This window comes from Micromonospora halophytica, from assembly GCF_900090245.1.
Lineage (GTDB): Bacteria > Actinomycetota > Actinomycetes > Mycobacteriales > Micromonosporaceae > Micromonospora > Micromonospora halophytica.
The window spans coordinates 1-56,329 of sequence record NZ_FMDN01000005.1 but is presented as its reverse complement, the minus strand read 5'-3'; the positions used below and the strand labels follow the sequence as shown (position 1 = coordinate 56,329).

The following is a 56,329-nucleotide window of genomic DNA, read 5'->3' as shown; positions in this document are numbered from 1 at the left end:
CGAACCGGGCCGCCTCCGGGGCGGCGAGGAAGGCCCGGACCAGCGCGGTGCGCTCCTCGCCGGTGAGCGGTTCGGCACCCCAGCCGGCGGTGTCGGGGGACGGGCCGGGCAGCAGCGCCAGCCGCGCCCCGACCAGCGCCCGGTCGGTGGCGAGGGAGCCCTCGGCGGGCAGCTCCCCGAGGTCGTCGGTGACGGCCAGGTGGCGGCTCACCTCCCCGTGCATCCGGGCCGGGTCCTCCTCGCGGAACCAGGTCAGGTCGTCGGAGGCGCACATCTGCCGGACCTGGTCGAGGATCCGTTCGGCGGGGCCGCCGACGAAGACGTCCTTGGTGATGCCGATGTTGTGGTCGACCAGCGCCACCAGGGCGTGCTCGGGACCACCGGCCTCGTCGTCGTACGCGAAGGTGGCCAGGTAGGAGGTCTGGTCGCCGTACACGTCGCCGTACGACCAGGTGCCGGTGAGGTGGACCCGGCCGAGCAGGCCGGACCAGGCCGGGGCTCGGGTGCCGGGGCGTACCTTCGCGGCGCCCTCGGCGTCCGGCACCAGCGCGGCGAAGACCGAGCGGATGGTGGTCGCGGCGGCCGTCCGGCGGCGGGACGTGGCGGTCAGGAAGCCGGCGACGAACTCGCGGACGGCGGTCTCCCGGTCCGTCTCGGCGATCGCGTAGACGCTGCCCAGCAGGGCGGTGCCGAGCATCTCGGCGTCGAGGGCGCAGTCGAGTCGGGTCACGTCCCGGGCGGCGTGCAGCACCGCGTCGTAGGGGGTCTGTGGCGTGGCCATGCACCGACCCTACGCCGACCGGGGCCCACCGGCCTCCGGCGTCACCGGCCGGCGTCGCGCAACGCCGCCCGGGCCTGCCCGTACCGGTCCAGGACGGCCCGGACCGGGGTGACGACGTACTCCGCGCCGACCGTGGCCACCGTGGCGGTCAGCCGCTTCTCGGCCCGCTGCCGGGCCCGCCGGGCCGCCCAACGGACCACCGGTCGGGTGGCCGCGGCGACCAGCAGGCCGGCGAGCAGGCCGCCGAGGAGCAGCAGGGTCGGCAGCGGCGCCTCGCCCACCATCGGGTGGTCGAGTGCGGGCAGCCCGAGCGCGCGCAGCGCGTAGCCGAGCACCAGCCAGCCGAACCCGGCCACCGCCGCGAGGGTGACCAGCCATTGCAGGCCGCCGACGATCCGCCACCACACCGGCCGGCGGTCCATCCCGAGGTCGGTGCCGGCCACCGCGCGGTCCAACGCGTCCGGCAGGTCGCCGAGGCGGGAACGGGCGGCCGTGGTGACCGCCTCCGGCCAGGGGGCGGGAAGGCCCTCGGCGGAGCGGTCGGCGACCGACCGGATCGCCAGCCCGAGGGCGGACCGCTGGGCGGCCGTCGGGTCGGGCACCGAGGTCGCCGCGACCAGGCTCTCCTCCGGCTGGTCGGTGTCCGTCGCCGGGCCGGGCAGGTGCAGCCGGCGCAACGGGTCCGGGCGCAGCTTCCGCCAGCCGCGCACCAGCGGCCAGCCGGTCGCGCCGCCGGCCCGGTGCCGGTACGCCCCCTCGACCGCCTCCGCCACCGCCGGCACGCCGGCCGCGCCGGCCAGCGCCCGGTCCAGCGAGCGGACCGTCGCCTCGTCCGGCGCGTCCTTCGGCGCCTCGGCGGTGACCAGCTCGCCCATCGTGGCGACGACGGTGTCGACGTCGCCGGAGAGCCGACGCAGGGCGGCCTGGCGTTCGGCGACCGTACCCTCCAGCGCCTGCCGCAGCCCGACGATGCCGGCCGGTTCCACCGCGTACGTCGACAGCAGCGGCACGCCGTCCAGCCCGTCGGCGTCGAGCAGCCGGCGCAGGTCGGCGAGGACCCGGGGCAGCTCGGCGGCGGGGAGCCGGTCGGCCTGGTTGAGCACGACCAGGGTGACGTCGGAGTGCCGGTGGAACTCGCGCAGGTAGCTGGTGTGGATCACGCGGTCGGCGTACTTCTGCGGGTCGACCACCCAGACCACCAGGTCGACCAGGCCGAGCAGCCGGTCCACCTCCAGCCGGTGGGACCGCTGCACCGAGTCGAAGTCGGGCAGGTCGAGCAGGACCAGGCCGTGCAGCCCGGACTCGTCGTCGGCGTCCAGCGCGCTCTCCCGGACGAACCGGTGCCGGGGCAGCACGCCGACCCAGTCGAGGAGCCGGTTCGCGCCGTCCAGCGGCCCCCAGACGCAGGCGTGCGCCACGCCGGTGGTGGGCCGGCGTACCCCGACGGGGGAGAGGTCCAGCCGGGCCAGGGCGTTGAACAGGCTGGACTTGCCGCTGCCGGTGGCGCCGGCGAGCGCCACCACGGTGTGCTCCCGGGACAGCGACAGCCGGGTGCCGGCCCGCTCCACCAGGGTGTGCGCGGTGACCAGCCGGGAGTCGGGGACCTGGCCGTCCACCGCGTCGAGGAACCGGCGTACCGCGTCGAGGCGGGCGACCAGGGTGTCGGCGTCCACCCGCTGATCGCCCCGGAACGCCTCGCGCATCCGGCCGACGATGCCCGTCACCGGCGGTCCCCCGCGGGCAGGGCGGCGGCGTCGCCGTCGGCCAGGCCGCTGCGGTGCCGGGCCACCTCGACCCGGCCGGCGGCCCGGCGCAGCTGTCCACCGGCGTCCGCGCCGGGGCGGGCCTCGTCGGTCCGCGCCAGGTAGCGCGCGCCCTCGGTGTCCAGCAGCGTGCGGACCCGGTCGAGCAGGTCGGCCCGGGCCTTGTTGGCCAGGGTACGCACGGCCTGGTCGCCGAAGATCGCCTGGAGCACGGTCTGCGCGGCGACGGTGGTGCCCGCTCCGGTGGCCACCTCCAGGCCGGTCGGGATGAAGGCGGTGGAGGCGAAGACCGCGATCATGACGGCGAGCCCGGTGGCGTTGACCGCGTACGCGGCCGTCCGCGCCACGAAACGCCGGTCACCTCCCTCCGCCCTGACCAGTTCCAGCACCCCGCGCTGCCAGTCCCGGACCAGCCGCTCGGCGCGCTCGGACAGGTCGCCCGAGGGGTGGGCCAGCTCCGGTGCGAGCAGCGCCGCCCCGGCCGGGTGGGCCTTCCAGGCGGTGTACGCGCTCTCGGCCGCCTCGGCGGCGACCCCGCGCAGCAGGGTGACCAGCTGCGACTCGATGGCGTGGCGCAGCTCGACGGCGGGAGTGGCGGGACGCCCGGTCACCGCGGCGACCAGCCGGTCGCGCAGCCGCCCGATCCGCGCCTCCACGGTCCGGAAGAACTCGCCGGTGCCGACGAACTCCTGCCAGCGGGCCAGCACCTCGCCACGGAGCAGCCGGCCGTCCTTCAGCCCTTCCTCGACGGTCCGCTGCGCGCCCCGGTACGCCGCGCGGACCCGCTCGTCGAGCGCGTCGGCGGCGGCGGCCTGCTCGTCGGCGGCCTCGGCGAGCACCTCGACGGTGGGGTGCAGCGAGGCGAGCGCGCCGTCCAGGGTCTGCCGGACCACGGCGGCCCGGGCCTCGGCGTCGGCGGCCAGCCGGGCGAACCAGGCGCTCAGCGGCGCGGTGACCTTCTCGGGCAGCAGCCCCTGACCGTCCACCCAGGTCTCGGGGAGGACGAAGAGCGGCGCGGTGTCGAGTTCCTGGGCGGCGAGCATCTCCGACAGGTGGGCGGCGATCTCGTCGGCGGCCTCCGGCGGCACCCGGTCGAGCACCAGGGCGATCGCGGCGCCCCGGGACCGGGCGCTGCGCAGCAGCTCCCACGGGACGGCGTCGGCGTACCGGGCGGCGGTGGTGACGAAGAGCCAGAGGTCGGCGGCGGCCAGCAGCTGGCCGGCGAGGGCCCGGTTGGCGTCGACCACCGAGTCGATGTCGGGGGCGTCGAGGAAGGCCAGCCCGGGTGGGAGCGCGGGCGCGGTGACCAGGTGCAGGGTGCGTGGGTCCTCGGCCGGCTCGGTGGTGCGGGTGAGGCCGGGCAGCAGTTCGCCCTGGCGGAACCAGGCCGCGTCGGCGGGGTTGCAGACCAGCACGGGGGAGCGGGTGGTCGGGCGGAGCACGCCGGCGGCGCTGACCCGTGCCTTGACCAGGCTGTTGACCAGGGTCGACTTGCCCGCTCCGGTGGAGCCGCCGACGACCACCAGCAGCGGCGCGTCGAGCCGGGCGAGCCGGGGCAGCAGGTAGTCGTCGAGCTGGTCGGCGAGCGCGGTGGCGGTGCGCCGGGCCGGCTCGGCCGAGGGCAGGGTGAGTGGGAACCGGGTGGCGCCGATCGCGGCCCGCAGCCCGGTCAGCGCGGCCGGAAGGCCGTCCCCGGTGGCGCCGGGCGCGTCCTCGGTGGCGTCCGGCGACCCGGTGCGGGCGGCGACGGTGGGCGCGCCGGACCGGGTGGCGGGATCGCCTTTCGTCGTCACCGCTAAAGCGTGCCCGACCGATGCAAGGGAAGACAACCGGACGGTAATAACGGTCGGGTTGCGTCGGGGTGACTCAACCTCGACTTGCGGATTCCCGGTGGCGTGGCACTATTGAGTCAAGTTCACTCAACTTGTGGTGCGGTCGCTGCGGGCGGCCCGCCGGGCAGGCCCTCCGACCTGCTCATCGTTACGAAGCGAGGAAGCGAAGATGGCACGTGCGGTCGGTATCGACCTCGGCACGACGAACTCCTGCGTCAGCGTTCTCGAGGGCGGTGAGCCCACCGTCATCGCCAACGCTGAGGGCTCGCGGACGACCCCGTCGATCGTCGCGTTCGCCCGCAACGGCGAGGTGCTCGTCGGTGAGGTCGCCAAGCGTCAGGCGGTGACCAACCCGGACCGGACGATCCGCTCGGTCAAGCGGGAGATCGGCACCAACTGGACCGTCGACATCGACGGCAAGAAGTACACCCCGCAGGAGATCTCGGCGCGCACGCTGATGAAGCTCAAGCGGGACGCCGAGGCGTACCTGGGCGAGCAGATCACCGACGCGGTGATCACCGTCCCCGCGTACTTCAACGACGGGCAGCGCCAGGCCACCAAGGAGGCCGGTGAGATCGCCGGCTTCAACGTGCTGCGGATCGTCAACGAGCCGACCGCCGCCGCCCTGGCGTACGGGCTGGACAAGGGCTCCAAGGAGCAGACCGTCCTGGTCTTCGACCTCGGTGGCGGCACCTTCGACGTGTCGCTGCTGGAGCTGGCCGAGGGCGTCATCGAGGTCAAGTCGACCTCGGGTGACAACCACCTCGGCGGCGACGACTGGGACCAGCGCATCATCGACCACCTGGTGAAGACCTTCCGTGGCGAGCACGGCATCGACCTGGCCCAGGACAAGATGGCCCTGCAGCGGCTCCGCGAGGCCGCCGAGAAGGCCAAGATCGAGCTGTCCGCCGCCACCACCACCAACATCAACCTGCCGTACATCACCGCCGGCGCGGCCGGCCCGCTGCACCTGGACGTGACGCTCAGCCGCGCCGAGTTCCAGCGGATGACGCAGGACCTGCTGGACCGCTGCAAGGGCCCGTTCGAGCAGGCCGTGAAGGACGCCGGGATCAAGGTCTCCGACGTCGACCACGTCATCCTGGTCGGCGGCTCGACCCGGATGCCGGCCGTCACCGACCTGGTCAAGCAGCTCACCGGCCGGGACCCCAACAAGGGCGTCAACCCGGACGAGGTCGTCGCCGTCGGCGCGGCCCTGCAGGCCGGTGTGCTCAAGGGTGAGGTCAAGGACGTCCTGCTGCTCGACGTGACCCCGCTGAGCCTGGGCATCGAGACCAAGGGCGGCATCTTCACCAAGCTGATCGAGCGCAACACCACCATCCCGACCAAGCGCTCCGAGGTCTTCACCACGGCCGACGACAACCAGCCGTCGGTGCTGATCCAGGTCTTCCAGGGCGAGCGGGACATCGCGGCCTACAACAAGAAGCTCGGCACCTTCGAGCTGACCGGCCTCCCGCCGGCGCCGCGCGGGGTCCCGCAGATCGAGGTCACGTTCGACATCGACGCCAACGGCATCGTGAACGTGCACGCGAAGGACCTGGGCACCGGCAAGGAGCAGAAGATGACGATCACCGGCGGCTCCTCGCTGCCGAAGGACGACATCGAGCGGATGCGCCGGGACGCCGAGGAGCACGCCGACGACGACAAGCGTCGGCGCGAGGAGGCGGAGACCCGCAACCTGGCCGAGGCGCTGCAGTGGCAGACCGAGAAGTTCCTCGCCGAGAGCGGCGACAAGCTGCCCAGCGAGAACCGCGACCAGATCAACGAGGCCCTCGGCGAGCTGCGCGGCGCGCTCGGCGGCCAGGACATCGAGAAGATCAAGTCGGCCCACGAGCGGCTGGCCCAGGTCTCCCAGCAGGCCGGTGCGCTGCTCTACTCGCAGCAGGCCGAGCAGGGCGAGCAGCCCGGCGCGGCCGGCCCGGGTGCGGGCGGTCCGGGTGCCAGCGGCGGCCCGCAGGCCGGCGGGGCGGACGACGTGGTCGACGCGGAGATCGTGGACGAGGACAAGAAGTGACGCTTCCCGGACACGGACCCACGGCTGAGGGAGCGAGGTAGTCGCATGACGGAGAAGCCGCGAGCCGCCGACCAGGGCTCCACCGGGTCGACACCGGGTGGCTCCGGGCCCGCCGAGCAGGCCGCCGGCGACGGGCCGCGGGTCGTCATCCGCAACAACCGCAAGATCGGCAAGACCGAGGAGGCGCCCGCCGCGGCCGATGCCGGGACGGACGCCCCGGCGGAGGGCCTGGTCGAGGAGGGCGAGGTCGTGGTCGACGAGATCGAGGTCGAGGCGACCTCCGTCTCCGGGCCGCCGGTGGTCGACGCGCCGGCGCAGCCGGCCGAGGAGGCCGTCGCGCCGGCCGCGCCGCTCGGCGCCGAGCTGGAGGCCCTCCGGGCCGAGCTCGACGAGCGGACCCGGGACCTGCAGCGGGTGTCGGCGGAGTACGCCAACTACCGCAAGCGGGTGGACCGCGACCGCGCTCTGGTCCAGGAGCAGGCCACCGGCTCGGTGCTCGCCGCGCTGCTGCCGATCCTGGACGACCTGGACCGGGCCCGCGAGCACGGCGACCTGGTCGGGCCGTTCGGCACCGTGGCCGAACAGCTCACCACGGCGCTGGGCAAGTTCGGGCTCACCCCGTTCGGGGAGCAGGGCGACCCGTTCGACCCGACCCGGCACGAGGCGGTCGCGCACCAGACCTCGGCCGACGTGGACGCGCCGACCTGCGTCCAGGTGATGCGCCGGGGCTACCTGCTCGGGGAGCGGCTGCTGCGGCCCGCGCTGGTCGCGGTCGCCGACCCGGAATAGTGCACGACCATCCGGTCGCCCCGCCCGCCCTGACCCGGCGGGCGGGGCGACCGGGCCGCATCGCGAAGGGGGTGGACCGGTGAGTTCCAAGGACTGGATCGAGAAGGACTACTACGCCATGCTCGGCGTGCAGAAGTCCGCCTCCTCGGACGAGATCAAGAAGGTGTACCGGAAGCTGGCCCGGGAGTCCCATCCGGACCACAACCCCGGCGACCCGAAGGCCGAGGAGCGGTTCAAGGCCGTCTCCGAGGCGTACGCGGTGCTCGGCGACGAGGCCAAGCGCCGCGAGTACGACGAGATGCGCTCGCTCTTCGGCTCGGGCGCGTTCCGGCGCGGTGCCCGGGGCGCCGGGCAACCCGGTGGCGGAGCGCCGTTCGACGTCTCCGACCTGTTCGGCGGCGCGGCCGGTGGCGGCGACACCCGGTTCGGCGGGGGTGGCTTCACCGACCTGTTCAGCACGATCTTCTCGGGTGGCGGTGGAGCCGGTGGGCCGGCCCGTGCCCGGGGCCCGGCGCGCGGTCGGGACGTCGAGGCCGAAGTGGCGCTCGACTTCGACGACGCGGTACGCGGGGTGACCCTCCCGCTGTCGCTGCGCGCGCCCGGGGTCTGCGACACCTGCCACGGCAACGGCGCGAAGCCCGGTACCCAGCCGAAGGCGTGCCCGGTCTGCCACGGCGCCGGGGTGACCAACCGCAACCAGGGGTCGTTCAGCTTCTCCGAGCCGTGTCGCAGCTGTCAGGGTGTGGGCACGGTCGTCGAGGAGAAGTGCCCCGAGTGCCAGGGCACCGGGGGCGTGACCAAGACCCGGACGCTGAACGTGCGCTTCCCCGCCGGGGTGGCCGACGGCCAGCGGATCCGGCTGGCCGGGCGTGGTGAGCCGGGCGAGCGCGGCGGGCCGGCGGGCGACCTGTTCGTGCAGGTGAAGGTCCGCCCGGACGAGTTGTTCGGGCGGACCGGGGACGATCTCACCCTGACCGTCCCGATCACCTTCGCCGAGGCGGTGCTCGGCACCGACCTGCGGGTACCCACGTTCGACGGCGCGGTGACCCTGCGGGTGCCGCCGGGCACGCCGTCCGGGCGGGTGCTGCGGGCCCGCGGCAAGGGTGTGGTGCGCAGGGACGGGCAGGCCGGCGACCTGCTGGTCACGCTCGACGTGGTGGTGCCGGCCACGGTGTCGGAGGAGGCCCGGTCGGCGCTGGAGTCGTTCGCGGCGCAGACGCCGCCGGCGGCTCGGGAACATCTCGACGCGCGGGTGCGTCGAGTCGGTTGACCGGTGGATCGGGTGCGGAGGTGAGCGGGATGTCGGGCGGATACGTCGGTTCGGATGACCCTGCCTACGAGGCCAAGGTGCTGATGATCTCGGTCGCGGCGCGGATGGCGGGCATGCACCCGCAGACTCTGCGCCAGTACGACCGACTGGGGCTGGTGCAGGCCGGCCGGGCGGCCGGCGGCGGGCGGCGCTACAGCGTGCGCGACGTGGTGCTGCTGCGCGAGGTGCAGCGGCTCAGCCAGGACGAGGGCGTCAACCTTGCCGGGGTCAAGCGGATCATCGGCCTGGAGCGACTGCTGGAGCAGGCGCAGCAGCGGGTGGCCCGGCTGGAGGCGGAGCTGGACGCCGCGTACCGGCGGATCGCCGAGCTGGAGGCGGTGGCCGCCTTCCCCGGTCGGGACCTGGTGCCCACCAACCGCACCTCCACCGCGCTCGTGGTGTGGCGGCCTCGCCGCACCGAGCGCTGACCCGATCACCCCGGCCTGGAGCCACTCCGGTCGCGGCGGACGGCGGTGTCCCGTTGCGGGACGCCGCCGTCCGCAGGTGGAGTCGATCATGACAGTGGGGACGGGAGGGATGCCGGTTCTCCGGCGCTGCCGGACCGGTTCCGCTAGCCTCGAAATCAGGTCCAACCAACGTGATCCGGACTCCGATGGCAGGGGGAGCCATGGCGGAATCGGCGAAGAAGGTTGCCCGGCAGGCAGAGGACCGGCTCGACAAGGTGGCCCAGAACGTCCGGGAGAGGTTCGACCGGATCACCGAGGGTCGCTTCACTGACAGGATCAGGAACGGCAGGTTCGCCGATCAGGTCGACCACGGCGTCGACCAGGGGCGCACCGAGGTGAGACGCCGCGAGCAGGGTGGATCGAAGCAGTGACGATCCGCCGACGTGCGGGCCGGGACCCACGGGGGGCCCCGGCCCGCACGTCGTGGTCGAGTGCGGGCCGGGACGCCGGGGTGTCCGTGCGGGGGCCCCGGCCCGTTCGTCGTGGTCGAGTGCGGGCCGGGACGCCGGGGTGTCCGTGGGGGCCCGCTCGTCGTTCAGGTCGTGGGGGCCGGGGTGGGCTGCGGGTCGGCGACCGGCCGGCGGGTGGACGGCCACCACGCGCGGTGGCCGAGCATGCCCAGCACCGCCGGCGCCAGCACCACCCGGATCACCGTCGCGTCCACCAGCACCGCCGTGGCCAGCCCGATCCCGATCATCTTGACCAGCGTGTCGTCGATGGCGGCGAAGCTGAGGAAGACCATCGCCATGATGGTCGCCGCCGCCGTGATCACCCGACCTGTCCCGGCCAGCCCGGCGACCACCGCCCGGTGCGGGTCGCCGGTGCGCCGGTACTCCTCCTGCACCGAGGAGAGCAGGAACACCTCGTAGTCCATGGAGAGCCCGAAGAGGATCGCGAAGAGCAGCATCGGCACCACCGACATGATCGGCACCGGTTGGTCCACCCCGAGCAGGGACAGCCCCCACCCCCACTGGAAGACCGCGACCAGCACGCCGTACGCGGCGCCGATGGAGAGCAGCGCCATCAGCGCGGCCTTGACGGCGATCAGCGGCGCCCGGAACATCGCCACCAGCAGCAGGCCGCCGGCCACCACCACGCCGAGCACCACCCAGGGCAGCCGACGGGCGACCGCGTCAGCCATGTCGATCATGTACGCGGTCTGGCCGCCGACCGCGACGCGCGCGCCGTCGGGGCCCAGCGCCGAGGGGCCGACGGTACGGCGGATCCGGTGCACCAGGTCGGCGACCTGCTGGTCCTGCGGCGCGTGCCGGGGCACCACGGTGAGCAGCGCCAGGGTGCCGTCCGGGCTGCGTACCGGCGGGGTGGCCAGCGCCACCTCGGGGTCGGCGGTGAGCGCGTCGGCCAGCCGGACGAGGGAGCTGTCGGTCGGCGTGCCGGCAGGCCGGTGCACGGCGAGGACGAGCGGGGCGTTCCAGCCCGGCCCCAGTTCCCGCCGCACGGTGTCGTACGCCTGTCGCTGCGGCCAGCTCTCCGGCTGATTCCCGTCGTCCGGGGTGCCGAGCCGCAGGGTCAGCAGGGGTGCGGCCAGCCCCAGCAGCACCACCGCGGCTCCCACCCCGTACGCCACCCGCCTCCGGTCCAGGTGCCACCCCCACCGCGCCCAACCGCGACTCCAGTCCCCCCTCCCGCCGGTGTTGATCAAGAAGTTTCGGTCCGCGTCCGGCCCGTTTCCAGACGCAAACTTCTTGATCAACCCGGTCGAGGTGGGGGTGGGGGTTGGGGGGTGATGGGGGTGCAGGGGGAGGCGTCCGCGGTTGACGTGGGGGCCGAGCAGGCCGAGGAGGGCGGGGAGGAGGGTGAGGGCGGCGAGCATCATCGCGGCGACGGTCAGCGCGGCGGCCACGCCCAGCGCCCCGACGAACGGGATGCCGGTGAACAGCAGCCCGAGGATGGCGACCACGACGGTCGCACCGGCGAAGAGGACGGCGTGTCCGGCGGTGGCGACGGCCCGGCCGGCGGCGGCGACCGTGGGGAGCCCGTCGGCGAGGGCCGCGCGGAACCGGGTGACCACGAAGAGCGCGTAGTCGATGCCGGCGCCGAGCCCGAGCATCACCGCCACGATCGGCGCGGCGCTGGGGATCTCCGTGGTCGCGGCGGCGATCAGCATCAGGCCGGTGCCGACCACCAGCCCGGCGAGAGCCACCAGGATCGGCAGTCCGGCCGCCACCGCCGAGCCGAACGCCACCAGCAGCACCAGCAGGGCCACGCCCAGTCCGACCGCCTCCGCCGGCCCGGTCTCCGGCTCGAAGGCCAGGTCGACGACGAGGCCGCGGAAGGTGACGTCGACGCCGTGCCCGCGTACCGGTCCGGCGGCCGCGTCGAGCCGGTGGTACGCCTCGGGCCCGAGGTCGCCGGGTTCCTGGCCGTAGCGGACGGTCCCGACGGCGGTGCGACCGTCCGGGGCGACCACCCCCTGGCCCGCGAACGGGTCCTCGACGGTGGTGACCCCGGGCTGGCGGTGGATGGCCGCCGTCATCGCTGCGATCGCGGCCTGCCGCTCGGGTGTCCGCAGGTCGGCGTCGGGGCTGTGCCAGACCACCTCGGCACTGGCCGCGCCGTACTCCGGGAAGGCGTCGCGGGCCAGGTCGGCGGCCCGCTGTGACTCCGCTCCGGGAATCCGGAAGTCGTTGACGAAGCCGCCGCCCACCGCCTGCCCGACGGCGATCAGGGCGACGGCCGCCAGCAGCCAGAGGCCGAGGGTGCGCCAGGGGTGGCCGGCGGTGACGCGGCCGAGCCGGTCGAGGGTCCGTTCCATGACGCCAGAAAAACACACTCGATGTAACTTTGCAATGAGTGAAGTGAAGCAGTCGATGCAGTAACCTGTCGGGATGACCACCGGCCCCGGCCTGCGGGAGCGCAAGAAGGAGCGCACCCGACAGGCGTTGATCTCCGCCGCGTTGGAGCTGTTCGAGCAGCGCGGGTACGACGCGACGACCGTCGCCGACATCGCCGCCGGGGCGGACGTCTCCACCCGCACCTTCTTCAGCTACTTCCCGAGCAAGGAGGAGATCCTCTTCGCCGACACCGAGGATCGGCTGGCGCTGGCCTTCGCCGTGATCGACGAGCGGCGGCCCGGGGACGAGCCGGTGGACGTGCTGGTCCGCGCGATGGCCGCCGTCTTCGAACGGGCCGAGCGGCTCGGCCAGGTCTTCGACCGCGCAGTCCCGGTGCGGCTGCGCATGGTCTTCTCGGTGCCGTCGGTGCAGGGGGTGGCGCTGCGGCGGCTGCTCTCCGCCCAGCAGCGGCTGGCCGCCCGACTGCACGCGGCCTTCCCGGACCGGCTGGACCGGGTCGAGGCTGCCGCCGTGGTGGGGGCGCTCGTCGGCGCGGTGGTCAACACCCTGCTCGCGCTGGTGGAGTCGCCGGAGCATGCAGAGGAGATGCTCAGCGGCGATCCCGAGCCGGTCCTGGGGCACCTGCGCCGTGCGGTCGACGTCGCCGTACGCGGCGTGTCGAGCTGACCGGCGGCGGGCTGGGCGAACTGGATCTGGCCGACCGGTGTGCGTCAGCCGATCCGGCGGTTCTCCCGGACCAGGCCGCCCTCGCACCAGTCGCGGTACACGAAGAGATCCTGCCGGGCGAGCAGCACCCGGCTGTTGTGCGCCCAGTTGCGCATCAGCTCGTCGCCCTCCCGCTCGGCCTGCTCGACCAGCTTGCGGAAGCGGCGCTTCGGGTGGGCGCGGAAGTTCGTCCGGATCCCGTCCGCCGCGTAGATGTAGAGGCAGTGCAGCGCGAACCGGCGGGCCGGGCAGGTCGGGTCCATCGCCAGGTCGAAGAGGGTGAGCACCAGGTGGTCCCCGGCGACGAGCAGGTCCCAGTCCGGCGGCATCGACGACAGCGGCACCGAGTCGGGGTGGTACGCCCAGGCCCGCAACTCCGCCGCCGACGGGTCGACGGGGTTGGCGAAGCCGTGGAACGTCGAATCCTGCGCGTTCACCGGCCAACCTTCCGCTCACCCGCGGGGTGCTCCGGCCACCCGCGGACCCCTGGCTTGCTGGGGCGAAACGGTAGCCGCAGGCAGCGGGCCGACGGAAGAGGCGGTCGGGACCAATTCGGCAACGGCCGGACCGGCCGGGTCACCCGTACGGGCGACCCGGCCGGCGGATTCAGTCCGTCGCGGCGACCGGCTCCGGGGGGCGTACGACCGCCCGCCGCCGCAGCCAGGCCTTGAACCAGCCCATGTCGGGCAGCCGGGCCAGCATCGGCCCGGTCACCACGGTGATCAGCACGTACGCCGTGGCGAGCGCCGCGAGCCGGGGATCGACGGTGCCGGCGGCCACCGCGAGGCCGGCGATGACGATGGAGAACTCACCGCGCGGCATCAACGCGAAGCCGGCCCGCCAGCGACCGGGTTCGGCGATGCCGACCCGGCGGGCCGCCAGGTAACCGGTGAGCAGCTTCGTCCCCATGGTGACCACGGCCAGGGCCAGCGCCGGCAGCAGCACCGGCGGCATGTCCCGGGGGTCGGTGACCAGGCCGAAGAAGACGAAGAACACCGCCGCGAAGAGGTCCCGCAGCGGGGAGAGCAGTTCCGTCGCGTGGTGCGCGACCGGCCCGGAGAGCGCGATGCCGACCAGGAACGCGCCGACCGCGGCGGAGACCTGGAGCTTGGCGGCGATGCCGGCGACCAGCAGGGTCAGGCCGAGCACCCCGAGCAGCAGCGCCTCCGGGTCCTTCGCCGACATCGCCGTGGAGATCACCTTGCCGTACCGGATCGCGACCACCAGCACGACGGCCACGGCGGACACCGCGACGCCCAGGCTGATGCCGCCCTTGACCAGCCCGGCGCCGGCCAGCATCGCGGTGACCAAGGGCAGGTAGAGCGCCATGGCCAGGTCCTCGATGACCAGGACGGAGAGCACCACCGGGGTCTCCCGGTTACCGACCCGGCCCAGGTCGTTGAGGACCTTGGCGATCACGCCCGAGGACGAGATCCAGGTGATGCCGGCGAGCACCACGGCGGCCACCCAGCCCCAGCCGAGCAGCAGCGCGAACGCGAAGCCGGGCAGGGCGTTGAGCAGCGCGTCGATCAGCCCGGCGGGGGCGGCGGAGCGGAGGTTGCCGACGAGTTCGTTGGCGCTGTACTCCAGGCCGAGCATGACCAGCAGCAGGATGACGCCGATCTCGGCGCCGACGGCGAAGAACTCCTCGCTGGCGTTGAGTTCGAGCACGCCGCCGTGGCCGAAGGCGAGGCCGGCGAGCAGGTAGAGGGGGATCGGGGAGACCCCGAAACGACGGCTGAGCCGGCCGAGCAGACCGAGCAGGAACAACAGCGCGCCGACCTCGACGAGCAGTGTCGTGGTTTCGTGCATCCGCGCCTCAGCCGTCCGGGTCGCTGTCGGCGAGAATGGCTGTCACGCCGTCGAGTCCCTGGCGGGTGCCGACCACGACCGCCACGTCACCGGCCGCGAAGCGGAAGGTGGGCTCCGGCGAGACGTTCACCTCGCCCTGGCGGAGCACCGCCACGATCGAGGCGCCGGTGCGGGTGCGGACGCGGGTGTCCCCGAGCCGCCTGTTGACGTACTTCGACCCCGCCGGGATGGCGATCTGCTCGGTGAGCAGACCGGCGGCCTGCTCGCGCAGCCCGGCGAGCTGGCCGAGCATCAGCGACGCGCCGAGGATGTCGGCGAGCGCCTCCGCCTCGTCGTCGGTCAGCGGGACGTCGTGCTGGCAGGAATCGGGATCGTCCGGGTCGTACAGGACGAGGTCACGGCGGCCATTGCGGTGGGAGACCACGCCGAGCCGGCGGCCGGATTCCGTCATCAGGTCATGACGTACGCCGATCCCCGGTAGGGCAGTCTGTTCGACACGTACTCGCACCCGGGAGAGGCTACTCCCTGAAGGAGGCGTCCATGATCGGTCGCGCGATCCGCCCGCTGGTCGCCCTGCTGCTCGTGCCGGCGTTGGTGGCCTGCTCGATGGTGGGTGACGTCCGGCGGGACCCGCCCGCCCGGACGTCCGCGCCACCGGAGTCGGTCGCGCCTGCGCCGCCGCCGTCGCCGTCGCCGTCGCCGCAGGCTCCCGCCGAGGTACGCGTCGTCCAGCTCGCCGTCCCGCAGCGGTACGACCAGCCGCACGTCGAGTTCGTCGACGCCGACCACGGCTGGGCGCTCTTCGCCACCTGCGACGGGGGCCCGCCGGGGCGGAACTGTCCGGCGCTGCTCTTCGGCACCGTCGACGGCGGCCGGTCCTGGCGGTCGGTGCGGCATCCTCGCCCGGTGGCGGACGGCCAGCAGCTCTACGCCGCCCGAGGGCTGCTCGTGCTCTTTGCCGAGCCGCACGGCTGGTACAGCTCGATCGACGGTGGCGTGAGGTTCGCGCACACGGTGGAGGAGCCGGTGGAGTGGCGGGCGGCCCAGGGGCGGTTCCAGATCATCGAGCGCACCGGCAGGATCGGCGAGTGGGCCGGCGGGCGGCTCCGGCAACTGGACGCGCAGCCGCCGGTTCCCCGTCTGAACACCGTCGGGGAGAGCGGCGGCCTGCTGGTGGTGGCCGCCGGGGCGGCCGGCGGGAAGCCGTACGCGGCGGTCTCGTTCGACCGGGGGCGGAACTGGCTGTCGACCTCGGTGCCCGCGCCCGAGGGTGAGGTGGGCCTGGTGCGGGCGCTGGTCGAGCCGGACGGCACGGCGTGGCTGGTCGGCGAGCGGCCGGACCGGACGGGCTGGCCGGGGCTGTGGCGGCTGCGGGGAGGCTGGGAGCCGGTGGGGAGGGACGGCCATCCGGCGGAGTTTCGCTCCGTCGCGCCGATCGGCGGTGGTCTGCTCGCGGTGATCGGCCCACGCGGGGCGGGCGTGGTGGGCGACGGGTACGCCGACCTGCCCTGGCCGGTCGGACCCGAGCACTACCTGCGGGTGCTGGCCGACACCACCCTGGCGGCGACCGGCCCGGGCGGTGAGGTCCTGCTCGGCGTCGGGTACCAGACCGACCGGCGGTGGATCCGGGTGATCGTGGCGGGATAGTGAGCTGGCTCACACCGCTAGAGTTGAGCGGAATACGCTCAACTCTGGTTGTGTCCCTACTGATGGACACGCCGATCCGGGGGAGCCCATGAACACCGAACGCCTCACCACCAAGAGCCGCGAGACCATCACCGGCGCCGTCGCCCTGGCCAACCAGCGCGGCCACGCCACCGTCGAGCCCTGGCACCTGCTGCTGGCCCTGCTGGACACCGAGGGCTCCACCGCCTCCGGCCTGCTGCGCGCCGCCGGCGCCGACCCGGCCGAACTGCGCCGGACCGCCCAGCGCGCGATCGACGCGCTGCCCGCCGCCCGCGGCTCCAGCATCGCCGAGCCCACGCTGGCCCGCGAGTTCGTCAACGCCATCGGCGCCGCCGAGCAGATCGCCCGGCCGCTGGGCGACGAGTACACCTCCACCGAGCACCTGCTCGCCGGCCTGGCCCGGGTCGGCGGCCCGGTCGCCGGCGCGCTGAAGACCGCCGGCGCCACCGAGGAGAACCTGGTCGCCGCCTTCCCCACCGTTCGGGGCGGGGACCGGCGGGTCACCACCGCCGACCCGGAACAGACCTACCAGGCCCTGGCCAAGTACGGCGTGGACCTGACCGCCAGCGCCCGCGACGGCAAGATCGACCCGGTGATCGGCCGGGACTCGGAGATCCGCCGGGTGATCCAGGTGCTGTCGCGGCGTACCAAGAACAACCCGGTGCTGATCGGTGAGCCCGGCGTCGGCAAGACCGCGATCGTCGAGGGCCTGGCCCAGCGGATCGTCGCCGGTGACGTGCCCGAGTCGCTGCGGGACAAGAAGCTCGTCTCGCTCGACCTCGGCGCGATGGTCGCCGGCGCCCAGTACCGGGGCCAGTTCGAGGAGCGGCTCAAGTCCGTCCTGGAGGAGATCAGGAACTCCGACGGGCAGGTCATCACCTTCCTCGACGAGCTGCACACCGTCGTCGGCGCCGGCAAGGGCGAGGGCTCGATGGACGCCGGCAACATGCTCAAGCCGATGCTGGCCCGGGGCGAGCTGCGGATGGTCGGCGCGACCACCCTCGACGAGTACCGCGAACACATCGAGAAGGACCCGGCCCTGGAGCGCCGTTTCCAGCCGGTGCTGGTCGGGGAGCCGACCATCGAGGACACCATCGGCATCCTGCGCGGCCTCAAGGAGCGCTACGAGGTGCACCACGGCGTACGCATCACCGACGCCGCCCTGGTCGCCGCTGCCAGCCTCTCCGACCGCTACATCACCGACCGGTTCCTGCCGGACAAGGCGATCGACCTGGTCGACGAGTCCGCCTCCCGGCTCCGGATGGAGATCGACTCCCGTCCGGTCGAGGTGGACGAGATCGAGCGGGCGGTACGCCGGCTGGAGATCGAGGAGATGGCGCTGGCCAAGGAGCCGGACGCCGCCTCCGCCGAGCGCCTCGACCGGCTGCGCAAGGAGTTGGCCGACAAGCGTGAGCAGCTCACCGCCCTCTCCGAGCGCTGGCAGCTGGAGAAGAGCCACATCACCAAGCTCTCCACCGCCAAGGAGGAGCTGGAGCGGCTCGGCGGCGAGGCCGAGCGGGCCGAGCGCGACGGTGAGCTGGAACGCGCCGCCGAGCTGCGCTACGGCCGGATCCCGGCCCTCAACGCCGAGCTGAGGCGGGCGGAGGAGGAGCTGGCCCGGCTCCAGGCCGACGGCGCGATGCTGAAGGAGGAGGTCGGCGCGGACGACATCGCCGCCGTGGTCGCCTCCTGGACCGGCATCCCGGCCGGCCGGCTGCTGGAGGGCGAGACGGCCAAGCTGCTCCGGATGGAGGAGTCGCTGCGGGCCCGCGTGGTCGGGCAGGCCGAGGCCGTCGGCGCGGTCTCCGACGCGGTCCGCCGGGCCCGGGCCGGCGTCGCCGACCCGGACCGCCCGACCGGCAGCTTCCTCTTCCTCGGCCCGACCGGTGTCGGCAAGACCGAGCTGGCCAAGGCCCTCGCCGAGTTCCTCTTCGACGACGAGCGGGCCATGGTCCGCATCGACATGAGTGAGTACGGCGAGAAGCACTCCGTCGCCCGCCTGGTCGGCGCCCCGCCCGGGTACGTCGGCTACGAGGAGGGCGGGCAGCTCACCGAGGCGGTGCGCCGCCGGCCGTACTCGGTGATCCTGCTGGACGAGGTGGAGAAGGCCCACCCGGACGTCTTCGACGTGCTGCTCCAGGTGCTCGACGACGGGCGGCTCACCGACGGTCAGGGCCGTACGGTGGACTTCCGCAACGCGATCCTGATCCTCACCTCGAACCTCGGATCGTCGGTGATCAGCGACCTGACGCTGGCCGAGGAGCAGCGCCGCGAGGGCGTCCTCGCGGTGGTCCGGTCGCACTTCAAGCCGGAGTTCCTCAACCGCCTCGACGACATCGTGGTCTTCGCCGCGCTGCGCGGTGACGACCTGCGCTCCATCGTCGACATCCAGCTCGACCGGATGCGCCGCCGGCTGGCGGACCGCCGGCTCGGCCTGGACATCACCGACGCCGCCCGCGGGTGGCTCGCCGAGCACGGCTACGACCCGATCTACGGTGCCCGCCCGCTGCGTCGACTGGTCCAGTCGGCCATCGGCGACCAGCTCGCGAAGGCCCTCCTGGCCGGCCAGATCCGCGACGGCGACACCGTCCGGGTCGACCTGGCCGACACCAAGGACGCCCTCACCGTCACCCCCGCCTAACTCGGAAGTAGACCTACTTCCTCCCGATTAGGGCCGCTTCGCGCAGCGGAGCGACAGCGACTAACCCACCCCCACCCCCGCGATCTTGCAGTTGCGGCCTGGGCATATCGGTCTGAAGGCGTGAAAGGGCGGCCACAACTGCAAGATCGCGGAGAGGATGGGCCCGGGGTGGGGTGGAAGGGGGTGGGGTGGGGAAAGGATGGGGGCATGTTCGGGATGGGGAAGAGGAGCGGGGAGCGGGAGTTGGACGCGGCCGTCGAGGAGTTGGCGGGCGCGGACACCGTGGCCTTCGGCGGGGTGGGGATCGCGGGGACGCTGCTGCCCGTGACGGAGGCGTACCGGCGGGTCGAGGCAGCGCTCGCCGAGCGGCCCGAGACGGTCCGCGAGAAGCTCGACCGGCTGCTGCGGAGCGGCTCGCCCGCCGGGAAGGCGTACGCGGCGACGTTGCTGGAACGCCTCGACCCGGCGGCGGCCCGGGACGCCTGGTCGCGGCTGCGCGAGGACTCCGGCGAGTTCACCACCTTCAGCGGCTGCGTGATGGGCAGCGCGAACCTGCGCGGGTACGCGGCCGACCGGCTCGCCGGACTGTAGCCGTTCGGCCGAGTCGAGCGGGGCGACGGCGACGGCTTCCGTCCCCGTACCGTGCCGGGCATGAGTGCGCCCGCCGCCGCGCCGGCCCGTCCGCCCCGCCCCACCGTCGTGACCGTCGCCTTCTGGCTGCAGGTCGCCGCCGTCGTCGTGCTCCTCGCCCTGATCGGCCTGATCGTCTGGCAGGCGGTCGACTGGCACGGCCAGATCGACCGGGCGGCGCGCGCCGTGCCCGACGCCGACCCGGACGAGGTGGCGGGCGAGCGCTTCGGCAACATCTTCATGTCGAGCCTCTTCGGGCTGGCCGCGCTGCTCCTCGCCGGCTGGCTCGGCGGCACCGCCGTGGGCCTGCGCCGGGGCAGCAACGTCGCCCGGATCCTGGTCTTCGTGGCCGGCGGCTTCCACCTGTTGCTCTTCTTCGGCCAGTGCTGCACCGGCGCGCTGATGATCCCGTTCTTCTTCGCCCTCGGAGAACCCGAGGAGTGGGATCCGGAGCTGGACGGCCCGTACCCGCCCGAGGAGTCGAAGTTCTTCCAGACCCTCTACCCGGACAACGGTTTCGGCCTGCGGGAGGACATCTTCTTCGGTGTCGGCGCCGGCGGCTGGGCGGTCGTCGTCGGGTTGACCCTGGCGGCGGTGGTGCTGCTGGCGCTGCCGGTGGCGCAGCGCTGGTTCGTGCCCCGGTCCGCCGCGGACCCGCAGCCGGTCGGCCCGCCCGCACCGGTGCCCTTTCTGCTGCCGCCCGGCTACATGGTCTGCCCCGACCCCCGCGTCCACGGCGTCCCGCCCCCGGGCCCGACCGTCGGCGCGCCCCCGGTCGCCCTGCCCGCCGACGCCCCCGGTTCGACCCCGCCGTCGCGCACGGACGGGCCGGACGGTTCACCGACCGTCTGATCCGACCACCGGAGACCGACACCGGGTGACCGCCCGATCACGCAACTGTGCGCCGGTTTCCCCAGGTGCGCGGGGTTGTTACCGTCTCCGACCGAGGCACGTGGGGAGGCGGTCGCGGTGGACGGGTCGGTGGCGTGGCTGGTGACGGCGGTGGGGTGTCTGGTCGGGGTCGCCGGGGTGGTGGTGGCCGTGGTCGCCGTCGGCCGGGGGCGGAAGCGGCCGAAGCCGGCCGGGCCGGGTGACCCGTTCCGGGACACCGACGCCGACGCGCTGCGCGGTGACCCCCGGAAGCTGAAGCCCGGCGACATCGTGGAGATCCGCCAGTTGTCGTACGCGGTCCGCGGCTCGGTGCACCTGGTCGAGGGGGCGTGGAGCTGGGCCGAGCACCTGCTCGACACGGTCGACGGCGAGAAGCGCTGGCTCTCCGTCGAGGAGGACCCGGACCTGGAGCTGGTGCTCTGGGACGCCGAGCCGGCAGCCACCATCACCCCGGGCGCCCCCACCATCGACTTCGCCGGCCGCCGCTACTCCTGGGAGGAGTCCGGGCAGGCCCGGTACTCGGCCACCGGCAGCACCGGCCTCGATCCGAGCGGCACGGTCCGCTACCACGACTACCGCGCCCAGGGCGGCGCCCGGCTCGCCTTCGAGGCGTACGGGGAGGCGGGCTGGGAGGTGGGCCGGGGCGAGCGGCTGCACCGCTCCGAGGTGATGGTCTACCCCCAGGGCGGCCCGGAGAAGGTGAGCTGAGGTGCTGGTCAGCATCGACGCCCCGTACGTCGACACCAGCGCCGCCGACCTCGGGCTGGCGCTCGGCGGACCCGAACTGCCCGCGCTGGCCGTCCGCGACCTGCGTCTGCCCGGCGGCGTACGGCTGCGACTGCGGCTGCTCGGCGCCTCCCACCAGGTCGTCCTGCCGACCCCGACCGGTGATCTCACCGAGACGGTGGCCTGCCTGCCCGGCCGGCCGCCGCACCTGCCCGGGACGCTGCACGACGAGCCGAACGGCTACCGGTTCACCGCCACGGTGCTCCGGCCGGCCGCCGGTGAGCTGCGCGCCCGGGTCGCGGCGCTCCGCGCCGACCTGGCCGACGACCCGTACGCGCTGGTCGGCGTCTTCCCCGGTGACCCGGACGCGGTCACCGCGCTCGCCGTCCGCCCCGACCCGCCGGACGGGTCGGTCAGCTGGCGCACCTGGCACGCGTATCCCCAGACCAATGAGCTGGTCCTGACCGAGACGGTGGTGGCACTGCGATGACGTACCGGAGATGGTTCGTGGTGGGGGTGGCCTTCGCGGTCATCGGCGCCCTGGTGGCCGCCTTCGCGATCTTCTACGGCAGCTTCTCCCCGCGCGGCTACGTCGAGGACCGCTACACCCGCGCGGCCGCCCAGGACATCGGCGGCGACGCGATCGCGTACACCTCGAACAGGTCGCCGAGCCAGGTGGCGCAGGACGTGACCGCCGCCTGGCAGCCGGCCGACCAGTACGTCGACGGCAGCGGCGTCTATCTGCGCTACGACGACGACTCGGTGGTGATCCTGCCGATCGCCACCGGTTCGGTGATCCTGTTGGAACGTCTCCGCACCGCGTACCCGCGCTACCACTCCACCGTGGGCAACCACTGGGGCTGGGGCCGGGGCGTCACCGTCCGCGGTGGTGGCCCCGGCAGCGGCAAGTAGTCCGACCCGAACGACACCCCTGGAGTCCCCTGTGCAGACCCTGGTCACCGATCTGCTGGTCACGCTCGCCTACGGCGTGGTCGGCGTCGTCCTGATGGCCGTCGGCTACGCCCTGGTCGACATCGCCACCCCCGGCAAGCTCCACGAGCTGATCTGGACCGAGCGCAACCGCAACGCCGCACTGCTGCTCGCCTCGAACCTGGCCGGCGTCGGCGTCATCGTGGTCGCCGCCATCGCCGCCAGCGCGGACGACTTCGTCCTCGGCCTGGTCGGCGCGGCCGCGTACGGGATCCTCGGCCTGGTCATCATGGCCGCGGCGTTCCTGCTGCTCGACGCGGCCACCCCGGGCCGGCTCGGCGAGATCCTGGTCGACCCGGAGCCGCACCCCGCGGTCTGGGTCTCCGCCGTCGTCCACCTCGCCACCGGCGCGATCATCGCCGCCGCGATCAGCTGATGGCGGCGGCGCAGCACCCGCCGCGCAAAGGCGGGCCGAACACGGCGTCGAAGGCCGGCGCCTGGACCATCTGGCTGACCGTCGGCCTCGTCGTCGCCGGCTGCGTGGGCGTGGGCATCGTCAACGGCGGCGGCGACTCCGACAAGGTCTCACCGCCGACCGCTCAGGAGCGCGACGACACCGTGGCGGTCCTGGCGCGTTCTTCGGCCAGCCAAGGCGTCTGCTACGGCTGGGAGCTGAAGGACTACTTCGGCTACGGCGACCCGGTCAGCGTCGGCTCCAACCTCGGCAACGGGGTGGCGGTCGAGGACAACCCGTCCTGCCCGCGCTGGTTGCAGGTGAGCGTGCGGATCTACTACCCGTCGGAGAGCAGCGACAGCGACGACAACGCCTACGTCGACGTCAACGGCTCCAGCGACTTCTCCTCGACGGAACTGCTGCGCATCGCGAACGGCCTGGAGCGGCTCGGGGTCACCGAGAAGGTCTTCGTCGACGACCCGGGGTGGGCCGCCACCCGGGCCGCCGTGATGCTGCCGCTGCTCGCCGTCGAGGCGGGGGCGGTCGAGCCGGCCGCCACCCCGGCCCCGGCCGCAGCGCAGCCGTCGCCGCTGCCCGACCCCGGCAGCGACCTGTGGCGGGACCGCTGGGGCTACCTGCTCGCCGCCGGTGGCCTGCTGCTGGTCACCGCGCTGCTGATCACCGTGGGAGTCGTGCAGCGCCGGCGGCAGCGCCGGGGAGTCGTGCCCGCGCAGCGCGCCGGGGCGGCCACGGCCGCGTCGCGTACCCCGGAGAACGCGTGACCGTCGACGTGCCGGCTCGGCCGCGCTGGCGGCTGGCCCGGGCGGCGGTGCTGCTCGCGGTCTTCGTCTGCGCGGCCTGCGGTCTGGTCTACGAGCTGGCGCTGGTCGCGCTCGGCAGCTACCTGATCGGCGACACGGTCGGCCAGGCATCGATCGTGCTCGGCGTGATGGTCTTCGCGATGGGCGTCGGCGCGCTCGTCGCGAAGCCGTTACAGTCCCGGGCCGCCGCCGCGTTCGCGGTGATCGAGCTGACCCTGGCGCTGCTCGGCGGACTGTCGGTGCTCGGCCTCTACGCCGCGTTCGCCTGGCTGGACCTCTACGGTCCGGCGCTGGTCGGCACCGCGTTCGTGCTCGGACTGCTGATCGGCGCGGAGATCCCGCTGCTGATGGTGATGCTGCAACGTATCCGGGAGCAGTCCGCCGGCAGCGCGGTCGCCGACCTGTTCGCCGCCGACTACGTCGGCGCGCTGCTCGGCGGGCTGGCCTTCCCGTTCCTGCTGATCCCGGTCTTCGGGCAGCTCAAGGGTGCCCTGGTGGTCGGCGCGGTGAACGCGGTCGCCGGCCTCGCCCTGGTCTGCACGGTGTTCCGGGCGGAGCTGAGCCGCCGGGCGCGGGCCGCGCTCGGCGCCGGCTCCGTCGTGGTCGCGCTCTGCCTGGGGTACGCCTGGGTCACCGCCGCCGACTTCGAGCTGACCGCCCGGCAGCAGCTCTACCGGGACCCGGTGGTGCACGCCGAGCGTTCCCGCTACCAGGAGATCGTGCTGACCCGGTCGGTGCGCGAGTTCGGGCACGCGGAGACCGACCTGCGGCTCTACCTGAACGGCGACCTCCAGTTCAGTTCGGTCGACGAGTACCGCTACCACGAGGCGCTGGTGCACCCGGCGCTCGACGGCCCGCGCGGCGAGGTGCTGGTGCTCGGCGCCGGCGACGGGCTCGCCGTGCGGGAGATCCTGCGCTACCCGGACGTACGCCGGGTGACGGTGGTCGACCTGGATCCGGCGGTGGTGGCGCTGGCCCGCCGCGAGCCGCAGCTGCGCAGGCTCAACGGCGACGCGTTCGCCGACCCCCGGGTCCGGGTGGTCAACGTCGACGCGTTCGGTTGGCTGCGTACCGCCACGGACCGCTTCGACGTGGTGGTGGCGGACCTGCCCGACCCGGACGAGACGGCCACCGCCAAGCTCTACACGGTCGAGTTCTACACGCTGGTCCGGGCGGTGCTCGCCGACGGCGGGCGGCTGGTGGTGCAGTCCGGGTCGCCGTACTTCGCGCCCCGGTCGTACTGGTCGATCGAGGCGTCGGTGCGGGAGGCCGGCTTCGCCACCACGCCGTACCACGTGGACGTGCCCTCCTTCGGCGACTGGGGCTTCCTGCTCGCCGCGCCGGAGGCGACCGCGCCGGCGCTGGAACTGCCGGCGGACGCCCCGCCGCTGCGGTTCCTCGACCCGTCGGTGCTGCGCGCGGCGGCGGCGTTCCCCGCCGACCGGCGTCGCGTGGACGTGCCGGCCTCGACCCTGCTGCAGCCCAGGGTGCTGGAGTACGCCCGCGCGGAGTGGCGGGGTTACTGACGTCGGACGGGTGTCGCCGCCCCGTCGTCGCCGGCTCCCGCCGCGTGCGGTGAACGCGGCCGGGCCGGTCCTGGCGGCGGGTCGCCCGGTTCACGACGCGCGCGAGGTGGGCCCATGTGGATACCGTGTGGGACGCGATCCAAGGAAGGAGAATCGTGGTCGATTCCCAGCACACACCGGCCCGCACCCGGCCGGCCGTGGTGACGATTTCCAGCTACCTGCTGATTCTGTTCGCTGTCCTCCAGGTCATCAGCCTGATCATCACTCTCAGCACCATCGGTGCCCTGCGCGAGGCGCTGGACGAGGCGTACCGCGGCACCGCCGCGAACGGGGCACAGAACGTCGCCGACTTCGCCATCGCGTTCACCATCGGTGCCGCCGTCGTCGGGCTGCTGTTCGCGATCGTGCTCGCGGTGCTCGGCCTCTTCAACAACCGGGGCTCCAACGGCACCCGGATCGCCACCTGGGTGCTCGGCGGCATCGTCTTCTGCTGCTGCGGCTTCGGCACGGTCAGCAACGCGGCCGGCGGCTTCGCCAACAACACCGGCCCCACCAACGGCGACATGCCCAGCGGCGAGGAGGTCCAGCGCCGGCTGGAGGAGGCGCTGCCGTCCTGGTACGGCCCGGTGACCATCCTGCTCGCGGTGCTCGGCCTGCTCTCCCTGCTGGCGGCGCTGATCCTGCTGGCGCTGCCGAAGTCGAACGAGTTCTTCCGCAAGCCCAAGCAGGGCTGGGAGCCGCCGGTTCCCGGTGCGGTCTACCCCGGCCAGCCGGCCTACCCGGCCACCCCGGGCTACCCGCAGTCCGGCTACCCGCCGGCCCCGGGCCAGCCGGGCTACCCGTCTGCCCCGGATCAGCCGGGCTACCCGTCGGCCTCCGGCCAGCCGGGCACGCCGCAGCCGCCGAGCGGCTCGGAGTGGCAGGCCCCGCCCGGGCAGCCGCCGTCCACCGGTCCGGCCGACCCGAGTCGCCCGGCCGACGGGCCGGACCAGCCGGGCGGGAGCAACCCGCCGTCGGCCGGCTGACGGGCGAGTAGCAGCGACGTGACGATTCCCTCCGAGTAGGTTGCAACCCGACGCCTACCGGAGGGAATTGTCGTGTCGTACCCGGATCAGGTGCCGACGCGTCGGCCCGCCGTCGTCACGTTGGCGGCGGCGGTGCTGGCGCTGATGGCCCTCGGCGCGTTGGTGTACGCCGTCGCGACCCTGCTCGCCCTCGGCGGCACGGTGGACCGGTTCCGCGCCGCCGCGGCCGACACCGTCGCGGGAGCGGACGACGTCGACGGGGTGGTCGCCCTGGTCCGCGCTGGCGCGATCGTCTCGGCGGTGCTGACGGTCCTGGTCGGCGTGCTGCTGGTCGGCCTCGCCACCGGGCTGCTCGCCGGCCGGCGGGGCGCCCGGGTGGCCACCTGGGTGGTCGGCGGGCTGGGCCTGCTCGCCGGCTGCTGTACCGGGGCGCTGCTGCTCGGGCAGCGGGCCACGCCGCTGGAGACCGGGATCGACGCGAACCTGCTCGGCCTGCTCGGGGAGGCGTACCCGTCCTGGTGGCTGCCGGTGAACGCGGGGGTTTCGGTGGCGCAGATGCTCGGCTACCTTGTGGTGGCCGTGCTGCTCGCGCTGCCTGCGGCGAACGGTTGGTTCGCGCGCCGCCCGTCCCGGCCGGCGGCACCGCCGCCGGAGAACCCGTACCGGCTGCACCCGCCGCAGGGTCCGCTGCCCCCTCGCTGAGGAGTCCCGTTGAGCCCCGACCACCCGGCCGCCGAGCGACGGGCGCTGGTCACCGGGGCCACCGCCGGCATCGGCGAGGCGTTCGCCCGGCGGCTGGCCGCCGACGGCTGGCACCTGGTGCTGGTCGCCCGGGACGCCACCCGGCTCGGTGAGGTCGCCGCCGAACTGACCGGCCGGCACGGGCAGCAGGTGGAGACGATCCCCGCCGATCTGTCCACGGACGACGGATGCGCGCGCGTCGCGGGCCGGCTCACCGACGGTGACCCGGTCGAGCTGCTGGTCAACAACGCCGGGATCAGCCTGGACCGGCCCTTTCTCCGGTCCACCGCGGAGGACGAGGCGCGGCTGCTCCGACTCAACGTGCACGCGGTGATGCGGCTCACCCTCGCCGCCCTCGGCCCGATGACGCGCCGAGGGCACGGGGCAGTGATAAATGTCTCTTCGGTTGCCGGGTTCGGGCCGGTCATGCCGGGCTCGACGTATCCGGCCAGCAAGGCGTGGGTGACCAGCTTCAGCGAGTCCGTCGATCTCTCGGTGCGGTCGCTCGGCGTCCGGGTGATGGCGCTCTGCCCCGGCTACACCGCCACCGGCTACCACGAGCGCAACGGCATCGACATGTCCGGCATGCCCCGCTGGATGTGGCTGCGGGCCGACGACGTGGTCGCCGAAGCTCTCCGTGACCTGCGGAAAGGCAAGCAGATCAGCGTTCCCGACTGGAAGTACAAGCTCGCCGTGACCGGGCTGCGGCATGCGCCGCGCCGGCTGCTGCGACTGGCGTACCGGGACCGGCGGGGGCAGGGCTGACCGGCCGCTCGACACGGCTGATCCGGTCACCCGGCCACGGGTCGTCGCGCCCGGTCACGGCGGTCGCGCAGCGTAGCCGTCCATCGCCACCCATCGGTCGCCCACCAGGTTGACCCGGGAGGACCCCGAACGCGGCGTACAGACTCGCGCAGTACCCTCTATCGCCATGGGGGACCACGACGACCTGCGTAAATTCATTATCGACCTGGCTGTGGTCCACGGGCGGGTGGTGCTCTCCTCCGGCCGCGAGGCGGACTGGTACGTCGATCTGCGTCGCGTCACGCTCCATCACCGGGCCGCCCCGTTGGTCGGCCGGGTGCTGCGTGAGCTCACCGCCGACTGGGAGTACGACGCCGTCGGTGGGCTGACCCTGGGCGCCGACCCGATCGCCGTGTCGATGCTGCACGCCGCTGCGGAGACCGACCGCCCGCTGGACGCCTTCGTCGTCCGCAAGGCCGGCAAGGCGCACGGCCTGCAACGTCGGATCGAGGGGCCTGATGTGGCCGGCCGGCGGGTACTGGCGGTGGAGGACACCTCGACGACGGGCGGCAGCGTGCTGACCGCGGTCGAGGCCCTGCGCGAGGCCGGGGCGGAGGTAACGGGTGTGGCGGTTATTGTTGATCGAGGAGCCGGGGACGCCGTGCGAGCCGCCGGACTGTCGTATCGGGCGGCCTATACGTTGGCTGACCTCGGCCTTGTGGCGTAAAAGTTTGCCGATTCGGATCTGCGGATATGCAGGCGGATCGATGCTGCTGGTGGAAGGATGGAATACGTGGGAACTGCGTTGGCTGAAATGACCATGCCTCAGATCTCGCCGCTTGCCGGCGAGCCGATCGAACGTGCCGATGCCGAGCGGCTGGCGGGGGTCCTCAAGGCCCTCGCCGACCCCGCGCGGCTGCGGCTGCTCAGCCTGATCCAGTCGGCGCCCGAGGGCGAGGCGTGCGTGTGTGACCTCACCGCGCCGCTCGGCCTCTCGCAGCCGACGGTCAGCCACCACCTGCGTATCCTCACCGAGGCCGGCTTGCTGGAGCGGGAGAAGCGCGGTGTGTGGGCCTACTACCGGCTGGTGCCGTCCGCGATCGCGACGATCGCGGATCTGCTCACGCCGCCGCGCAAGCGGGCCACCAAGAAGGCTCGCTGACTTCTCCGATCCGGTGTCGCTTGGTGGCAGCCCCCCGGGGCAGCCACCAAGCGAGCGGGTGGGGCGACCGTCTCAGCGGACGTTCGGGGCCTCGTAGGTCTCCTCGGTGAGATCCCGCGCCGCGCGCCGCAGCCGGCGGCGTTCAGCGACGATCATGGCGCTGACCAGTACCACGCCGAGGAGGAAGAGCCCCAGGATCGACACGACGTTGTCGCCCGGGGCGTGCATCGACCGATCCTCCGACTGCCAGGGCCACAGGGCGCGCAGGCTGCCGAGGATGATCCCGGCCATCACCGCCAACGTCATGCGGCGGTGCTTCTCCAGCAACCACTGAAGCAGCTTCACGAACAGCGCCAGGCCGATGACCATCCCGGCCGCGAAGACGGCCAGGTAGCCGAAGTCCCGGTCGTTCACCGCGTTGATCGTCGGCTCGTAGAGGCCGACGGTCAGCAGCAGGAACGATCCGGAGACACCGGGCAGCACCAACGCGCAGACCGCGACCGCCGCCGCCAGCAGCACGATCAGCGGATTCGGGGTGACCGTCGCCTGCGGGAGACCGGTCAGCACGAAGGCGGCCACCGCGCTCACCACCAGGGCGCCGACCTCGGCCCCCCGCCACGGCTTGCCCACCATCGAGATCGGCACCAGCACCGAGGCGAGAACCAGGCCGAGGAACAGCCCACGGGTCTGCTCCGGGTGGTCGTGCAGCAGCGGTTCCAGCACCTTCGCCGCGATCAGCAGACCGGGAACCATGCCCAGCAGGAGCGGGATCACCACCTCCCAGTGCACCTGCCTGAACTGGTGGGCGGTCCGCGTCCACCCCCTTCCGCGAGGGACGTCCGAGGCCGCGAAACGGACCGCGTTCACCAGGTGGCCGGCGGACGCGATGACCCGCTCGTACACCCCGGTGACCAGTGCGATCGTGCCACCGCTGACCCCCGGGACGGCCTCAGCCACACCGATGGCCGCCCCACGGAAGACGTGGCCGATGCGTTCGCCCAATGCCATTGAGAGAATCCGTTCGTCATCACTCGAACCGCTGCCAGTGTGGCGCTCGCCACGGCCACACAGGCTACCGGTGCCGTTCCTGCGGCGGCGCACCACGTCGCCCGGTCCGCCGGCGGTGCCGGCGGACCGTCACAGCCGGGGATCGACCGGCTCGGACTCGCAGGCGAGGATCGCGAAGACCAGCTCGTGGCGACGCCACAGCGGCGCCCGCTCGGCGAACGCGTCGAGGGCGGCCAGGCCGAGAGCGTGCTCGCGCAGGGCCAGCCCCCGCTTGCGACCCAGCGAACGGCGGCGCAGGGCGGCCAACTGGGCCGGGTCGGTGTACCCGGGACCGTAGATGATCCGCAGGTACTCCCGGCCCCGGCACTTGATCCCGGGCTGGAGCAGCGAGCCACGCGCCGACCGGGCGGCCGGTCCGGCGTACGGCTTGACCACCATGCCCTCGCCACCGGCCGACGTCAGCGCCAGCCACCACTCGGTGGCCGCCGCGACAGCCGACGGATCGGCCGGGTCGACGACCTGCCGCCGGGTCGGGGTGAAGAACTCCGGATCCGCCGCGCAGAGCCGGTCGGCCAGGTCGAGGTGCCAGCCGTGGTCCCGGTCGGCGAAGCTCACCCCGGCCCCGGCCAGCACCGCGAACGGGGCCAGAGTCACCCCGCGCAGCCCGTCGGTCGGTGCCACGTACGCCCGGTAGGCGGCCGAGTAGCCCTCGACCTCCGCGTGGCGGGCGGCCATCCGCTCCCGCAGCTGCGCCACCGGCAGCCCCCGGGCCGCCGCCGCGTCCAGCGTGCCGAGCACCGCCGGCAGTGCCGCCCGGCCGGCCGCGCCGACGCCGGCGTACTGCTCGCGGATCAGTCCGCCCGCCTTGGCCGACCAGGGCAGCAACTCGCAGTCGAGCAGCAGCGCGTCGGTGCCCAGTTCGGCCCAGAGTCCGGCGGAGGTCACCGCCGCCCGCACCCGGGCCAGCAGCTCGGAGTCGAGCGGCGCGCCGAAGAACGGCCGCCCGGTGCGGGTGTGCACCACGCCGCCGTGCTCCCGCTCCACCAGCACCACCGCCCGCGATCCCATGTGCTTCTCCTCGCAGACCACCCGGTCCACGCCCGCCGTGCGGTAGTCCTCGAACGCCTGCGCCGGGTGCTCCAGGAACCCGTCGACCGTCGACGTCGAGCAGGGCGCCATGGTCGGCGGCAGCCAGACCAGCCGGCCCGGGTCGACCGCGAACCGGCTCATCACCTCCAGCGCGGCGGCGGCGTTCTCCGCCGGCACGGTGAGCGTCCCGTACGCGTGCTGGATGTGCCGCCGGCCGGTCACGTCCGCCAGGTCCAGCACCGTGTCGGGGCGGGCCGGGGCGGTGACCAGCGGGCGGACCGGGGCGTACCACTCCTTGACCGCGTCGACGGAGACCAGTTCCTTCTCCGGGTAGCGCAGCGCGGTCAGCTTCCCGCCGAAGACGCAGCCGGTGTCGATGCAGATGGTGTTGTTCACCCACTCCGGCTCCGGGGTCGGCGTGTGGCCGTACACGACCATGGCCGAGCCCCGGTAGTCGCGTGCCCACGGGTAGCGCACCGGCAGGCCGTACTCGTCGGTCTCCCCGGTGGTCTCCCCGAAGAGCGCGAAGGCGCGGACCCGGCCGGACGCGCGACCCTGGTAGGCCTCCTTCAGCCCGGCGTGCGCCACCACCAGCCGGCCGCCGTCCAGCACGTAGTGGCTGACCAGACCGTCGACGAAGGTGGCGACCTGCGCCACGAACGCCGGGTCCTCGGCGTCGAGCTGGGCCATGGTCTCCGCCAGGCCGTGGGTGAGCCGCACGTCCCGGCCGCGCAGCTTCCGCAGCAGCTTCTGCTCGTGGTTGCCGGGCACGCAGATCGCGTGCCCGGCCGCCACCATGCCCATCACCAGGCGCAGCACGCCGGGGGAGTCCGGGCCGCGGTCCACCAGGTCACCCACGAAGACGGCGGTACGACCAGCCGGGTGCACCGCGTCCACCGGGCGGCCCGCGTCGTCGCGGCACAGCTGCCAGCCCAGCCGCAGCAGCAGCGACTCCAGCTCCTCCCGGCAGCCGTGCACGTCGCCGACGACGTCGAACGGCCCGGTCAGCTCGCGCCGGTCGTTGAACAGCTTCTCGTAGCGGATCCGCGCCGCGTCGATCTCCTCGACCCCGCGCAGCACGTGCACCTTCCGGAAGCCCTCCCGGGCCAGCAGCCCGTACGACCGGCGCAGGTCACGCTGCATCCGGGCGAGTACCTGCCGGCCGAAGGTCCGGTCGGCCCGCCCCTGCGTACGCTCCCAGGCCAGCGCCTCGGGCACGTCCAGCACGACCGCCACCGGCAGCACGTCGTGCTCGCGGGCCACCCGCACCAGAGCAGCCCGGGCGTGCGGCTGGAGGTTGGTCGCGTCGACCACGGTGAGCCGGCCGCGTCGCAGCCGGGTCGCGGCGACGTGGTGCAGCGCCTCGAACGCGTCGGTCGAGGCGGACTGGTCGTTCTCGTCGTCGGCCACCATCGCCCGGAACATGTCCGACGAGAGCACCTGGCTGGGCAGGAAGTGCCGGCGGGCGAAGGTCGACTTGCCCGAGCCGGAGACACCGACCAGCGCCACCAGGGCGAGTTCGGGGATGTCGAGTGTGGTCATCGGGTCGTCTCCTCCTTCCAAGCCTTGTCGGTGCTGGTCAGCACTGCCATCTGGGTGGGGCTGCCCACCTCGGGGTCGTCGTCGCCGACCCCGCTGAGCACGGCGGTGTAGCCGTACGTGTCCGCCACCCGCGTCACCCATTCGGCGAACTCGGCGCGGGTCCACTCGAAGCGGTGGTCGGCGTGCCGGAACCGCCCCGCCCCCAGCCCCTCGTAGCGGACGTTGTACTCGGCGTTCGGCGTGGTCACCACGACCGTGCCCGGCCGGGCGTGGCCGAGGACGGCGTCCTCCAGCGCCGGCAGCCGGGGCGGGTCGACGTGCTCGATCACCTCCATCAGCACCGCCGCGTCCCAGCCGCGCAGCCGGTCGTCCCGGTAGGTCAGCGCCGACTGCCACAGCCGGATCCGGTCGCGCTGCCGTTCCGGCAGCCGGTCCAGCCGCAGCCGACGGGCGGCCAGGGTCAGCGCGTGGGTGGAGACGTCGGTGCCGACGATCTCCGCGTACCGCCGGTCGGCGGCCAGGGCGGTGAGCAGCGCACCGCCACCGCAACCCAGGTCCAGCACCCGGCTCGCCCCGCTGGCGGCCAGCGCGGAGAGCACCGCCTCGCGGCGGCGTACGGCCAGCGAGGCGCGGGCGCCGTCCCGCTGCTGCGTCGGCGCGGCCTCGTCGACGCTGTCGTCGGCGGGCGGCTCGTCGGCCAGCCGCAGCTCGGCCAGGCGGGCCAGGGCCTGCCCGGCCAGCGCCCGACGGTGGGCCAGGTAGCGCCGGGTGATCAACCCCCGCTCCGGGTGGTCGGCCAGCCAGCCAGCCCCGGCCCGGAGCAGCTTGTCGATCTCGTCCGGCGCGACCCAGTAGTGCTTCGCGTCGTCCAGCACCGGTAGCAGCACGTACAGGTGGTTGAGGGCGTCGGCGACCCGGAGGGTGCCGGTCAGCAGCAGGTCGACGTACCGGCTGTCACCCCAGTCGGGGTGCTGCTCGTCGAGGGGCACCGGGGTGGCCGTGACCGTCCAGCCCAGCGGGGTGAACAGCCGTACCGCCAGGTCGGCGCCGCCCCGGCAGCGCAGCACCGGCACCCGTACCTCCAGCGGGATGGCGGTGCCGGCCAGTTCCGGGCGGTCCCGCGACTCACCGCGCAGCGCCGAGCGGAACACCGACGACAGCGCCGAGGAGAGCAGGCTGGAGGCGGCGTACGCCCGGTCGTTGACGTACTGCCCCAGGGTGAAGCTCTCCGGGGTGGCGGCCTGTTTCCGCCCGCGACCCCGGCCCGCGCCGAGCCGTTGCGGGTCGATGTCGAGCAGCAGGGCGGCGGTGCAGCGGGCGTCGTCCGCCTCCGGGTAGAAGACGTGCGCGACGCCTGCGGGGAGGTCGAACGACTGGACCCGGTCAGGGTGCTTGACCAGCAGGTACCCGAGGTCGGTCGCCGGCCGGTGGGTGGTGGTCAGGGTGAGCAGCACGCGCTCATGGTTCCAGCTGCCTCGATCTTGCGTCGTCCCGTTTTCCACGGTCGCGGTGTGGCTTGCGGGTGAGACGGGGGCGCCCCGCCGACCTCGGTGGGTCGGCGGGGCGCCGGGTGGTGCGGGGTGGGTCAGGCCACGAAGCGGGTCCTGCGGCGGCGGGCCACCACGTAGCCGCCGAGGCCGGCGGCGAGCAGCAGGCCGCCGATGCCGGCGATCAGGCCGGTGGACCCGCCGGTGATCGGGGGTGGCGGAGCACCCGGGTCGGGTCACCCCGACGAGGTGACCCGACCCGGTGCCCGGAAATCAGCGGTAGTCGTCCTCGTCGGCGGTGACCACCCGGGCCTGCTCCATCGCGTCCCAGTCGGCGACCTCCAGGCCGCGGTGCGGTTCGCCGTCCTCCTCGGTGGGGCCGGCCACCGTGGCCTGCTCGACCGCGTCGGCCGGCTCGGCCTCCGGGTCGCGTTCCTCCGGGCTGAGGTGGTCGCTCGGGGTGAACTCCTCGTCGGGGTGACCCATCGTCGTCCTCCCTGGTTCCGGCGGATTTCCACCCACACCGTACGGGTTGTGCGGGGTCGTCGCGCGGTGGGCGCGGGAAGCGGACTCGGTGGATCCCGCCACCGGGGACGATCGGCGGTGCCAGGATGGGGGCGTGGGCTTCCTGATCCGGTTGGCGATCACCGCGCTCGCGCTGTGGGTCACCACGCTGGTCGTGCCCGGGGTCGAGGTGACCGGTCGGGACGGCGCGAACACTGCGCTGACCCTGCTCGCGGTGGCGCTGATCTTCGGGGTGGTCAACGCGGTGCTCAAGCCGGTCATCAAGGTGGTCGGTTGTGTGTTCTACCTGCTCACGCTCGGGCTGATCGCGCTGGTCGTCAACGCGCTGCTGTTCCTGCTGACCGACTGGATCGCCCGCGGGATCGACCTGCCGTTCCGGGTGGACGGTTTCTGGGCCGCCTTCTGGGGGGCCATCGTGATGGCGGTGGTGAGCTGGTTGATCAGCGTCGCCGTGCCGGACCGTCTGGAGGGCCGGTGACCGCCGCGGTGGGTGTCCCCACCGGGGTGGTTGTGCCGACCGACGCCATCTACGGGATACTTCCGGCGGTGGACAGCGCGGTCCGGCGCACCCGATGGAAGACAGCGGCCGGCTCGGCCGAGAGCGGTAAGTAAGGAGCGTTAGACATGCCCATCGCTTCCCCCGAGGCTTACGCGGAGATGCTGGACCGTGCCAAGGCCGGCCGGTACGCGTACCCCGCGATCAACGTGACGTCGTCGCAGACCCTGAACGCGGCGCTGAAGGGCTTTGCCGACGCGGAGAGCGACGGCATCATCCAGGTGTCCACCGGTGGCGCGGAATACCTCTCGGGACCGTCGGTGAAGGACATGGTCACCGGCGCGGTCGCGTTCGCCGCGTACGCGCACGAGGTGGCCAAGAAGTACCCGGTCAACATCGCGCTGCACACCGACCACTGCCCGAAGGACAAGCTGGACAAGTTCGTCCGGCCGTTGATGACCATCTCCCAGGAGCGGGTCAAGAACGGCCAGGAGCCGCTGTTCCAGTCGCACATGTGGGACGGCTCGGCGGTGCCGGTGGCGGAGAACCTGGAGATCGCCGCGCAGCTGCTCGACGAGGCCGCCAAGGGCAAGATCGTCCTGGAGATCGAGGTCGGCGTCGTCGGTGGCGAGGAGGACGGCGTCGAGAACGCCATCAACGACAAGCTCTACACCACCGTCGAGGACGGCCTGGCCATGGTCGAGGCGCTCGGCCTGGGCGAGAAGGGCCGCTACATGGCGGCGCTGACCTTCGGCAACGTGCACGGCGTCTACAAGCCGGGCAACGTCAAGCTCCGCCCGGAGATCCTGAACAACATCCAGGAGGCGGTCGGCGCCAAGTACGGCAAGGAGAAGCCGCTCAGCCTGGTCTTCCACGGCGGTTCCGGCTCGCTGCTGTCGGAGATCCGCGAGGCGCTGGACTACGGCGTGGTGAAGATGAACATCGACACCGACACCCAGTACACCTTCTCCCGGCCGGTGGCGGACCACATGTTCCGCAACTACGACGGCGTGCTGAAGGTCGACGGCGAGGTCGGCAACAAGAAGATGTACGACCCGCGCGTCTGGGGCAAGGCCGCCGAGGCCGGCATGGCCGCCCGCGTCGTGGAGGCCTGCGAGCACCTGCGTTCGACCGGCACCACGATGAAGTGACCTGCGCGTAGCAGCGCGACGGCCGGCTCCCGGATCGGGGGCCGGCCGTCGTCGTTACCGCACCGGCCGGGACTGCGCCGTTCCGGTCAGGTCGTCGCGGTGAGCACCCGGACGGCCTCCCGGACGTCGTCGGTGAGGTGCACGGTCGCCGACAGGTCACCGAACGGGGAGGCAGCGAAGAGCGGCCGCAGCAGCGACTCGACCGGCAGCTCCCGGGTCCAGTACGCCCGGTCCAGGAAGACGTACGCGCCGCTCGCCCCGTCGGTGCCGTAGTAGGTCTTCGTCGCCGCCTGGAACACCTCCTGCACGGTGCCGGCGCGGCCGGGCGCGAAGACGATCCCGCCCCGGGCCAGCCGCAGGATGGTGTCCTCCCGGATGGCGTTCGAGAAGTACTTGGCGATCTTGCCGGCGAAGAGGTTCGCCGGCTCGTGCCCGTACAGCCAGGTGGGGACGGCCAGCCCGCCCGTGCGGGCCCAGTCGACGCCGGGTCCCCGCTGCTGCGGCAGGGTCGGGGGCGTCGCGTACCGCTCGCGTACCGCCAGCGCCGCCGCCGTGTACCGGTCGTGGTCGGTGAAGTCGGGGGCCGCCGCGAGGAGGTCGATCGCGGCGTTCAGTTCGTCGGCCGGCCAGGCGGCGAGGAACGCGCCGAGGTTGGCCGCCTCCATCACGCCGGGGCCGCCGCCGGTCACCACCAGCCGGTCGGCCCGGGCCAGCTCCCAGCCCAGCACGGCCGCCATCCGGTACGGCACGCTGCCGCGCGGCACGGCGTGCCCGCCCATCACGCCCACCACCGACTGCGGGCCGTGCGTCGCCAGCCAGGCCCGGGTCGCGTCGGCCAGGGCGTTGTCCACGCCATGGTCGTGCAGCCGCTGGCCGAGCGCCTCGCGGACGTCCGGCAGCGCGCCGCCGTGCTCGCGGAAGTGCGTGTACACCCGGGTGTCGTACATGCCGGCGAAGCCGCCCTCGGCGAAGCCGGTGGAGAGCTCCTCCGGGGTGTACAGGTGCGACGGCTGGGTCGGGTACGGCAGCCCGGAGAAGGGTGGCACCACGTTCGCGCCGCGCCGGACCAGGTCGGCGCCGACCTCCCGGTTGGCGAACCGGCACCCCACGAAGAGGGTGCCCGCGACGTCCGTGGCGGTCAGGTCGGGGACCGGGTCGAGGTCGAGGCGGAGCCCCTGCACGGTCAGCCCGGCGAGGCTGCCGGAGGCGAGTCGCCGGTCGAACGCGGCGCGGGTCTCGATCTCGTCGGGGTGGGTGTGCGGCGCGATGACGTCCGCCGGAGGTGGGGTGGGCACCACGCCATCCTGCCCCCGGCCGGCAACCCGCCGAACCAGGCCCGCCCGAACGGACAGGAGCCCGGTGACCGAGGCCACCGGGCTCCTGCGTAACCGGTTCCTGGGGAGGCTCCGGACCAATAGTTGTAATCGAAAACATTGCGTGACGGCATGGGCCGCAGGGCTCGCCACCGAGGGCCGCAGGGCTCGCCGCCCCGACCGCAGGCGGGGCGGCCGTTCCACCGTTCAGTCAGCGCACCTTGCCGGACCCCCTCGCGCGCCGCTACGCGAAGCGGGTTGAATGGGGCGATGCAGAACCTGTTGCCTGAGCCACCGGCCACCCTCCTGCCCGCGCACGACGAGGCCGACGCCGCCCTGGCCGACGCCGTCGGGCAGGGCACCGACGAGGCGTACGCCGAGGTCGCGGCCCGTTTCCCCACCCACAGCGCGGCCTGGGCGGCGCTGGCAGCCCGGGCGTTCGACGTCGGTCAGGTCGTCCCGGCGTACGCCTACGCCCGCACCGGGTACCACCGGGGCCTGGACCAGCTGCGCCGCAGCGGCTGGAAGGGGCACGGCCCGGTGCCCTGGTCGCACGTGCCCAACCGGGGCTTCCTGCGCTGCCTGTACGTGCTGTCCCGGGCCGCCGGGGAGATCGGTGAGGCGGACGAGGCGGCCCGCTGCGCCCAGTTCCTGCGCGACTGCGACCCGGCCGCCGGGGACGCCCTGGCCGGCGCCGGGAGCTGAATCCGGGCCCGGCGGGCCGCCCGGCACCCGTCCGGGCGGCCCGCCGGTCAGAGCCCTTCGGCGACCGCGGCGGCGATCTTGAGCCAGGCGTCCCGGGTGGCCGAGGAGAGCCCGCCGTACCGGATCGGCTCGCCGGTGTCGATCAGCCGCTCGTACGGCGCGAGCAGCACCGCCCTGGTCCGGGCGGCGAAGTGCTCCTGGATCGCCGGCAGGTCGATCTCCTTGCGTGACGGCGGCATGGAGACCACCGTCACCGCCTGCCGGACCAGCCGCTGCCGGCCGCTCTGCTCCAGGTGGTCGAGCATCCGGGCGGCCGTCTCCGCCGAGTCGTTGCGGGCCGACATGGTGACCACGAGCTGGTCGGTGGCGTCCATCGCGGCCTGCCAGTTCTGTGCCCGGACGTTGTTCCCGGTGTCCACGAAGATCAGCTTGTAGAACCGGCTCACCACCTCGCGGATCTCGGCGAACGCCGCCGCCGTCAGCATCTCGCCGCCGGTCGCCGACTCGTCCGAGGCGAGCACGTCGAACATCCCCTCGCCCTGCGAGCGGACGTACTGCGACAGGTCCCCGATCCGGCCGTGCGCACCCTGGAACTGCCCCAGGTCGCGCAGCATGTCCCGGACCGTACGGGAGTGGAAGTCCTGCTGGGCCCGCATGCCGAGGGTGCCCTGGGTCTCGTTGTTGTCCCAGGCCAGCACGTACCCGCCGCGCTTCTGCCCGAAGGTCATCGCGAGCAGCAGGATGGCGACCGTCTTGCCGGCGCCGCCCTTCGGGTTCACCACGGTCACCTGGCGCAGCCCGCCGAAGTTCCGGCGGACCATCTCGATGTCCCGCTTCACCTCCTGCTCGTGCCGCCCCGGCGGGAGCTTGACCAGCCCGATCCTGTTCACCACCGCCCGTACGCCCATGGTCGCGACCGGGTCGGCGGGGCGGGCCTGTCTGCGGCGGGCGAAGTCCTCGGCGGTCGGCGCGGGCCCGGCCGCCGGGGTCCACGCCGGCTCGGGCGGGCCGGCCGGCTGCCGAGCGGGCGGCTGCTGCGGCATTCCGGCGGGCGGGGTGCCCTGCTGCCAGGCCGGCTGGTACCAGCCGGCGGCCTGCGCCGGAGCGGGGCCGGGTGGCCCCGGTGCGGGGTGTGGCGCCGGGGCGAGGTGCGGCCGTGCCGGCCCGGGCTGCGGGGGCGCCGGGGCGGGCTGCGGGGGCGGCACCGCGAGCGTCGGGCCGGGCGGGTACTCCGTCGGCGGCACGGGCGGGCTGAACGGCGTCCCGGGCGAGGGCGGGAACGGGCCCAGTTTCGGGGCGGGTGGGGGCTTCTCCGGCTGGCCGGGGACCGCCGCGCTGCCCACCGCCTCCTCCCCGGCGGCGGCCGAGAGCCGCTGCGGCGGCTGCGCCCACGGGGACTCCCGCTGGGTGACGCCGCTTGTCTCCGCCGGTACGACCGGGGTGCCCGGTGCGCTGTCGGCAGTTCCGCCGTCCGGTGCGGGCCCGGTGTCGACCGGGCCGGTCTGCGGGTCGGCGGTCGCCGGGTAGACCTGGACCGGGTCGGCCGGGTGGTCGTCGACCGGGTCCGCCGGGTGGTCGTCGAGGCCGGTGGCCGGGGCGTCGACCTGTTCACCGGCGTGGGTCGGACCCGGGTCGGGTCGCCGGGCGTCGACCGGCCCCGACGTCATCGGCTGGTCCAGGGTGAACGGCAGGTCGAGGTCGACCGGGGCGGGCTGCCCCACCCGGGGCACCGGCACGGCCCGCTCGGGTACGCCGGCGGAGTCCGGCCCGGCGTCGGGCCCCGGCCACGCCGGGTACGGCCCGTGGGACGCGCCACTCCCGTGCCCGGGGTCGGGGTCGCTTCCGTGGGCGGCGGCCCTCCCGTGCCGGGCGGCGGTGCCGGCTCCGTGGGACGCGCCACCCTCGTGGCCGGACGTGCTGCCGGTCCCGTTGGCGACGGCGCCCACGTGCCCGTACCCGTTGGTCGCGCCGCTGCCGTCGTCCCGCTGGTACGGCTGCGGGAGCGTCGGCTCGGCCTGGAGCGACGGCCAGTCGCCGTCCGGTGGGGGCGGCGTCCGGCCCGGGGTCGCCGGGGGCCCGCCGACCTCCGCGGTCAGCGACGGGTACAGCATCGAGGGCGGGCCGCCCCAGGCCGGGGCGGAGTCGGTCGCGTCGGGCGGCCAGAGCGGTTCGATGTCCCGCTCCGGCACCGGCTGCTGGCCCGGCAGCCGGGCCCGGTCGGCGTTCTCGTCCACCACGGCTCCTCCCCATTCCTCCCGCCGAGGATAGGCCGTCCCGTTCCGGTGACGGACCGTAGTGAAGCGCCGGTTCGGGTCAGTTCGTCCAGACCGCCCAGGCACCCGGCTCGATCCACCAGGAGCGCTTGCGGCTCAGCTCGCCCTCGACGCCGTCGTCGAGGAACGGGACCTTCGCGTCCCGGGGGACGACCGCCACCGCCCGGCCCCGGGCCCGCCGGACCTCGAACCGGATCTTCTTCCTGCCCAACGCCGAGCGGGTCACCACGGGAACGGCCACCGCCACCTCGACCAGGCCGTCGGCCGGGTCCGGGGCGGCCAGCAGGGGCAGCCCGTCGAGGCTCGCGTACCCGCCGGCGTTGCCGACCGCGCAGGCCAGGATCGGGTCCTCGCCGTCGGAGAGGAGCGTGTCGTCCACCTCGACCCGCCCGCGCCAGTGCAGCGGGCGGCCGGCGTCGTCCGCCGCGCCGAGCAGCGCGCCGTCCAAAGTGACCGAGCCGCCGTCGTTGCGCAGCAGGTCGAGCCGGCGGGCGGTGCCGTCCAGCACCGCGGCGGCCACCGCCGCCGGGTCGCGGGGCAGCCCGAGCTGCGCGGCCAGGTCACGGTGCGTGCCGCTGCGGGCCGGGTCGAGCGGGAGTACGCCCACCGGCGGCAGGTCGGGCACCGTACGGCTGCCGGCCAGGTCCTCGGGGCGGCGGCTGGGGGGTGGGGCGTACCGCCGGACCAGCCGGCGCAGGACGGCGCGCAACTGGGCGTCGCTGGCCGTGGCGACGATCAGCCGGGTCTTGGAGTCGGGGTCGGGCCAGGCGAGGCCGTCGGCACGCGGTGGGCCGTCGAGCCGGGCCAGCACCTCGTCGACCTCGGCGTCCGAGCGGGCGGTGACCGTCTCCACCCGGGCGCCCCGCGCGGTCAACGCGTCCGCGCAGGCCAGCACCGGTACGCGCGGCGTCTCGCAGCGCTCCTCGGTCTTACCCCCGCCCGCCTCGGTCTTCTCCCCGCCCGCCTCGGTGGCGCCGCCGCAGCAGGCGTCGCCGCTGCCGCAGCCCCCACCGGAGGCGTCCCGCTCCGAGCCGAGGGTGAGCAGCACCACGTCGTACACGAAGGAGCCTCCTGCCTCTCGACGCGACCCCTGCCGGTCCCGCCGTCACTACTTGTTAGCCTGACACCCCGGGCTCGCTGACCGGTCGCCACCTGGCACCCGAGCCTTCTGGAGGCGGAAGAGATGCCAGCGATCGTGCTCATCGGCGCTCAGTGGGGCGACGAGGGCAAGGGCAAGGTTACCGACCTGCTGGGTGAGCGGGTCGACTACGTCGTGCGCTACTCCGGCGGCAACAACGCCGGTCACACCGTCATCACGCCGGACGGGCAGAAGTACGCGCTGCACCTGATGCCGTCCGGGGCGCTCTCGCCGAGCGCGATGATCGTCATCGGCAACGGTGTGGTCGTCGACCCGAAGGTGCTGCTGGCCGAGATCGACGGCCTCGCCGAGCGTGGCGTGGACGTCTCCCGGCTGCGCATCTCCGGTGACGCGCACCTGATCATGCCGCACCACCGGGCCCTGGACCGGGTGGTCGAGCGCTACCTCGGCAGCTCCCGGATCGGCACCACCGGCCGGGGCATCGGCCCCGCGTACGGCGACAAGGTCGCCCGGATGGGCATCCGGCTGCAGGACCTGCTCGACCCGGGCATCCTGCGCAAGAAGCTGGAGCTCGCGCTGCGCGAGAAGAACCAGCTCCTGTTCAAGATCTACAACCGCAAGGCGATCGACGTCGACGCGACGATCGAGGAGTACCTGGCGTACGCGGAGCGGCTCAAGCCGTACATCGCGGAGACCCGGGTCATGCTCTGGGACGCGCTGGACCGCGGCGAGACGGTCCTGCTGGAGGGCGCCCAGGCCACCATGCTCGACATGGACCACGGCACCTACCCCTTCGTGACCTCGTCGAACCCGACGGCCGGCGGGGCGTGCGTGGGCGCGGGCATCCCGCCGACGGCGATCACCAGGGTGATCGCGGTGAGCAAGGCGTACACCACCCGGGTGGGCTCCGGCCCGTTCCCGACCGAACTCTTCGACGACAACGGCCAGCACCTGCGCAAGATCGGCCACGAGTACGGCACCACCACCGGCCGGGAGCGCCGCTGCGGCTGGTTCGACGCCGTCGTCGCCCGGTACGCCTGCCGCCTGAACGGCGTCACGGACCTGGTGATCACCAAGCTGGACGTGCTCACCGGCATGGCCAAGGTGCCGATCTGCGTCGGGTACGAGATCAACGGCGAGCGTTTCGACGACATGCCGATGACGCAGACCGACTTCCACCACGCCACGCCGATCTACGAAGAGCTCGACGGCTGGTGGGAGGACATCTCCAAGGCGAGGACCGAGGACGAACTCCCCGAGAACGCCCGCAGGTACATCGCCCGCATCGAGGAACTCACCAACACCCGCGTCAGCGTCGTAGGCGTAGGCCCCGGCCGCGAAGAAAACGTCCTCCGCCACCCCCTCCTCCCCTAACCCCACCCGCCCCACCGGCCCCCCGCCCCGCTTGTCGCCGGTGATCAAGAAGTTTGGGTACGGATGCACGCATGATCCGTACCCAAACTTTTTGATCAACTGACTGGGCGCTGCGGGTTATCCACAGGGTGGGGATGGTTGTCCACAGGGGCGGCGGGGTTGTGGATGGGGCCGTCAGGGTGTGGGGGTGGCTGAGTCCGACCTCCTCATCCGTATCGCCGGGCAGCAGGACGGGATGGTCACGGTGGCCCAGGCGCTGGCCGTAGGGTTCAACCGGGACCAGATCCGGTACCTGTGCCGTACCGGGCGATGGACCCGGGTGGCGCGGGGATGTTTCGTGCCGCTGCCCCAGGTGTCGGCGGCCATGCTGCGCCGGGCGCGTGTCCGTGCCGCGGTGACCAGCCTCGGACCGGGTGCCGTCGCGGTCCTCGACACCGCCGCCGAGCTGCACCGGATCGCCGGCCTCCGTCCGACATCGGCCATCCATGTCTCGGTGCCGGTCGCTCGGCCCCGCCCGCAGCGCCGGGCGGACACCGGGCTGGTCGTGCACCAACTCACCCTCGGCGAGCACGACCTCTGCACGGTGGGTGGGGTGCCCGCGACCACGCCGCTGCGCACCCTGGCCGACGTGTCGCTCCGGGCGGACCGGTTCTGCGCCGTCAGCGCGCTCGATTCGGCCCTGAACCGGGGACTCGTCACCGGATCGGACCTCGGGAAGGTACCGGCGCTCATTGCGGGGCGGCGCGGGGCGGTGGCGGCTCGGGGGGCACCTCGCGGAGGCGGACGGACGCGCGCAGCCCCCGTCGGAGACCCGGGTGCGCCTGCGCTGCGTCGACGGTGGTGTCCCGCCGGACGCCCTTCAACTCGAGGTGCGCGACGAGGACGGCTACCTGCTCGGCGTCGGCGATCTCGGCTGGCGGGCGGCCCGGCTGATCGCCGAGGCGGACGGCCAGGCCCCACATCGCACACCGGAGGCCCTCTACGAGGACCGGGTCAGGCAGAACCGGCTGACCAACGCGTGAGACGCAAACTTCTTGATCAACTGGGCGGGTGGGGTGGCCGCGTAGGATGCGGGGTCGTGCGCGTACTTCTTGTGGGGGGTGGCGGGCGGGAGCATGCGCTCGCGCTCGGACTCGCTGACGATCCTGCCGTCGACCAGTTGATCGTGGCGCCGGGGAACCCGGGCATCGCCTCGCTCGCGGAGCTGCGGGAGGTGGCGGCGAACGATCCCGCCGCGGTCGCCGCGCTCGCCGTCGAGGTGCAGGCCGACCTGGTGGTGATCGGGCCGGAGGCGCCACTGGTCGCCGGGGCGGCGGACGCCGTACGCGCCAAGGGCATTCCGGCCTTCGGCCCGTCGGCGGAGGCGGCCCGGCTGGAGGGTTCCAAGACGTTCGCCAAGGAAATCATGACGGCCGCCGGGGTGCCGACCGCGCGGGCCCACACCTGCACGGACGCGGAGAGCGCCGGGCGGGCGCTCGACGACTTCGGCCCGCCGTACGTGGTGAAGAACGACGGGCTCGCCGCCGGCAAGGGCGTCGTCGTCACCGATGACCGGACGATCGCCGAGGAGCACGCGCGCGAGTGCGGCCGGGTGGTCATCGAGGAGTACCTGGCCGGTCCCGAGGTCTCCCTGTTCGTGGTGACCGACGGCGAGGCGGCGTTGCCGCTGCTGCCCGCGCAGGACTTCAAGCGGGTCGGCGACGGCGACACCGGCCCGAACACCGGCGGCATGGGGGCGTACGCGCCGCTGCCCTGGGCCCCGCCGGGCCTGGTCGACGAGGTGATGCGCGACGTCGTGCATCCGACGCTGGCCGAGATGCGCCGCCGGGGCACCCCGTTCGCCGGCCTGCTCTACGTCGGCCTGGCGCTGACCGCCGCCGGCCCCCGCGTGATCGAGTTCAACGCCCGCTTCGGCGACCCGGAGACGCAGGTCGTCCTGGCCCTGCTGGAGACGCCGCTGGCAGGGCTGCTGCACGCCGCCGCCACCGGCACGCTGGCCGCCCACCCGCCGTTGCGCTGGCGCGAGGGCGCCGCCGTCACCGTGGTGGTCGCGGCCGAGGGCTACCCGGCGGCCCCGCGTACCGGTGACGAGATCATCGGCGCGGACCGCGCCGGGGTCATCCACGCCGGCACCCGCCGGGCCGACGACGGCACCCTGCGTTCCGCCGGGGGCCGGGTCCTCTGCGGTACGGCCACCGGCCACGACCTGGCCGCCGCGCGGGACGCCGCCTACGCCCTGGTACGCGGGATCGAGTTGGCCGGCTCGCATCACCGCACCGACATCGCCGCCGCGGCGGTCGAGGGCCGGATCGCCGTCCCCGACTGACGGCCGATCGGCTCGTCGAGTGTTCACGGGCCGACCGCTCTGTCGCTGGTCCGTCGGGGCCCGGCCGGTGTGCCGAGGGCCCCGTCAGCCGTAGTAGCGGCGCAGTTCCCGGGTGAGCACCTTGCCGGTGGCGTTGCGCGGCAGGTACTTCACGAAGATCACGTCCCGGGGGACGGAGAAGCGGGCCAGGTAGTGCCGGACGTACTCGCGCACCGCCTCCGGGTCGAGGGTCTCGCCGGGGTGCAGGCCGAGGAAGGCGGCGAGCCGCTGGCCGTACTCGGGGTCTTCGACGCCGATGACGGCGGCCTCGCGTACCTGGGGGAGGCGGGCGAGCAGGTCCTCCACCTCGGACGGGAAGACGTTCTCCCCGCCGGAGACGATCATGTCGTCGGCGCGGCCGTCGACGAAGAGCAGTCCGTCGCTGCTGATCCGCCCCAGGTCACCGGTGTCGAGCAGCCCGTCGTGGGTCTCCCGTCGCGCCCCGGAGGTGTAGCCCTCGAAGAGCATCTCGTTGCCGACGAAGATCCGGCCCACCCGCCCGTCGGGGACCGGCTGGTCGTCGTCGTCCATGATGGCCAGCCGGGTGCCGTGCGGTGGGCGACCGGCGGTGGTGGGTGCCTGGCGCAGGTCGGCGGGGGTGGCGATGGAGGCCCAGGAGACCTCGGTCGAGCCGTACAGGTTGTAGACGACGTCGCCGTAGACGTCCATGAAGCGGGGCGCGAGGCCACCGGGCAGCGCCGAGCCGCTGACCGCGACCACCTTCAGCGGGGGGCGGGGGTCCGGCGGCGGCACGTCGAGCAGCCGCTGCAGCATCACGGGTACGGCGAAGAGCGCCTGACACTGGTGGGTCACGAGGGCGTCCCGGGTGGCGGCCGGATCGAAGCGTCGGTGCAGCACGATCGTCGCGCGCAGCGCGAAGCAGACCTGGAGGGCGGCGTACCCCCAGGTGTGGAAGATCGGCGCGGCGATCATCACGGTGTCGCGGGCGTGCAGCGGGATGCGGTCGATGATGGACACCAGCGGGCCGAAGCCGTTGGGGGTGGGGCGGCGGGCGCCCTTGGGTACGCCGGTGGTGCCGGAGGTGAGGACGATGGTGCGCCCGTCGCGCTCCGGCGGTTGCAGGTCGCCGGGGAGCGCGCCGGCCACCAGGTCCTCGTGCGTGCGTTCGTCGACCCGCTGCACCTCGGCGGGGAGGCCGACGACCCGCTCGGCGAACTCGTCGTCGTGCACCAGCACCCGCAGCTGCTGCTCCTCGGCGACGGTGGCCAGTTGGGCGGCGGAGAGGCCGGTGTTGACCAGCACGGCGTCCGCGCCGAGCACGGTGGCGGCGACGATCGCCTCGATCAGTGCGTGGTGGTTGCGGCAGAGCAGCCCGACCCGGTCACCGGCCTGCACGCCGAGCGCGGAGCGCATGGCCCGGGCCAGCCGTTCGGCCCGGTCCAGCAGTTGCTGGTACGTCAGCTCGGCGCCCGTGTCGTCGATCACGGCGGTGCGGCCCGGGTCCCGGGCGGCGGCCTGGCGCAGCTCGCCGGTGAGGCTCCAGCCCCATTTGCGCAGCGCCCCGAGCTGGGAGGCGACCCGGATCGGTCGGCCCGGGGTGAGCAGTCCGCGCCGGGTCAGCGTGGCCACGACGAACGGCAGGTCCATGCGGCGGGGCCTCCTCGTGCGGGGGTGCGGTGAAGGGCCGCGCGAAGGGCCCTTCACCTGGGCTTCACCTTTCGATCATGCCTGCGTCGACGGCGTCGGCCCAAGCCGTGGCCCCGTTCGCCACCTGCGGTGGTGGATGCCGACACCGACGGTGACGCCGGGACCCGTGCGGGGGCACCGGCCGGTGGGTCAGCGGACGTGTACTCCGGAGATGGCGCGGGAGATGACCAGCCGCTGGATCTCTGAGGTGCCCTCGAAGATGGTGTAGATCTTCGCGTCCCGGTACCAGCGTTCGACCGGGTGGTCGCGGAGGAAGCCGGCCCCGCCGAGCAGCTGCACCGCCTTCTCGGTGACCGAGACGGCCACCTCGCCGGCCTTCAGTTTGGACATCGAGCCCTCGCCCGCGGTGAAGGGACGGTTGTTGCGCCCCATCCAGGAGGCCCGCCAGACCAGCAGCCGGGCGGCGTCGATCTCCATCCGCATGTCGGCCAGCGCGAACGCGACCGCCTGGTTCTCGATGATCGGTCGTCCGAACTGGACCCGGTCCCTGGCGTAGTCCAGGGCGTATTCGTAGGCGGCCCGGGCCACGCCGAGCGCCTGCGCCCCGACGGTGGGCCGGGACAGCTCGAAGGTGCGCATCGCGGCCTGGCCGGAGGCGCGTTGCCCGGAGCGGGCGCGGGCCAGCCGCTCGTCCAGGGCCTCCTTGCCGCCGAGCAGGCAACGCCCGGGTACGCGTACGTCGTCGAGGAAGACGTCGGCGGTGTGCGAGGCGCGCAGGCCCAGCTTGCGCAGCTTGCGGGTGGCGCTGAGCCCGGCGGTGCCCGGCGGTACGACGAATGCGGCCTGCCCGCGCGAGCCCAGTTCGGGCTCGACGGAGGCGGTGACGACGTGGATCCCGGCGATCCCGCCGTTTGTGGCGTACGCCTTCTGGCCGCGCAGCACCCATTCGTCGCGGGCCTCGTCGTAGATCGCCCGGGTACGCATGGCGCCGACGTCGGAACCGGCTTCCGGCTCGCTGGTGCAGAACGCGGCGACGGCCGGGGAGTCCGTGCTGCCGAAGCACTGCGGCACCCATTCGACCATCTGGTCGGGGGTGCCCGCGCCGTAGATGGCGGCGACGGCGAGGGAGGTGCCGAAGATGCTCAGCCCGATGCCGGCGTCACCCCAGAAGAGTTCCTCGCTGGCGATCGGCAGAGACAGGCCGGTGGGGTCGGCCCAGCAGGTGGCGAGGAACTCGAAGCCGTACAGGCCGACCTTCGCCGCCTCCTGGATCACCGGCCAGGGAGTTTCCTCCCGGGCGTCCCACTCGGCTGCGGCCGGGCGCACGACTTCGGCGGCGAAGCCGTGCACCCAGTCGCGTAGATCCCGCTGTTCCTCGTTCAGGTCGAGCGAGAACTCGGTCATGTCAGGCCTTGGGGATGTCGAACAGGTTGGCGATGTTGGCGGCCAGGCCGAGGTCGCCCTTGGCCTTGAGCTTGCCGGTCATGAACATCATCACCGGGTTGGCGCCACCGGAGACGATCTTGAGGAACTCGACCGGGCCCATGGTCAGGCTGAGCTTCGGGTCGTGCTGCGGGGTCTCGTTGACGGTGCAGGCGCCGTCGGCGATGGCCACCTCGTAGGTGTCGGTGCCACCGTCGGGGCGGCCGGTGATGTTCCAGTGGATGACCGCGTTGGTCGAGCCCGCCCGGTCGGCGCGGAACAGCTGCGGCATCCGGCCGAAGACCTCGCTGAGGATCTTGCCGCGCAGGTCGCCGGACATCACCTCGGCGATCTTGTCGTCCGGGGTGGACTTGACCAGCTGGGCGAACTCCTTGGGGCCGACGTTGGCGAAGTTGGCCGGGTCGAAGTCAGTCATGGGGGATGCACCTTCCGAGGGCGTGAGTGGTTACTCATGCGTAACCTTACGCACGAGTAGGTATGCTCGCAAGAGTGTCCAGCACACCCACCTTCAAACGTCTCCCCCGAGCCGTCCGTGAGCAGCAGATGCTCGACGCCGCCGTGAAAGTCTTCTCCCGACGTGGCTTCCACGCCGCCAGCATGGACGAGATCGCCGACGACGCCGGCATCTCCAAGCCGATGGTCTACGCGTACCTCGGCACCAAGGAGGAGCTCTTCGTCGCCTGCCTGCACCGGGAGACCGCCCGGATGATGGAGGCGATCGCCGGGGCCGCCGCTCCGGACCTCCCCGCCGACCAGCGGCTCTGGCGCGGGCTGCGCGCCTTCTTCGGCTTCGTCGGCGCGCACCGGGACGGCTGGGCGGTGCTCTACCGGCAGGCCCGGGGCTCTCAGCCGTTCGCCGGGGAACTGGCCGCCATGCGGGCCCGGCTGGTCGAGGTGGTCGCCGGGATGCTGGACCACGCGCTGCGCGCCGAGGGGCGCGAGGTCGCCGAGACCGAGCTGGAGGTCGTCGCGTACGCCCTGGTCGGGGCGTCCGAGTCGCTGGCCGACTGGCTCGCCGACCGCCCAGAGGCCGACCCGGAGAAGACCGCCACCCGGATGATGAACGTCGCCTGGCTGGGCGCCGCCCAACTCCTGCACGGCACCACCTGGCGCCCCCCAACCCCCTGACCCGCCCCGCCATCCTGGGCCACGGCGGGTCGCATCATGATCCAGTAGCATTCCGGAACAACTTCGGCGGCGTGTCGTCTCCTTTTCCGCAACCCGATCGTGAGGCAGACGGCTGGGGCCGGACGGTCACGGACCCGGAGCGCGGTGGGCGGCGCGGTGGTGGGCGCGGCGGCGCAGCCAGCGGGCCAGCTCGACCAGGCCGGTGACGGCCAGGGAGAGGCCGACGCCGACGAGCAGGCCCTTGACCGGGTCGCGCTCGAAGGCCAGCCCGCCGAAGTAGCCGAGCAGGCCGCAGTACAGGGCCCAGGTGCCGGCCGCCAGCGCGTCGAAGAACAGGAACCGCGGCAGCGGGTAGCGGACCGCGCCCATGGTCAGGGTGACCGCGGTGCGACCGCCGGGCACGTACCGCGAGGCGGTGAGGATCGAGCCGCCCCGCCGGTCCACGGCGCGGCGGGCCCACTCGGAGCCGGCCCGGCGGCGGCTGTCGGCCGGCAGCCGGGCCAGCCGGTGCGCGCCGCCGCCCCGGCCGATGGCGTACGAGACGTGGTCGCCGACGAGCGCGCCGAGCGCGGCGGCCACGATCACCGCGACCAGCACGGGCTCGCCCCCGGCGGCGAAGACCCCGGCGGTGATCACGACCGTCTCGCCCGGGACCGCCGGGAAGAACGCGTCGACCGCGGTGACCGCGAAGATCACCAGGTACACCCACGGCGAGGTGACCGTGTGGCGCAGCAGGTCGAGCACGGTCTCCATGCCCTCATGCTCGGCGCTCGGCCCTGGTCGCGCGCCGAGTCGCCGGATCACGCCCGCCGCCGGCCGACGGGGCCGGCGGCGGATGTCAGCGGACCGTGCCGACCAGGTGCGGGCGGGAGGTCCGGGCGTCGTGCAGGGCGAAGTCCCAGGCCCCGGTGGCGCTGAAGGCCACCGTCGTGGGCAGTGGCACCGGCAGCTTGAACGCCACCTGCACCGTGAACGCCTCCGGTAGCCGGCCCTCCAGGGCGGCCAGGCAGCGCGCCTTGCTCCACATGCCGTGCGCGATCGGCCGGGGGAAGCCGAACAGCCGCGCCCCCAGCCTGGAGGTGTGGATCGGGTTGTGGTCGCCGGAGACCCGGGCGTAGTCCGTACCGACCCGGGGGGTGACCCGCCAGTGCGCCGTGGCGGCCGGCGGCGCGGGCCGCTCGCCCGGGTCGCGCCGCCCGCCGCCGCCCGCCGCGCGCCCCTTGCCGAGGTACGTCGATACGCCGCGCCAGACCTCCTCGCCGCCGACCGAGGCGACCAGTACGACGTCGATCTGCCGCCCCCGCTCGTGCGGGCGCAGGTTCTCCGCGTGGGTGACGAAGTCCAGCGTCTCCCCGGCGAGGACCGGGCGGTGCACGGTGATCCGGTTGCCGACGTGCACCACGCCGGTGAGCGGGACGGGGAACTCCGGCGTGGTCATCAGCCGCAGCGCCAGCGGGAAGCCCATCACGTGCGGGTACGTCGCCGGCAGCGTGTCGGACAGCCGGAACCCGCAGACCCGGTCGTACTCGGCGAGGTGCGCCCGGTCGACGGTGACCCCGGCAACGGCCAGTTCGACCTGCGGCGCGGCGTCCGGCCGGCGGGACCGGCCGATCACCGGCACCGCGTCGCGCAGCGCCCGCCGGTAGAGGGCGCCCGGCGTCGGCATCCGGAGCAGCTCGACCCGGGCCCGGGCGGTCCGGGCGGTGTGCGCCGAGAGGTCCTCGGTGGCGTATTTGGACAGGTCGTGCGTCTCCTCGACGCTGACGTCGTGCCCGCGCCCGGCGGCGCGGACGGCGGCCAGGTCGTGCGCCGAGATGACCTCGGTCGGGCCGTCGATCAGCTCGTGGACGGAGAGTTCGTCGCTCGGTTCGTCGCGCCGGACCATCACGCCCCCAGCAGGCTCTGGCCGCAGACCCGGACGATGTTGCCGCTGACCGCCCCGGAGGCCGGCCAGGCCAGCCAGCCGATGGTCTCGGCCACGTCCACCGGCAGGCCGCCCTGCGACATGCTGTTCATCCGGCGGCCCGCCTCGCGGACCATCAGGGGGATGCGGGCGGTCAACCGGGTCTCGATGAAGCCGGGGGCGACCGCGTTGACGCTGATCTGCTCTTCGCGCAGCACCGGGGCGAGTGAGTCGACCAGGCCGATCACGCCGGCCTTGCTGGTGGCGTAGTTGGTCTGGCCCCGGTTGCCGGCGATGCCGGCGATCGAGGAGACCGCGACGATCCGCCCGCCCGCCGGGATGAGCTTCCGTTCCAGCAGCACGTCGTTGATCCGCTCCTGGCTGGAGAGGTTGACGTCGATCACCGAGTCCCAGCGGTCGGCGTCCATCCGGCCGAGGGTCTTGTCCCGGGTGATGCCGGCGTTGTGCACCACCACGTCGACCCGGCCGTGCCGGGCGGCCAGGTGCTCGGCGAGCCGGGTGGGCGCCTCCGGGGTGGTCAGGTCGAGCTGCACGGCGCTGCCGCCGATCTCGTTGGTGACCGCGGCCAGCGCGTCCCCGGCGGCCGGGACGTCCAGGGCGACGACCTGGGCGCCGTCGCGGGCGAGCACCCGGGCCAGCGCGGCGCCGATCCCGCGCGCCGCCCCGGTGACCAGGACGACCTGTCCGTCCAGCGGTCGGTCCCAGTCCGCCGGGGCCTGCGCCTGGCCGGCACCGACCCGGACCACCTGCCCCGAGACGTACGCGGAGCGGCCCGAGAGCAGGAACCGCAGGGTCGATTCGAGGCTGGTGAGGGTGCCGTCGTCGCCGGTGGGGGTGACGTACACGAGCTGGGCGGTGACGCCCCGGCCGAACTCCTTGCCGATGCTGCGGGTCAGCCCTTCCAGGGCCCGCTGGGCGGTGGCCTCGCGGGGGGATCCGCACTCGGCGGGCGGGGCGCCGAGGACGATCACCCGGCCGCTGGGCAGCACGGAGCGGGCGTGCGGGTGGAGGAAGTCGTAGAGCTGGCGCAGGTCGGTGGAGTCGGTGATGCCGGTGGCGTCGTACACCAGGGCCCCGAAGCGGGCGTCGGCGTCGATGGTGAGGGGGTCGCGCGCCTCGACCCCGGCGAACGCCAGGATTTTGCCGACCGGCTCGGCGAGCCGGCCGCCGGTGGCCGCGCCGAGCAGGGCGGGGCCGGTCAGCAGCGGGTCGCCGGGGGTGTGCCGGCGCAGTCGCGGCGGGTCGGGCAGCCCGAGGCGCTTGACCAGCGTGCGACCGGCCCCCGATTGGACGAAGCTCGCGTACCTGTCGGTCATAGGCGTAGCCTACTGGCCAGTAGGTTATGGGCAAGCCCTGAAACGGAGGCGGGATCGTGCAGAGCATCCGGCGGGTCGCGGTCATCGGCGGCAACCGCATCCCCTTCGCCCGGTCCAACTCGCGGTACGCGAGCGCGTCCAACGCCGACATGCTCGGCGCGGCGCTGGACGGGCTGGTCGCCCGGTTCGGGCTGGCCGGGCAGCGGGTCGGCGAGGTGGTCGCCGGGGCGGTGCTCAAGCACTCGAAGGACTTCAACCTGACCCGTGAGGTGGTGCTCGGCTCGAAGCTCGACCCGCACACCCCCGCGTACGACATCCAGCAGGCCTGCGGCACCGGCCTGGAGGCGGCCATCCTGGTCGCCAACAAGATCGCCCTCGGGCAGATCGAGGTCGGCATCGCCGGTGGCGTCGACACCACCTCCGACGCGCCACTGGCGGTCAACGAGGACCTGCGCCGCACCCTGCTGAAGCTCAACTCCGCCCGTACCCTCGGCGAGCGGCTGAAGATCGCCGCGAAGCTGCGCCCGCACCACCCGTTCAAGCCGGAGATCCCGCGCAACGCCGAGCCGCGTACCGGGCTGTCGATGGGGGAGCACGCCGCCCGGACGGCACTGCGCTGGGGGATCGACCGGCAGTCCCAGGACGAGTTGGCGCTGCGCTCGCACCAGCGCCTCGCCGCCGCGTACGACCGGGGCTTCTTCGACGACCTGCTGACGCCGTACCTGGGGCTGACCCGGGACCAGAACCTCCGTGCGGAGACCAGCCTGGAGAAGCTCGGCTCGCTCAAGCCGGTCTTCGGCGCCAAGGGGCCGGACGCCGAGCAGGCCACGATGACCGCCGGCAACTCCTCCCCGCTCACCGACGGCGCGTCGACCGTGCTGTTGGCCAGCGAGGAGTGGGCGCGCGAGCACCACCTGCCGGTGGCGGCCTGGTTCTCCTGGTCGGAGACGGCCGCCGTCGACTTCGTGCACGGCGACGAGGGGCTGCTGATGGCCCCGGCGTACGCCGTCCCCCGGATGCTGACCCGGGCCGGGCTGACCCTGCAGGACTTCGACTACTACGAGATCCACGAGGCGTTCGCCTCGCAGGTGCTGGCGACCCTGGCCGCCTGGGAGTCGCCGGAGTTCTGCAAGGACCGGCTGGGCCTGGACGCCCCGCTCGGGTCGATCGACCGGGACCGGCTCAACGTCAACGGCTCCTCGCTCGCCGCCGGGCACCCGTTCGCCGCCACCGGCGGACGGATCGTCGCCACCCTGGCCAAGCTGCTCGCGGAAAAGGGCGGCGGCCGGGGGCTGATCTCCATCTGCGCGGCCGGCGGGCAGGGCGTCACCGCGATCCTGGAGCGCTGAGACCGGGCTCCCCGCCCGTCTCCGGACGAGCGGGGAGCTGTCCACCTTTCGTGGGCAAACAGTCACTAACGCTCACATTCATGCACTGACCTCCCGACGATGAAGGCCTGATCGTCCTTCAACGGGAGGTTCGTGGTGAGGCGTAGACGTTGGCTGCTCGCCGTCGTGTCCGGCGCGGCCCTGGCCATCTTTCCCGGCGGGCCACAACAGACCGCGACCCCGACCACCGTGCCGCAGGCCGCCGGCCTCTCCGACGACGGCTCGCGACCGGGCGAGGGCGGGAGCCGCCCCGGCCCCAGCGACCAGCCCGGCCGACCCGGTGGCCAGCACGGCGACCAGCCCGGTCGGCCCGGTGGCAGCCAGCCCGGTCAGCCGGAGTCGCCCGGTGGTGGGGCGCGGCCGCAGCCGCCGGCGCACCAGAACCTCTGCCGGTCCGGCCTGCCGCCGAACGCGCCGCAGACCACCCAGTTCTACGACGACAACCGGCTGCTCGGCCCGGAGGCGTTGCCGCTCCAGTCGCCGGTCGGTCCGCTGCTCGCCGGCTACCAGCGGTTCGGCGCGCAGAGCGAGGCCCAGTGGATCCGGAACTACACCGTGAACGGGGCCGGGACGCAACTGGTCTTCCCACCCGAGAACGGCTTCTTCCTCGGCCCGGACGGCGAGCCGGTCAAGCAGCGGCAGACCTTGCTGCCCGGGTACCGCCTCGACCGTTTCGGCTTCCCCGGTGGTGCCTTCCTGGCCCCGCTCGGCACCCCGTTCGGCTCCCGCTCCCTGGCCCCGCAGAGCCTGAACACCCCGCCCACGCCGCCGGCCACCACACCGCCTGCGCCGCTGGCGAACTACCACACCTACTGCTTGCTCAAGCCGTTCGACGTCGACTCCGGCCCGATCGCACCGTGGTTCGCGCAGCCCGGCATGGGCACCCAGTTCCAACTCAACCCCGCGTACGTGCCGCGGGCCGGCAGCAACCTCACCGTGCAGTGGCTGCTGGACCACCACTTCATCGTCGAGGAGCACCTGGGCGAGCCCACCCCGCCGCCGTGCCCGACCGACGCCGTGCCGCTCCCCGTACCCCTGCAGGGTGGGGTGGGCGGCGGCGTGCCCACCGTCAACGTCTGCTGATCCCGGGTTTCACTGGGAGGGCAGTCGTCGGTCGGCGGTCACCTGAACGGGTGGCCGCCGGCCCGGTGGCCGACGCGTGGCGCAGGCGAGAGACGGGGCCGGCGTGACGGGGCGACGGCATGATGGGCAGGCTTGACCACGGGAGGACGGGATGGACCGGCACGAGGTGCGCAACGCCCTGATGAAGGCCGGTATCTCACCGGACGCCTTCGATCTGGAGGGGGTGCACGAGCACGTCCCCCTGCCGCCCGACTTCTGGTTCCTCCGCCGGTCCGCCGACGGGCGTTGGGAGATCGGAGCGTACGAGCGCGGGGTGTACGACGTACGCCAGGCCTTCGACACCGAGGAGGACGCCTGCGCGGGGCTGTGGCACGCGCTGACCGGGCGGCCCGTCCCGTCCTGACCCGGCCCTGACCCCGCCCTGACCGGCCCTGACCGGCCCTGGCCGGCGTTGGCTGGCGTTGGCCGGCGTTGATCGACTCCGTTTCGCCGTAATGGCGGTGTCGAGGCCGCTTCGACCCCGCCACTTCGCCGACATGGAGTTGATCAGGTCGGCCGCAGCCAGCCGAGGAAACGCGCGTACAGGTCACCGGCCGGTTCCCGGCGCAGGTCCGACGATGCGTCGGCCAGGTGCAGACCCAGGTAGACACCGAGGGCGGCGCGATTCTGCGCGTACTCGCTGAGCAGCCGGTCGCGGCGGACCTGGCAGGGCCAGGGCTCGCCGCACCCGGCGCACTGCCAGCCGGGGCGGACCGGCACATGGGCGGCCGCAGCGGCGACCGGCCGGACCCGGACCGCGTCGAGCCGGGCCAACACCCGTCGTTGACGCGGCCCCGACGGATGGCCCAGTTCGACGCCGCGCAGGTGTACCCAGAGGCTGGTAGACAGGAGGGGAGTCGTTCCCCGGGCGTGATCCGTCGTGGTTGCTCCCGTCGACTCGTGCCGGACCGGGAGTGGGAGAGGCCGCCAAACCGACCCACCCCGGTCCTTCTCGTTGGCGGTTACCTTGCTGCCATTTCAATAAGGTAGCAAGGTTGTGGTGAAGTGTGGTGGCGCTCGGTCTACCGTTGGCCAATGTCGGGGAAAAGGAGTCGAAGTGAGCCGTCCCGAGTGGGTCAGCGTCTCGATGCCCTACGTCACGCCTGGCAGCGGGGATGCATGGGCCGTTGAATCCGCGCAGCGGGGCAGCGTCGGCACCCAGCGTCTGCTTGAGGTGAGGGAGATGAGCCCTCCGGCCGACGTGGCGCTGGCGCTGCGACTGGAGGCTGGGGCGTCGGTGATCGTCAGACGGCGGCTCATGCTGACCGACGGGCAACCAGTCGAGCTGACGGACTCCTACTACCCCGCCTCGATCGCTCGTGGCACGGCCCTGGGTGAGCTACGCAAGATCAGAGGTGGAGCGGTAAGCCTGCTGGCCGAGATGGGCTATCGTCCCGAACGGGTCACAGAGGACGTCTACACACGGCTACCCACCGAGACCGAGCGGGAAGCTCTTGGCCTGGCCCGAGGTGAATGGGTACTCGGGCTGACGCGACTGCTCAGAACGGCCGAGGACGTGCCGATCGAGCTGAGCGTGATGACGATGGTGCCGCAGGGCCGGCGCCTGCGGTACGAACTGATCGTGGAGTAGCGGAGCTAGGCCGCGTTTCATAAGCGGGGTAGCCACTCGTTGATCATGGAGATGTGCACGGTGGCTTCATAGCGGACAGCGAGTTTGTCGTAGCGGGTC

Annotated in this window: 54 protein-coding genes and 1 pseudogene (1 of these 55 cut by a window edge); 33 read left to right on the top strand and 22 right to left on the bottom strand. The window is 73.4% G+C overall.

Annotation, left to right across the window (positions count from 1 at the left end):
* The 3 genes in view from GA0070560_RS09400 to GA0070560_RS09390 are tightly spaced (at most 41 nt apart) and all read right to left on the bottom strand, a layout consistent with a single transcriptional unit that may run on beyond the window.
* Positions 1-781, bottom strand: partial view of a hypothetical protein gene (locus GA0070560_RS09400; RefSeq protein WP_091293851.1) — the 5' portion only. The gene continues 446 nt to the left of window position 1, outside the view; the window shows 781 of its 1,227 coding nt (coding positions 1-781); the start codon lies at positions 779-781; the stop codon falls past the left edge of the window.
* Between the two features lie 41 nt (positions 782-822).
* Positions 823-2,484 (bottom strand): GTPase, encoded by a 1,662-nt coding sequence (locus GA0070560_RS09395; protein WP_091294437.1) that lies wholly within the window; start codon positions 2,482-2,484, stop codon positions 823-825.
* A 17-nt stretch (positions 2,485-2,501) separates the two neighbouring features.
* Positions 2,502-4,337: a GTPase domain-containing protein gene (locus GA0070560_RS09390; protein ID WP_091293850.1), complete on the bottom strand. Its 1,836-nt coding sequence runs from the start codon at positions 4,335-4,337 to the stop codon at positions 2,502-2,504.
* Positions 4,338-4,545: 208 nt separating this feature from the next.
* On the opposite strand from GA0070560_RS09390, the gene dnaK reads away from it, so the two are divergent.
* The 5 genes from dnaK to GA0070560_RS09365 all read left to right on the top strand — a co-directional run bounded on the left by dnaK (position 4,546) and on the right by GA0070560_RS09365 (position 9,344).
* A complete protein-coding gene (gene dnaK, locus GA0070560_RS09385; protein ID WP_091293847.1) occupies positions 4,546-6,408 on the top strand; it encodes a molecular chaperone DnaK in 1,863 nt (620 codons plus the stop codon).
* Between the two features lie 45 nt (positions 6,409-6,453).
* A complete protein-coding gene (gene grpE / locus GA0070560_RS09380; protein WP_091293844.1) occupies positions 6,454-7,197 on the top strand; it encodes a nucleotide exchange factor GrpE in 744 nt (247 codons plus the stop codon).
* Positions 7,198-7,276: 79 nt separating this feature from the next.
* The gene (dnaJ, locus tag GA0070560_RS09375; RefSeq protein ID WP_091293842.1) at positions 7,277-8,467 is read left to right on the top strand and encodes a molecular chaperone DnaJ; all 1,191 of its coding nucleotides are present in this window, start codon (positions 7,277-7,279) and stop codon (positions 8,465-8,467) included.
* Positions 8,468-8,496: 29 nt separating this feature from the next.
* A complete protein-coding gene (locus tag GA0070560_RS09370) occupies positions 8,497-8,934 on the top strand; it encodes a heat shock protein transcriptional repressor HspR (RefSeq protein WP_091293839.1) in 438 nt (145 codons plus the stop codon).
* A 170-nt stretch (positions 8,935-9,104) separates the two neighbouring features.
* Positions 9,105-9,344, top strand: a complete 240-nt coding sequence (locus GA0070560_RS09365; RefSeq protein ID WP_425412614.1) for a hypothetical protein — start codon at positions 9,105-9,107, stop codon at positions 9,342-9,344.
* 164 nt (positions 9,345-9,508) lie between these two features.
* Here GA0070560_RS09365 and GA0070560_RS09360 read toward each other — a convergent pair whose 3' ends face one another.
* Positions 9,509-11,749 carry an MMPL family transporter gene (locus GA0070560_RS09360; RefSeq protein WP_091293834.1) on the bottom strand — a complete coding sequence of 747 codons (2,241 nt, stop codon included), beginning with the start codon at positions 11,747-11,749 and terminating at the stop codon, positions 9,509-9,511.
* A 73-nt stretch (positions 11,750-11,822) separates the two neighbouring features.
* Between GA0070560_RS09360 and GA0070560_RS09355 the strand changes: the two genes are divergently transcribed.
* Positions 11,823-12,455, top strand: coding sequence for a TetR/AcrR family transcriptional regulator (locus tag GA0070560_RS09355; RefSeq protein WP_091293832.1), 633 nt, complete (start codon positions 11,823-11,825; stop codon positions 12,453-12,455).
* A 44-nt stretch (positions 12,456-12,499) separates the two neighbouring features.
* On the opposite strand, the gene GA0070560_RS09350 is transcribed toward GA0070560_RS09355, so the two are convergent.
* The 3 genes from GA0070560_RS09350 to GA0070560_RS09340 all read right to left on the bottom strand — a co-directional run bounded on the left by GA0070560_RS09350 (position 12,500) and on the right by GA0070560_RS09340 (position 14,814).
* Positions 12,500-12,931 (bottom strand): hypothetical protein, encoded by a 432-nt coding sequence (locus GA0070560_RS09350; RefSeq protein ID WP_091293830.1) that lies wholly within the window; start codon positions 12,929-12,931, stop codon positions 12,500-12,502.
* Positions 12,932-13,100: 169 nt separating this feature from the next.
* Positions 13,101-14,306 carry a cation:proton antiporter gene (locus GA0070560_RS09345; protein WP_091293828.1) on the bottom strand — a complete coding sequence of 402 codons (1,206 nt, stop codon included), beginning with the start codon at positions 14,304-14,306 and terminating at the stop codon, positions 13,101-13,103.
* 7 nt (positions 14,307-14,313) lie between these two features.
* Positions 14,314-14,814 carry a cation:proton antiporter regulatory subunit gene (locus GA0070560_RS09340; protein ID WP_091293826.1) on the bottom strand — a complete coding sequence of 167 codons (501 nt, stop codon included), beginning with the start codon at positions 14,812-14,814 and terminating at the stop codon, positions 14,314-14,316.
* 32 nt (positions 14,815-14,846) lie between these two features.
* On the opposite strand from GA0070560_RS09340, the gene GA0070560_RS09335 reads away from it, so the two are divergent.
* The 15 genes from GA0070560_RS09335 (at position 14,847) to GA0070560_RS09265 (ending at position 28,283) form a co-directional block, all read left to right on the top strand.
* Positions 14,847-15,953 carry a hypothetical protein gene (locus GA0070560_RS09335; RefSeq protein WP_091293824.1) on the top strand — a complete coding sequence of 369 codons (1,107 nt, stop codon included), beginning with the start codon at positions 14,847-14,849 and terminating at the stop codon, positions 15,951-15,953.
* Between the two features lie 88 nt (positions 15,954-16,041).
* On the top strand, positions 16,042-18,633 hold the full coding sequence (gene clpB, locus GA0070560_RS09330; RefSeq protein WP_091293822.1) for an ATP-dependent chaperone ClpB: 2,592 nt from the start codon (positions 16,042-16,044) through the stop codon (positions 18,631-18,633).
* A gap of 207 nt (positions 18,634-18,840) precedes the next feature.
* Positions 18,841-19,224, top strand: a complete 384-nt coding sequence (locus tag GA0070560_RS09325; RefSeq protein ID WP_091293820.1) for a hypothetical protein — start codon at positions 18,841-18,843, stop codon at positions 19,222-19,224.
* A 60-nt stretch (positions 19,225-19,284) separates the two neighbouring features.
* The gene (locus GA0070560_RS09320; RefSeq protein ID WP_091293818.1) at positions 19,285-20,115 is read left to right on the top strand and encodes a hypothetical protein; all 831 of its coding nucleotides are present in this window, start codon (positions 19,285-19,287) and stop codon (positions 20,113-20,115) included.
* A 117-nt stretch (positions 20,116-20,232) separates the two neighbouring features.
* Positions 20,233-20,862 (top strand): DUF4178 domain-containing protein, encoded by a 630-nt coding sequence (locus GA0070560_RS09315; RefSeq protein ID WP_091293816.1) that lies wholly within the window; start codon positions 20,233-20,235, stop codon positions 20,860-20,862.
* A 1-nt stretch (position 20,863) separates the two neighbouring features.
* Positions 20,864-21,370, top strand: coding sequence for a DUF2617 family protein (locus GA0070560_RS09310; RefSeq protein ID WP_091293814.1), 507 nt, complete (start codon positions 20,864-20,866; stop codon positions 21,368-21,370).
* Positions 21,367-21,792: a DUF4247 domain-containing protein gene (locus GA0070560_RS09305; RefSeq protein ID WP_091293812.1), complete on the top strand. Its 426-nt coding sequence runs from the start codon at positions 21,367-21,369 to the stop codon at positions 21,790-21,792. The genes GA0070560_RS09310 and GA0070560_RS09305 overlap by 4 nt, the downstream gene beginning before the upstream one ends.
* Positions 21,793-21,823: 31 nt before the next feature.
* Positions 21,824-22,246 carry a DUF350 domain-containing protein gene (locus tag GA0070560_RS09300; protein ID WP_091293810.1) on the top strand — a complete coding sequence of 141 codons (423 nt, stop codon included), beginning with the start codon at positions 21,824-21,826 and terminating at the stop codon, positions 22,244-22,246.
* A gap of 68 nt (positions 22,247-22,314) precedes the next feature.
* A complete protein-coding gene (locus GA0070560_RS09295; protein WP_425412621.1) occupies positions 22,315-23,046 on the top strand; it encodes a hypothetical protein in 732 nt (243 codons plus the stop codon).
* Positions 23,043-24,611 carry a polyamine aminopropyltransferase gene (locus GA0070560_RS09290; RefSeq protein ID WP_091293808.1) on the top strand — a complete coding sequence of 523 codons (1,569 nt, stop codon included), beginning with the start codon at positions 23,043-23,045 and terminating at the stop codon, positions 24,609-24,611. The genes GA0070560_RS09295 and GA0070560_RS09290 overlap by 4 nt, the downstream gene beginning before the upstream one ends.
* A gap of 125 nt (positions 24,612-24,736) precedes the next feature.
* Positions 24,737-25,636 carry a hypothetical protein gene (locus tag GA0070560_RS09285; protein WP_425412620.1) on the top strand — a complete coding sequence of 300 codons (900 nt, stop codon included), beginning with the start codon at positions 24,737-24,739 and terminating at the stop codon, positions 25,634-25,636.
* A 72-nt stretch (positions 25,637-25,708) separates the two neighbouring features.
* Complete coding sequence (locus tag GA0070560_RS09280) at positions 25,709-26,338, top strand: hypothetical protein (RefSeq protein ID WP_245675441.1); 630 nt, start codon at positions 25,709-25,711, stop codon at positions 26,336-26,338.
* A gap of 9 nt (positions 26,339-26,347) precedes the next feature.
* Positions 26,348-27,142, top strand: a complete 795-nt coding sequence (locus GA0070560_RS09275; RefSeq protein ID WP_091293805.1) for an SDR family NAD(P)-dependent oxidoreductase — start codon at positions 26,348-26,350, stop codon at positions 27,140-27,142.
* A 166-nt stretch (positions 27,143-27,308) separates the two neighbouring features.
* The gene (pyrE, locus tag GA0070560_RS09270) at positions 27,309-27,848 is read left to right on the top strand and encodes an orotate phosphoribosyltransferase (RefSeq protein WP_091293803.1); all 540 of its coding nucleotides are present in this window, start codon (positions 27,309-27,311) and stop codon (positions 27,846-27,848) included.
* Positions 27,849-27,905: 57 nt separating this feature from the next.
* Positions 27,906-28,283 (top strand): ArsR/SmtB family transcription factor, encoded by a 378-nt coding sequence (locus GA0070560_RS09265; RefSeq protein WP_007454255.1) that lies wholly within the window; start codon positions 27,906-27,908, stop codon positions 28,281-28,283.
* 72 nt (positions 28,284-28,355) lie between these two features.
* Here the strand turns inward: GA0070560_RS09265 and GA0070560_RS09260 are convergent, their stop codons facing one another.
* The 5 genes from GA0070560_RS09260 to GA0070560_RS09240 all read right to left on the bottom strand — a co-directional run bounded on the left by GA0070560_RS09260 (position 28,356) and on the right by GA0070560_RS09240 (position 33,895).
* Positions 28,356-29,291, bottom strand: a complete 936-nt coding sequence (locus tag GA0070560_RS09260; protein WP_091293801.1) for a DUF368 domain-containing protein — start codon at positions 29,289-29,291, stop codon at positions 28,356-28,358.
* Positions 29,292-29,420: 129 nt separating this feature from the next.
* Entirely contained in the window at positions 29,421-31,922 is a 2,502-nt protein-coding gene (locus tag GA0070560_RS09255) for a polynucleotide kinase-phosphatase (protein WP_091293798.1), read from the bottom strand.
* Positions 31,919-33,376, bottom strand: coding sequence for a 3' terminal RNA ribose 2'-O-methyltransferase Hen1 (locus GA0070560_RS09250; RefSeq protein ID WP_091293795.1), 1,458 nt, complete (start codon positions 33,374-33,376; stop codon positions 31,919-31,921). The genes GA0070560_RS09255 and GA0070560_RS09250 overlap by 4 nt, the downstream gene beginning before the upstream one ends.
* A gap of 131 nt (positions 33,377-33,507) precedes the next feature.
* Positions 33,508-33,618, bottom strand: a complete 111-nt coding sequence (locus tag GA0070560_RS09245) for an LPXTG cell wall anchor domain-containing protein (RefSeq protein WP_281183906.1) — start codon at positions 33,616-33,618, stop codon at positions 33,508-33,510.
* A gap of 64 nt (positions 33,619-33,682) precedes the next feature.
* Complete coding sequence (locus tag GA0070560_RS09240) at positions 33,683-33,895, bottom strand: hypothetical protein (RefSeq protein ID WP_091293793.1); 213 nt, start codon at positions 33,893-33,895, stop codon at positions 33,683-33,685.
* Between the two features lie 133 nt (positions 33,896-34,028).
* Here GA0070560_RS09240 and GA0070560_RS09235 point away from each other — a divergent pair, with 133 nt between their 5' ends.
* Together GA0070560_RS09235 and fbaA are read left to right on the top strand one after the other, a co-directional pair.
* Positions 34,029-34,412, top strand: a complete 384-nt coding sequence (locus GA0070560_RS09235; RefSeq protein WP_091293791.1) for a phage holin family protein — start codon at positions 34,029-34,031, stop codon at positions 34,410-34,412.
* Between the two features lie 146 nt (positions 34,413-34,558).
* Positions 34,559-35,581 (top strand): class II fructose-bisphosphate aldolase, encoded by a 1,023-nt coding sequence (gene fbaA / locus GA0070560_RS09230; protein WP_091293788.1) that lies wholly within the window; start codon positions 34,559-34,561, stop codon positions 35,579-35,581.
* Between the two features lie 86 nt (positions 35,582-35,667).
* Here fbaA and GA0070560_RS09225 read toward each other — a convergent pair whose 3' ends face one another.
* Complete coding sequence (locus GA0070560_RS09225) at positions 35,668-36,876, bottom strand: SLOG cluster 4 domain-containing protein (protein ID WP_170839342.1); 1,209 nt, start codon at positions 36,874-36,876, stop codon at positions 35,668-35,670.
* Positions 36,877-37,164: 288 nt separating this feature from the next.
* On the opposite strand from GA0070560_RS09225, the gene GA0070560_RS09220 reads away from it, so the two are divergent.
* Positions 37,165-37,599, top strand: coding sequence for a DUF3151 domain-containing protein (locus GA0070560_RS09220; protein WP_091293783.1), 435 nt, complete (start codon positions 37,165-37,167; stop codon positions 37,597-37,599).
* Between the two features lie 47 nt (positions 37,600-37,646).
* Here GA0070560_RS09220 and GA0070560_RS09215 read toward each other — a convergent pair whose 3' ends face one another.
* Together GA0070560_RS09215 and GA0070560_RS09210 are read right to left on the bottom strand one after the other, a co-directional pair.
* Positions 37,647-39,833 (bottom strand): MinD/ParA family ATP-binding protein, encoded by a 2,187-nt coding sequence (locus GA0070560_RS09215; protein WP_245675440.1) that lies wholly within the window; start codon positions 39,831-39,833, stop codon positions 37,647-37,649.
* A gap of 79 nt (positions 39,834-39,912) precedes the next feature.
* Positions 39,913-40,932, bottom strand: coding sequence for a diacylglycerol kinase family protein (locus tag GA0070560_RS09210; RefSeq protein WP_091293781.1), 1,020 nt, complete (start codon positions 40,930-40,932; stop codon positions 39,913-39,915).
* Positions 40,933-41,055: 123 nt separating this feature from the next.
* Between GA0070560_RS09210 and GA0070560_RS09205 the strand changes: the two genes are divergently transcribed.
* From GA0070560_RS09205 to purD, 4 genes and pseudogenes are all read left to right on the top strand, one after another.
* The gene (locus GA0070560_RS09205; protein WP_091293779.1) at positions 41,056-42,345 is read left to right on the top strand and encodes an adenylosuccinate synthase; all 1,290 of its coding nucleotides are present in this window, start codon (positions 41,056-41,058) and stop codon (positions 42,343-42,345) included.
* A 235-nt stretch (positions 42,346-42,580) separates the two neighbouring features.
* A pseudogene (locus GA0070560_RS30215) lies at positions 42,581-42,970 on the top strand (hypothetical protein); the annotation flags it as partial.
* 190 nt (positions 42,971-43,160) lie between these two features.
* Positions 43,161-43,367, top strand: coding sequence for a hypothetical protein (locus tag GA0070560_RS09200; protein ID WP_139131465.1), 207 nt, complete (start codon positions 43,161-43,163; stop codon positions 43,365-43,367).
* 56 nt (positions 43,368-43,423) lie between these two features.
* Entirely contained in the window at positions 43,424-44,671 is a 1,248-nt protein-coding gene (purD, locus tag GA0070560_RS09195; RefSeq protein ID WP_091293775.1) for a phosphoribosylamine--glycine ligase, read from the top strand.
* An 84-nt stretch (positions 44,672-44,755) separates the two neighbouring features.
* On the opposite strand, the gene GA0070560_RS09190 is transcribed toward purD, so the two are convergent.
* The 3 genes from GA0070560_RS09190 to GA0070560_RS09180 all read right to left on the bottom strand — a co-directional run bounded on the left by GA0070560_RS09190 (position 44,756) and on the right by GA0070560_RS09180 (position 48,176).
* Complete coding sequence (locus GA0070560_RS09190; RefSeq protein ID WP_091293773.1) at positions 44,756-46,318, bottom strand: AMP-binding protein; 1,563 nt, start codon at positions 46,316-46,318, stop codon at positions 44,756-44,758.
* Positions 46,319-46,507: 189 nt separating this feature from the next.
* Positions 46,508-47,722: an acyl-CoA dehydrogenase family protein gene (locus GA0070560_RS09185; RefSeq protein ID WP_091293770.1), complete on the bottom strand. Its 1,215-nt coding sequence runs from the start codon at positions 47,720-47,722 to the stop codon at positions 46,508-46,510.
* Between the two features lies 1 nt (position 47,723).
* Entirely contained in the window at positions 47,724-48,176 is a 453-nt protein-coding gene (locus GA0070560_RS09180) for an SCP2 sterol-binding domain-containing protein (RefSeq protein WP_091293767.1), read from the bottom strand.
* A 74-nt stretch (positions 48,177-48,250) separates the two neighbouring features.
* Here GA0070560_RS09180 and GA0070560_RS09175 point away from each other — a divergent pair, with 74 nt between their 5' ends.
* Positions 48,251-48,889 (top strand): TetR/AcrR family transcriptional regulator, encoded by a 639-nt coding sequence (locus GA0070560_RS09175; protein WP_170839341.1) that lies wholly within the window; start codon positions 48,251-48,253, stop codon positions 48,887-48,889.
* A 126-nt stretch (positions 48,890-49,015) separates the two neighbouring features.
* On the opposite strand, the gene GA0070560_RS09170 is transcribed toward GA0070560_RS09175, so the two are convergent.
* The 3 genes from GA0070560_RS09170 to GA0070560_RS09160 form a co-directional block, all read right to left on the bottom strand.
* A complete protein-coding gene (locus GA0070560_RS09170) occupies positions 49,016-49,642 on the bottom strand; it encodes a DedA family protein (protein ID WP_091293763.1) in 627 nt (208 codons plus the stop codon).
* A gap of 85 nt (positions 49,643-49,727) precedes the next feature.
* A complete protein-coding gene (locus GA0070560_RS09165) occupies positions 49,728-50,774 on the bottom strand; it encodes a MaoC/PaaZ C-terminal domain-containing protein (RefSeq protein ID WP_091293761.1) in 1,047 nt (348 codons plus the stop codon).
* Positions 50,774-52,129 carry a 3-oxoacyl-ACP reductase gene (locus GA0070560_RS09160; RefSeq protein ID WP_091293758.1) on the bottom strand — a complete coding sequence of 452 codons (1,356 nt, stop codon included), beginning with the start codon at positions 52,127-52,129 and terminating at the stop codon, positions 50,774-50,776. Before GA0070560_RS09160 ends, GA0070560_RS09165 begins: the two co-directional genes overlap by 1 nt.
* A 56-nt stretch (positions 52,130-52,185) precedes the next feature.
* Here GA0070560_RS09160 and GA0070560_RS09155 point away from each other — a divergent pair, with 56 nt between their 5' ends.
* The 3 genes from GA0070560_RS09155 (at position 52,186) to GA0070560_RS09145 (ending at position 55,003) form a co-directional block, all read left to right on the top strand.
* Positions 52,186-53,478, top strand: a complete 1,293-nt coding sequence (locus tag GA0070560_RS09155; RefSeq protein ID WP_091293755.1) for an acetyl-CoA C-acetyltransferase — start codon at positions 52,186-52,188, stop codon at positions 53,476-53,478.
* Positions 53,479-53,613: 135 nt separating this feature from the next.
* Positions 53,614-54,600, top strand: coding sequence for a glycohydrolase toxin TNT-related protein (locus GA0070560_RS09150; RefSeq protein ID WP_139131464.1), 987 nt, complete (start codon positions 53,614-53,616; stop codon positions 54,598-54,600).
* Between the two features lie 151 nt (positions 54,601-54,751).
* On the top strand, positions 54,752-55,003 hold the full coding sequence (locus tag GA0070560_RS09145; RefSeq protein ID WP_091293751.1) for a hypothetical protein: 252 nt from the start codon (positions 54,752-54,754) through the stop codon (positions 55,001-55,003).
* A gap of 143 nt (positions 55,004-55,146) precedes the next feature.
* Here the strand turns inward: GA0070560_RS09145 and GA0070560_RS09140 are convergent, their stop codons facing one another.
* Positions 55,147-55,413, bottom strand: coding sequence for a hypothetical protein (locus GA0070560_RS09140; RefSeq protein ID WP_091294431.1), 267 nt, complete (start codon positions 55,411-55,413; stop codon positions 55,147-55,149).
* Positions 55,414-55,726: 313 nt separating this feature from the next.
* Here GA0070560_RS09140 and GA0070560_RS09135 point away from each other — a divergent pair, with 313 nt between their 5' ends.
* Positions 55,727-56,230, top strand: a complete 504-nt coding sequence (locus tag GA0070560_RS09135) for a UTRA domain-containing protein (RefSeq protein ID WP_425412619.1) — start codon at positions 55,727-55,729, stop codon at positions 56,228-56,230.
* Positions 56,231-56,329 lie beyond the last annotated feature (99 nt).

Bases quoted from the DNA above. Each gene is read 5' to 3' on its own strand.
- dnaK (WP_091293847.1), top strand. From the start codon at position 4,546: ATGGCACGTGCGGTCGGTATCGACCTCGGCACGACGAACTCCTGCGTC.
- pyrE (WP_091293803.1), top strand. From the start codon at position 27,309: ATGGGGGACCACGACGACCTGCGTAAATTCATTATCGACCTGGCTGTG.
- GA0070560_RS09325 (WP_091293820.1), top strand. From the start codon at position 18,841: ATGTTCGGGATGGGGAAGAGGAGCGGGGAGCGGGAGTTGGACGCGGCC.
- fbaA (WP_091293788.1), top strand. From the start codon at position 34,559: ATGCCCATCGCTTCCCCCGAGGCTTACGCGGAGATGCTGGACCGTGCC.
- GA0070560_RS09265 (WP_007454255.1), top strand. From the start codon at position 27,906: ATGGAATACGTGGGAACTGCGTTGGCTGAAATGACCATGCCTCAGATC.
- GA0070560_RS09185 (WP_091293770.1), bottom strand. From the start codon at position 47,722: ATGACCGAGTTCTCGCTCGACCTGAACGAGGAACAGCGGGATCTACGC.
- GA0070560_RS09320 (WP_091293818.1), top strand. From the start codon at position 19,285: ATGAGTGCGCCCGCCGCCGCGCCGGCCCGTCCGCCCCGCCCCACCGTC.
- GA0070560_RS09260 (WP_091293801.1), bottom strand. From the start codon at position 29,291: ATGGCATTGGGCGAACGCATCGGCCACGTCTTCCGTGGGGCGGCCATC.
- GA0070560_RS09205 (WP_091293779.1), top strand. From the start codon at position 41,056: ATGCCAGCGATCGTGCTCATCGGCGCTCAGTGGGGCGACGAGGGCAAG.
- GA0070560_RS09190 (WP_091293773.1), bottom strand. From the start codon at position 46,318: ATGGACCTGCCGTTCGTCGTGGCCACGCTGACCCGGCGCGGACTGCTC.
- GA0070560_RS09160 (WP_091293758.1), bottom strand. From the start codon at position 52,129: ATGACCGACAGGTACGCGAGCTTCGTCCAATCGGGGGCCGGTCGCACG.
- GA0070560_RS09220 (WP_091293783.1), top strand. From the start codon at position 37,165: ATGCAGAACCTGTTGCCTGAGCCACCGGCCACCCTCCTGCCCGCGCAC.
- GA0070560_RS09145 (WP_091293751.1), top strand. From the start codon at position 54,752: ATGGACCGGCACGAGGTGCGCAACGCCCTGATGAAGGCCGGTATCTCA.
- GA0070560_RS09345 (WP_091293828.1), bottom strand. From the start codon at position 14,306: ATGCACGAAACCACGACACTGCTCGTCGAGGTCGGCGCGCTGTTGTTC.
- GA0070560_RS09135 (WP_425412619.1), top strand. From the start codon at position 55,727: ATGCCCTACGTCACGCCTGGCAGCGGGGATGCATGGGCCGTTGAATCC.
- GA0070560_RS09180 (WP_091293767.1), bottom strand. From the start codon at position 48,176: ATGACTGACTTCGACCCGGCCAACTTCGCCAACGTCGGCCCCAAGGAG.
- GA0070560_RS09255 (WP_091293798.1), bottom strand. From the start codon at position 31,922: ATGACCACACTCGACATCCCCGAACTCGCCCTGGTGGCGCTGGTCGGT.
- GA0070560_RS09170 (WP_091293763.1), bottom strand. From the start codon at position 49,642: ATGGAGACCGTGCTCGACCTGCTGCGCCACACGGTCACCTCGCCGTGG.
- GA0070560_RS09335 (WP_091293824.1), top strand. From the start codon at position 14,847: ATGATCGGTCGCGCGATCCGCCCGCTGGTCGCCCTGCTGCTCGTGCCG.
- clpB (WP_091293822.1), top strand. From the start codon at position 16,042: ATGAACACCGAACGCCTCACCACCAAGAGCCGCGAGACCATCACCGGC.
- GA0070560_RS09165 (WP_091293761.1), bottom strand. From the start codon at position 50,774: ATGGTCCGGCGCGACGAACCGAGCGACGAACTCTCCGTCCACGAGCTG.
- GA0070560_RS09370 (WP_091293839.1), top strand. From the start codon at position 8,497: ATGTCGGGCGGATACGTCGGTTCGGATGACCCTGCCTACGAGGCCAAG.
- GA0070560_RS09240 (WP_091293793.1), bottom strand. From the start codon at position 33,895: ATGGGTCACCCCGACGAGGAGTTCACCCCGAGCGACCACCTCAGCCCG.
- GA0070560_RS09355 (WP_091293832.1), top strand. From the start codon at position 11,823: ATGACCACCGGCCCCGGCCTGCGGGAGCGCAAGAAGGAGCGCACCCGA.
- GA0070560_RS09360 (WP_091293834.1), bottom strand. From the start codon at position 11,749: ATGGAACGGACCCTCGACCGGCTCGGCCGCGTCACCGCCGGCCACCCC.
- GA0070560_RS09395 (WP_091294437.1), bottom strand. From the start codon at position 2,484: ATGCGCGAGGCGTTCCGGGGCGATCAGCGGGTGGACGCCGACACCCTG.
- grpE (WP_091293844.1), top strand. From the start codon at position 6,454: ATGACGGAGAAGCCGCGAGCCGCCGACCAGGGCTCCACCGGGTCGACA.
- GA0070560_RS09305 (WP_091293812.1), top strand. From the start codon at position 21,367: ATGACGTACCGGAGATGGTTCGTGGTGGGGGTGGCCTTCGCGGTCATC.